Genomic DNA, 57,671 nt, shown 5'->3' on the forward strand with positions numbered 1-57,671 from the left:
GCACGCCGTGGCGCTGCGGCGGCGCCTCGCGAGCCTGCCGGACGACCAGAAGGCCGCCACCGTCGAGACCATCAAGCGGATCGACCAGCAGATCGCCCGCCTCCTGAAGGAAGCCGAGCGCATCAATGCCGCTGGCGAGCCGGTGGCCTCCGAGCCGGCCGCCGCGCAGCCCCCCCAGCCCCCGGGCGATGCCGCCCGCCGGGGCCTCGCCCTCCTCCTCGGTTCCGAGCACCCGCCAGCACAGCCGGAGGCCGCCCGGAGCGCCCCGGCTGCCGCGCCCGCCGATCCGCTGGCCGAGCGGATCGCGGCCCGACGCGCGGCGGCCGAGAAGCTCGCCGCCGACCGCGCCGCAGCCGAGAAGGCCGCAGCGGAAAAAGCGGCGGCAGACAAGGCCGCGGCAGACAAGGCGGCAGCGGAGAAGCTCGCCGCCGAGCGCGCAATCGCCGAAAAGGCCGCGGCGGAACGGGCGAGAGCCGAGAAAGCCGCTGCCGACAAGCTCGCCGCTGAGCGTCTTGCCGCGGAGAAGGCCCGCGCCGAGCGGATCGCGGCCGAAAAGGCGGCAGCGGAGCGCGCTGCGGCCGAGAAGGCAGCCGCCGACAAAGCCGCTGCCGAGAAGGCGCAGGAGGACCAGATCGCCGCCGAGATGGCCGCCGCGCTGAAGGCCCACGAGGCCTCTTCCGCCGAGCGCCGGCCGGAGGCCGGAGCGGATGCGGGCGACGGGCCGGGTCGGGTTCAGCCCGCCGTCGAGCCCCGGCTGAAGGAGATGGCGCAGCGCCTCGACGCCGCCCTCTCGCGTCCCACCGACGACAAGCTGCGCCTGTCGCTGTCGGACTTGCTGGAGGACATCGAGGGCGCGGCAGCCGACATCGCGCCCGCCGCCACGAGCCAGCCCGAGCGCCCCCGCATTCCGGTGGCGCCGCGCGAGCCGGTGGTGCCACGGCCGGAGCCGCGCCCGCGTGCGAACCTCGCCGCCTCGGATTATTCCCGCTTCCTGTCCGACACGCCGCCGGCGGAGGCCGGCGCCGGGGAGCCGCGCCCCCGCCCCGCCGCCAAGGAGCCCTTCTCCGACGGCTGGATCCGCTCCACGCGCCGCCCCGACCGCAAGGAAGAGCCCACCCTGGAGACGCCGGAGCCGGCAGCCCGCCCCGCCCGCGTCGCCGAGCCGCTGGCGCCCCGCGCGCGCGAGCCCCTGGTGACGGCCCGCCGCGCCGAGCCGACGCCATCGGCGGCGCTCCTCAACGCCTTGCCGAGGATCGATCCGGAGCCGGCCGTATCGAAGTCCGCGCCGGCGAAGACGGCGTCTCCCCTGCCCGGCGCGCCGCGGCCGGCGCCTGCTCCAGCCACGGACAAGCCCGTCGACAAGACCGCCGAATTTCTCGACGAGTTCGACGCCGAGATGGCGACCCTGCTGGGACGCACCCCCTCCCGCTGAGCCCGATGGAGCGGACCGGGCCTACCGGTTCGCTCCAGGCCTCGGCCATTGCCCCTCCGCCGCACGGCAAAAAGAAAAGCCGGCTCCGCGCCACGGAGCCGGCTTTTTCGTTCTGGCCGCCAGCCAAGCCGGCGACGGTGATGCGCGCCAACGGCGGCGGATGCACCCGCGCCGCGCGGACGGCTTCAGTCGTCCCGATACACCCGCTCGCGACGCTCATGCCGCTCCTGCGCCTCCACCGACAAGGTGGCGATGGGGCGGGCCTCCAGCCGCTTCAGCGAGATAGGCTCGCCCGTATCCTCGCAATAGCCGTAGCTCCCGTCCTCGATTCGCTGCAAGGCGGCATCGATCTTGGAGATCAGCTTGCGCTGGCGGTCGCGGGCCCGAAGCTCGATGGAGCGGTCGGTCTCCGAGGATGCCCGGTCGGCAAGATCGGGATGGTTCTGGTTCTCGTCCTGAAGGTGCTGCAGGGTTTCACGCGCTTCCCGCAGAATATCGTCCTTCCAGCGCAACAGCTTCAGCCGGAAATATTCCCGCTGCCTGTCGTTCATGAAAGGCTCGTCCTCGCGGGGCCGATAGTCCTCGTCGAGCTGGATCGACATCAGCCGTGTCCTCAATAAGCGTCGTTGATCCCCGCGGTGCAGGATCCGTCCGCCCGGCCTCCGGCGGATGCGGCACAGCCTGCCCCGTCGACGAACTGGAGCGGCGTCCCACCGTCCGGCGCGGCGAGGCGACCTTTTCCGGCAGGAATGACGCTCCAAGGTCGCCGCGCTTATATCGACGCCGTCCGCCGACGACAACTGTCATTGCTGCGCAGCTTGTGCGGGTGCACACGCCGGCGGGGCTTGACGAAGCGTCCCGGCATGTCGACCCTGCCGCGATGCAGCGCCGCCGACGGGGCGCCGGGCCGCCAACCCGTGGCCGAACCAGGAAGAGAGCGTTCATGCGTTTCGAGGGCACCGTCAGCTATGTCGCGACCGACGACCTGAAGGTCGCGGTCAACGCCGCCATCGTTCTCGAGCGACCGCTGCTGGTGAAGGGCGAGCCGGGCACCGGCAAGACCGTGCTGGCGCAGGAGGTGGCCCAGGCGCTCGGCGCGCCGCTCATCGAATGGCACGTGAAAAGCACCACCAAGGCCCAGCAGGGTCTTTACGAATACGACGCGGTGGCGCGCCTGCGCGACAGCCAGCTCGGCGACCCCAAGGTGCACGACATCGCCAATTACATCCGCAAGGGCAAGCTGTGGAGCGCCTTCACCGCCGATGTCCGGCCGGTGCTGCTGATCGACGAGGTGGACAAGGCGGACATCGAGTTCCCCAACGACCTGCTGCAGGAGCTCGACCGCATGGAGTTCCATGTTTACGAGACCGGCGCGCAGGTGAAGGCGCACCGGCGCCCGGTGGTCATCATCACCTCCAACAACGAGAAGGAACTGCCGGACGCCTTCCTGCGCCGCTGCTTCTTCCACTACATCCGCTTTCCCGATGCCCAGACCATGCGCGCCATCGTCGAGGTGCACTTTCCCGGCATCAAGCAGCGGCTGGTCAGCGAGGCCCTGCGCCTCTTCTACGACCTGCGCGAGGTGCCCGGGCTGAAGAAGAAGCCTTCCACCTCCGAGCTCATCGACTGGCTGAAGCTGCTGATGGCGGAGGACGTGGACGCGGACACCCTGCGCGAACAGGACGTGCGCAAGACCATTCCCCCGCTCCACGGCGCCCTCCTCAAGAACGAACAGGACGTGCACCTGTTCGAGCGCCTCGCCTTCCTCGCCCGGCGCGAGAGCCGCTGAACGTGGACCTCTCCATCATCCTGCCGCTGCTGGTGGCGCTGATCCCCATCGCCCTGTTCTTCGCTTTGGTACAGCGCCATCGCGCGGCGAGGCCCCGCCCGCCTGCCGCCAACGTGTCCGAGCCCGGTCCCGACTTCGGCCTCGACCGCGACACCGATTCGGAAAGCCCCATGCCCGCCGCGGACACATCGAGCGCCAGCACCGGCGCCGCGGCGGCCGCCGCCGGTGGAGCCCTGATCCTGGGCTACGGCGCGAGCCACCGCTCCGAGGGCGGCGACCGGGCGCCCGACCGAGACGGTGGCGGACAGGACGGCCCGGGCGGCGGCCAACGCGGCGGTTAGGACAACCTCAGGGCAGGATGAGGTCGGGGCAGGATGAGGTCGGGGCCGGACGACCTCGGCCGGGCCGATGCAGGCGCGCGAACAAATGGCCGGCGCGCGGACACGCCAAGCCCCTCGTGCCGGGCCCGGTCCCAGCGGAGCCCCGCCGAAGCCGCCCCTTGCTCCTGGGCCATGTCCACGCGCGCATCCGGCCCGCAACAGGCATCGGAGAACAGTCAAGCCCCATCGCGGCACAGGCGGGCCCAACCCGGCCCGGTCTCACCCCTGGCATCCAACGGCGCTGGCGAAGCCGCCTGGCGCGAAGGTGCCTGGCTTGAATGGCCTGGGCGGGCCGTGTGATCCGCCTTCAGTGGCGTGTTGAAACGTGTCGCCGGAACGGCCGCGTCCTCACCACCAGCCTTTGCCGATATTGAAGGTGTAGCTCAAGGACAGGCCGGCGGTGAACTGGTTCTGATCGCTGGTGAGCGGCGAAGAGCCCGCGTCCTGGAGCAGGTAGCCATAGGCGCCATAGACGCCGGCCTCGAACCCGTTGCGGAAATTGTAGGTGAGTTGCCCGGTCACGCCCACCAGATCGAAGCCACCGCTCGCCCGGTAGACCGGCAGCGGATTGCCCAGCAGCGTCGCCGTGGCCGACTGCTGCGGCGTGATGCCGAAATAGGTATTCATGTAGCCGGAGCCGGCATAGGACAGGCGCGGCCCCACAGCGAACCGCCAGCGGTCGAGGGTATAGATGGCATCGGCGCCGAGATCGCCGACCAGCCCCTCGAATCCGCCGATGCCATAGCGCAGCTCGGCGCGCAGGCGCAGCCAGTCGAAGGCGTACCACTCGGCGAAGCCACCCAGTTCCACCCCCATGCCGATGTCGCCGAGGCCCCGCAGGCGGTCCGAGGCATCCTCGTCCCGCCCCCAGGCCAGCTTGCCCGTCGCGCCCAGGCTGAAGGCGCCGAAGTTCAGCAGCGAGATGGAAGGGTTGTCGTCAACGCTGCGGAACACATTGAGCTGGCTGGCCTTGTCGATGGAGAAAAGAAAGCCCGGGCGGATGGTGTAGCTGCCGGCGCCGGGATAATCCGGCTCCACCCGGCCCGAGGCGCCGATGGTCAGATACCAGTCCTCCACCGGCGGCTTGGCCGGCGCCGCGCCGTAGGACACGTCAGCCGCGACGGCGGAACCGGCGGCACCAAGGGCGAGGCACCCGAAACACGCCGCGATGACATCCCGCCCAAACGCCGCCATGACCGACCCCAACGCCGAAAGAAGACACCTGGAAGCCCAGGATCACCCGGCTGCCCATACGAGGCGCCTCGCTGACGCGAGGCATCAGGGTGATGAGTGAAGCTACCCGCGCTTCGCTCGGCGTTGGTTGCAAAAAGGACACGCGCGACGACCATCTTACCTTTGGCATCCGCGGCCCGCCCCGACGTCCCCGCCCCGCCTGGAAAGCTTCAACGCCCTTCCAATGTCGAGTAGTTCGGAAGTATCCTCCCGCTCCCGGAGCGGCGTCTTCTCAGCTCGCGAAGGTCGATCTGCCCCAGGGTCGCAAGGCGCGAAAGCGATGGGACCATGCCGTGGACCGGAAACGATGCCCACATCCGCCGCACCCTCCGCCAATACCTCGACATATGGTATAAAGAAACCTCTGCTCGTCATTTCCATCGGTCGCGGGGGCGATGTCCGGCCCATTGGATTGACATGCCATAAGGCCGGCGCCGCTCCGGCGTCGCACAATGAAATCGCAGCGTGCATCACTCACCGAGCGTCAGAAGGACCCTTCCATGACCGCAGCAGCCCCCGAGGCACACAGCACCCTGGGTGACGAGACCTTCATGTCGGCCGACGATCTGCGGTCCTACATGCAGGAGCTGGAACAGGCGAAGCTCAGCAAGGAGCTCTCCGCCATGGACCGCGAGGAAAAGGCGCGCGCCGAGCTGGTCAAGACGCTCTCCACGCCGCTTGAGCTGACCCCGGAGCGCCTCCACCAGATCATCCAGAACCTCACCACCAAGATGAAGCTGGCCGCCCAGCGCGGCGAGACGGAGATCATGGTGATGCGCTTCCCGAACGCGCTCTGCACGGACAAGGGCCGTGCCATCAACAATGCCGAGGAGGGCTGGCCCGATTCCCTCACCGGCCGGCCGCGCCAGGCCTACGAGCTCTGGCGCGATCATCTGCGCGCCGGCCACTACAAGCTGAAGGCGCTGATCGTCGACTGGCCCAATGGCGTGCCGGGCGATGTCGGCTTCTTCCTCAGCTGGGCCTGAGGGCACGGACCACCCCTGGGCGCCCCCGCCCCGGCCGGTCGCCGGCCGGGGCGGGGAGGCGTCCGGGGAGCGCGGGTGGCGGAACAAGAACAGGAAAAGGGAGCAGCGCCATGAGCAAGGACAAGCACAAGACGCCGAAGGTCGCGCCGCCGGAGATCGGAGCGCACGAGGACGGCGTGGCCGCCGGCGACCCCGGCGGACCGATGAAGCGCAAGGTCTATGAAGGCCACCTGAAGAACCTTCACGCCGAGCTGGTGAAGCTCCAGCTCTGGACCAAGCACACGGGCGCCAAGGTCTGCATCGTGTTCGAGGGCCGCGACGGCGCCGGCAAGGGCGGCGTCATCAAGTCGATCCTGGAGCGGGTGAGCCCGCGTATCTTCCGCGTCGTCGCCCTGCCCCCGCCCACGGAGCGGGAAAAGTCGCAGATGTTCATCCAGCGCTACGTGCCCCACTTCCCGGCGGCGGGCGAGATCGTGATCTTCGACCGCTCCTGGTACAACCGGGCGGGCGTCGAGCGCGTCATGGGCTTCTGCACCGAGGAGCAGGCGAAGAAGTTCCTCGCCGGCACGCCGCTGGTGGAGCGGGCCATGGTCGAGTCCGGCATCATCCTGCTGAAATACTGGCTGGAGGTGTCGGAGGACGAGCAGACCCGGCGCATGGAGAACCGGATCGACGATCCGCGCAAGATCTGGAAGCTCTCGCCCATGGATCTCGAATCCTACTCGCGCTGGTACGACTATTCCCGCGCGCGGGACGAGATGTTCGCCGCCACCGACACCGAATGGGCGCCCTGGTACGTGGCCCATTCCGACGACAAGAAGCGTACCCGGCTCAACATCGTCTCGCATCTGCTCTCGAAGATCCCCTATGAGGAGCTCCCGAGCGAGAAGGTGAAGCTGCCCAAGCGCGACAAGCCGCATGGCTACGTGGAATCCGACCGCCCCTGCCGCACCGTGCCGGAGCGGTTCTGATCCCATCGGCCCCGGTCCTTGCCCGGCGCCAGATGGGTTCGCTCAGACGCCGCGCGGGCTCGACCAGAGGCCCAGGGGGCCAATTCACGAGCCTTTGGTGGGAGGAGCCGGCGCGCAGGTCAACCCACCGCGCGGCCATCGCTGCCCCCACGGCGTCGGCATCCTCCGCAGGGCGCGCGCCGCGAGCTCGGACGGCACCCGCCGCCGTAGCACCCAGGCCGCCGGAGCCAGCACCCCCGGCGGTCTCATTCCGCCGCCGCGCGCGGCGGTGCGTGGGGGCGCTCCACCTCCGGCTCGGGCGCGTCGTGCTGGCCGGAAATGGCGTGGTGCACCCATTGGTCGAGCCGGTCGAGATAGAGATAGACCACCGGCGTGATGAACAGCGTGAGCAGCTGCGACACCAGGAGGCCGCCCACCACCGCCACGCCCAGCGGCTGGCGCAGCTCCGAGCCGGCGCCGGCGCCAAGCGCGATGGGCAGCACGCCGAAGATGGCCGCCAGCGTCGTCATCATGATCGGCCGGAAGCGCAGCAGCGCGGCGGTGCGGATGGCCTCGCGGGCGCTCAGGCCGGCACGGCGGCGTTCCAGCGCCACGTCGATCATCATGATGGCGTTCTTCTTGACGATGCCCACCAGCATGATGATGCCGATGATGGCGATCACCGACAGCTCCATGCCCGCCACCATCAAGGTGATGAGCGCGCCGATGCCGGCCGAGGGCAAGCCTGACAGGATGGTGAGCGGGTGCACGAAGCTTTCGTACAGCACCCCCAGCACCATATAGATGACGAGCACCGCCGCCAGGATCAGCAGCACCTGGTTGCCGAGCGCGTCCTGGAACACCTGGGCGGTGCCCTGGAAGCCGGTGATGACGCTGGCCGGCAGGTCCGCCGCCAGGGTCGCGGCCTGGATCTGTTCCACCGCCTGCCCGAGGGATGTGCCGGGCGCGAGGTTGAAGGACAAGGTGACGGACGGCTGCTGCTGCTGGTGCGCCACCTGCAGCGGCCCCACCGTGCGGCGGATGTCGGCCACCGTCTCGATCGGCACCACGGTGCCGGAGGAGGTGCGCAGGTAGACGCGGGAGAGATCCGCGGCATCCTTCTGGAAGCGCGACTGCGCCTCGGCGATGACGGCATATTGGTTGGTGGAGGTATAAAGCGTCGCCACCTGCCGGGTGCCGAACTGGGTGTAGAGCGCATCGCGCAGCATCTGCTCGGTGATGCCGAGGGCGGCGGCGCGGTCCTTGTCCAGGTCGATGGTCAGCTGCGGGTTCGAGATCTGCAGGTCACTGGTCACATCACGCAGGCCCGGCAGCCGCACCATCTGCGCCTCCAGGCGCTGGGCGGCCTCATAGAGGGCCTTGGTGTCCGAACTCTGCAAGGTATACTGGAACTGGCTCTTGGATTGCACCCCGCCCACGGAGATGTTCTGCACCGGCTGGAAGAACACCCGCACGCCAGGCACCTGGGCAACGCGCTTGCGCAGCTCCTGGATCACCCCATCGGCGGAGAGGTGCCGCTCGTCACGCGGCTTCAGGGCGATGAACAGGCGGCCGGTGTTGGTGGTGCGGCTCGACCCGGTGGCGCCGGCGGTGGAGACCAGATAAGCCACGTTCGGGTCTTCCCGCACCACGGCGGCGACATGCCGCTGGCGCTCCACCATGGCATCGAACGAGGTGTCGGTGGCCGCCTCCACGGTGCCGGTGATGAAGCCGTTGTCCTCCTGCGGGAAGAAGCCCTTGGGGATGATCACATAGAGATAGACCGACAGTCCGATGGTGGCGAACGTTACCAGCAGCATGAGGAAACGGTGCTTCAGCACCACATCCAGGGCGATCCGATAGGCCGCGAGCCACGCCTCGAACATGCGCTCGGTGATGCGGAAGAACAGGCCCGGGCGCCTCGCGTGGTCGGGCGCCTTGAGCACCCGGGCGCACAGCATGGGCGTGAGGGTGAGGGAGACGAAGCCCGAGACCAGGATGGCCACCGAGATCGTCACCGCGAACTCGCGGAAGATGCGCCCCACCACGCCGCCCATGAACAGCACGGGAATGAACACCGCCACCAGCGACAAGGTCATGGAAATGATGGTGAAGCCGATCTCCCGCGCACCCAGGATGGCGGCCTGGAACGGCTTCACCCCGTTCTCGATGTGCCGGTAGATGTTTTCCAGCACCACGATGGCGTCGTCCACCACGAAGCCCACGCACAAGGTGAGGGCGAGCAGCGTCATGTTGTTGATGGAATAGCCGAACAGCCACATGGCCGCGAAGGTGGCGATGATGGAGAGCGGCAGCGCCAGCGACGGCACGATGGTGGCGCGCACATTCCGCAGGAACAGGAAGATCACCAGCACCACGAGGACGATGGCCTCGAACAAGGTCTTCTGCACGTCCGCCACCGCATCGCGGATGGACACGGAGCGGTCGTTCAGCACATTGATGTCGACCGAGGCCGGCAGCTGGGCGCGGAACGCCGGCAGGCGATCGCGCACCTCGTCCACCACCGCCACCGTGTTGGCGTCGGGCTGGCGCACCACCGCGACGATGATGGCGCGCTCGTCATTGAACCAGCTCGCCACCCGCTCGTTCTCGACGCCGTCGCTGACGCGGGCGATCTCGTCGAGCCGCACCGGCGCGCCGTTGCGCCAGGCCACCACCAGCCGGCGGAACCGGTCGGCGCTGGCGGTGGCGGTGCCCATGTCGATGGTGAAGGTCTGCTTTGGGCCGGACAGCACGCCGATGGGCGTATTCGATGCCGCCGCCTGCACCGCCCCCTGGATGTCGGACGCGGAGATGTTGCGCGCCGCCGCCGCCGCCGGGTCCACCCGGATGCGCACGGCATATTTCTGGCTGCCGAAGATCTGCACCTGGGCGACCCCCGGCAATTGGGAAATCTGCTGCCCCATCAGCGTGTCGGCATATTCATTGACGGCCGAGAGCGGCAGCGTCGCCGAGGACACCGCCAGCAGCAGCACCGGTGCGTCGGCGGGATTGACCTTGCGGAAGCTTGGCGGCGTGGTCATCTCGTCCGGCAACTGGCGCTGAGCCACCGACAAGGCCGACTGCACGTCGAGAGCGGCGGCGTCGATGTTGCGGTTCAGATCGAACTGGACGGTGATGGAGGTCGACCCCTGGGTGCTCGACGAGGTGAGGGAGGCGATGCCGGCAATGGTGGCGAGCTGCCGCTCGATGGGGGTGGCCACCGCCGTGGCCATGGTCTCGGGGCTGGCGCCGGGCAGGGTCGCGGTGATGGTGATGGTGGGAAAATCCACCCGCGGCAGGGCCGCCACCGGCAGCTGGCGATAGGCGAACAGGCCCGCCACCACCAGCGCCAGCATCATCAGGGTGGTCATCACCGGACGGCGGATGCACAGTTCGGCAAGCATGGGCTCAGCTCCCCGTGGCGGGCGGCGGCGCGCGCTTGATGCTGACCGGGCTGCCCTCGCGCAGGCTGAGCTGACCGTCGGTGACCACGGTCTCGGTGCCGTCGAGGCCCTTGCCGATCACGGCTTCCCCGTCCACCGTGCGGGCGACTGCCACCCGCCGCACGCGGGCGATGCCGTCCTCCACCACGAACACGAACGGGCCGTCCTGGCCCGACTGCACCGCCTCGCCTGGCACCGTCACCGCATTGTCCTCGGTGCGCAGGGTCACGGTGACGGCGCCGAGGGTGCCCGGCCACAGCCGCTCGTCGGCATTCTCGAAGATGGCGCGCACCAGCAGGGTGCCGGTCTGGGGATCGATCGTATTGTCGATCACCGCCACCCGTCCGCCGCCGATGCTCTCCCCGGACCCTTGCAAGGTGATGGCCACGCCGGCGTCCCGGGCGGCGCGCAGCTCGGTCAGGTAGCGCTCCGGCAGGCCGAAGGCCACGTAGATCGGCTTCATCTGCCGCACCGTGGCAAGGGTGTCGTCAATGCGGATCACCGCTCCGGGACGGGCGCTGGAGATGCCGATGCGACCGCTGACCGGCGAGCGGATGTCGTAATAGCCGCGCTGCACCTTCAGCGACTGCAGGTTCGCCTCGTCCTGGTCCACCGTCGCCTGCTGCATCTGCGCGGTGGTCTTGGCGTCGTCCACCTGCACCTGCGACACCGCGTTGCGGGTGGCAAGGCCCGAATAGCGCTCCACGTCGCGCTGCGCCTTCTCCAGTTGCACCCGATCCTTGGCCAGGGTCGCCTCGGCCTGGCGAATCTGCGCGTCGATGACGCGGGAATCGAGCACGAACAGGAGATCGCCGGCCGCCACCACGGCACCGTCGGTGAACCCCACCGTCTCCACCTCCGCCGCCACGCGGGAGCGGATGGGAACGGTCACCATGGATTCGACGGTGCCGAGAGCCTCCACGCGCACCGGCATGGCCTTGCGCGCCGCGCGCGCCACCAGCACCGCCGTCGCCCGGGCCTGCGTAGCCGCCACGGCGGGCGCCGCCGGCTTGGCCGCCCACGGCTTGACCTGCCAGGCCCACACGGCGGCACCGGCCGCCGCCAGGCACACCATGGCCGCCACGATCCGTCCGCCGCGCCCTCGTCGTTCGCTCGTCATGCCATCCTCGATCCCGCCGCCCGCGCTCTGGCGTTTACCGCGATGCAACAACACTCTCGCCCAGGGGTCCAATTACGGTTTGGACAGGTTCGAAGGCCCCGGCGGCAGATGGCCACCCTCGACCGGGGACGGCCCCCGGTCTTACGAAAGGTTAGGCTGCCAGACGCAGGCGCGAAAGCCGCTCCAGGGCCTTGTCGATGGTGGCATCGTTCTTGGCGAAACAGAACCGCACCACGCTCTTTACCGCATCCTGCGCGTAGAACGCGGAAACCGGGATGGCGGCGACGCCATGGGCCTTCACCAGTTCCAGGCAGAACGCCTCGTCGTCCGGCACGCCCGCATGGGCCGACAGGTCGATGGTGAGGAAATAGGTGCCCGCCGAGGGCAGCACCTTGAAGCCGAGCGCCGACAGCCCCTCCGTCAGCCGGTCGCGGGAGCGCTGGAGGCTCGCCCGCATGCCGGTGAAATAGGCGTCCTCCTTGCCGAGCCCATAGGCCACCGCCGTCTGGAGATTGGGCGGCGTGGTGAAGGTGAGGAACTGGTGCGCCTTGGACAGCACCTTCATGAGCGCCGGGGCGGCGAACACCAGCCCCACTTTCCACCCCGTCATGCCGAAGATCTTGCCGGCGGAGGAGATCTTCACCGTGCGCTCGCGCATGCCCGGCAGCGCCATCAGCGGCTCGAAGCGCAGGCCGTCGAACACGATATGCTCCCACACATCGTCGCACACGGCATAGGCGCCGAAGCGCAGGCAGAAGTCGGCCACCAGCTGCAATTCGGCGCGGGTGTGCACCACGCCGGTGGGGTTCTGCGGATTGTTGAGCAGCACCAGCTTGGTGCGCTCGGAGAAGGCGGCCGCCAGCTTTTCCGGCGTGATGGTCCAGAACGGCGGCTCCAGCCGCACCAGCCGCGCCACCCCGCCGGCCCTCTGCACCAGCGGCAGATAGGCGTCATAAAGGGGCTGGAACAGCACCACCTCGTCACCGGGCTCGATCAGCGCGAACAGGGCGGCGGCCAGCGCCTCGGTGGCGCCGGATGTCACCATCACCTCCCTGTCGGGATCGAGATCGAGGCCCTGCCAGTGGCGAAAATGGGTGGCGGCGGCCTGGCGAAGCTCGGGCAGGCCCATCATGGAAGGGTACTGGTTCCAGCCGTCCACCACCGCCTCGGCGGCCTTGCGGCGCACGTCGAGGGGGCCGGGATCATCCGGAAAGCCCTGCCCCAGGTTCACCGCCTCATGGGTGCGGGCCAACTGCGACATGACCTCGAAAATGGTGGTGGGCAGGGCCGAATAGAGGGCGTTCAACGGGCGCAACGGAGCGGAAGCGGTCATCTTGGGCATCGTCTGATTGAGGTCCGCGCCCCATGGCGCCGATGGCCCGCCCTTTAGACCCTTGGCTCGATCAACGAAAGAGAGAACCGCTGCACCGATGCCACCGCGCGCCGCAAGCCGCCGCGCCTCAGCCGCCCCCTTCAGGTCCAGCCAGGGGCTTCAAGGCGGCCAGCAGCGCCTCTTCGCTCACCTGCGCCATGGGCATCAGCACCTTCGCCGCCTCGGTGCGGCGGCCGGGGCGCATCACCAGCACCACCGTCTCGGCGCCGCCGCAGGCCGGATCGCCGCAGGAGATTTCCGACACCGACACCGTCGCCTCCTCCCCGAGGGCCAGCGCCTGGCGCACCCGATCGGCGAGGGCGCGGGCGGCATCCCGGCCGCCCTCCGCCTCGCCCCGCCGCCGCATGAACAAACGCATGGCACCCCTCCCGCCGTGGTTCCCGGCGTCTTGTGACCGCCGCGCGCGGCGGCAAGATGACCGCCCGGCGAACACCCGTCCGGCAACCGGTGGCGGCGGCGGTCAATCGTCCTCACTGTCGCCCTGGCCGAACAGGCGCCCCAGCCGCCGCAGGCCGCGCCGCAGCCGGCCCCCTTCCAGCCGCAGCACCGCCCAGGTGACGCGCCCGTCGTCCACGTCGCGCACCTCGATCAGGGCCCGGCCATAGGCGATGCGCATGCCCGGCGCCACCCGGTCGCTGGCGCGGTCGGCGAAGGCGTCGGCGATGGTGAGCGCCCATTCCTCCTGCGGCACCGGCAGGCCATAGAGCCCCGCCAGGTCGCCCAGCCGCACCTCGCCCACAAAGGGAAAGGCGGCCCCGTCGTCCGCGGCAATCGCCTCCTGCGGGCGGAACAGCCGGTCGAGCCCATGCACCCGCTGCGGCGGCGCCAGCACATAGGCATAGTCTCCCGCCGCCAGGGGGCCGGCCGCTTCCGGGGTCAAAGTCTGGCCGTCGCGCACCACCATCATCAGGCGCGTGCCCGCCGGCAGCGCGCCGCGCGCGGCCACCGGGGCGCCCTCCGCCACCGGGTAGGCCACCAGCTCCACCTCGAGCTGGCCTGGAAGATCGATCTCGAACCGCCGCACCGACGGCACCGGGTCCGCCAGGGCCACGCCGAGCCGCCGCGCCGCAGGCACCATGGTCCAGCCATGCAGCACCAGCGACACCAGCACCACCGCGAAGGCGACGTTGAAATAGACCTCCGCCCGCGGCAGGTGCGCCAGCATGGGAATGGTGGCGAGGAAGATCGACACCGCCCCCCGAAGGCCCGCCCAGGACACGAACGCCGTCTCGTCAATGCTGAAGCGGAACGGCAGCAGGCAGGCGAACACCGCCGCCGGCCGTCCCACCAGGATCAGGAACGCCGCCACCCCCAGCGCCGGCAGCGCGTATTCCAGAATCTTCTGGGGTGACACCAGCAGCCCCAGCATCACGAACATGACGATCTGGCACATCCAGGTCACGGCATTGAGGAAGCTGGTGATGGGCGCGATCGCCCGCACCGGCCGGTTGCCGAGGACCAGGCCCGCCAGGAACACCGCCAGAAAACCGGAGCCATGCGAAAGCGAGGTGATGGCGAACAGCAGCACTGCCGCCGCCACCGCCAGCACCGGATGCAGCCCCGCCGGCAGGTCCAGCCGGTTCATCAGGGCCGCCAGGATAGCGCCGCCCGCCACTCCGAACGCCGCCCCCACCACCAGCTCGCGCCCCACCCCCACCACCACCGCGAGGCCGGGATTTGACAAATCGGCGGACAGCATCTCCACCAGCAGCACTGTCAGGAACACCGCCGCCGGGTCGTTGGTGGCGGATTCGAGCTCGATCACCGCCCCCACCCGGCGGCCCAGGTGCAGCCCCTGGGCGTGCATCAGGAAGAACACCGCCGCGGCATCGGTGGAGGCGACGATGGCGCCCACCAGAAAGCCTTCGAGCAAGGACAGGCGCAGCAGCACGCTGGCCACCAGCCCCACCAGCACCGCCGTCAGCACCACGCCGGCCGTGGCAAGCGTCGCCGCCGGAGCCACGGCGCCGCGCAGGGCGCCGATCCGCATGCGCAGCCCGCCGTCGAACAGGATGACCGCCAACGCCGCCGACCCCACCATGTAGGTGGCCCAGTAGTCGTCGAAATGGATGCCGCCGGGCCCGCCCTCCCCGGCGAGCACGCCCACCAGCAGGAACAGAAGCAGGATCGGCGCGCCGAAGCGGGCCGCCAGCAGGCTCGACAGCGTGCCGGCCACGAGCAGTGCCGCCACCACCAGCAGCACCAGATTGGAAACGACCACCGACCCCATGCACCCTCGCCGCCCCGCTCCATCCCCTGGCCACGCACGCAAGCAACAGTAGCGCCACATCCCCCAACCGCGTAAGGTTCCCGGTGTTGCGGGAATCCATGGGCGATCTTGGGGGCACGCCAGACGCGTTCGTGAGGATTCTGACAGATGCCGTCTCGCGGCAAGGTGACTTGTTATCTCGTCATTCCCTTCGCCCTCGCGGCGGACGGCATGTGGGTGAAGGAAGCGGAGACGGTCTGCTTCGATTACGATCTCGCGATCGAGATCGCCGAGGCGGACAGCCAGTTCACGGCCGGGGTCGGCGTTTATCCGCTGGACCAGGACGGTGTTCGCTTGACCGCCCTGCCTGTAGCTTGGTACGGAGCCATCGAGCCGCCGACGGACAGCGCCCTGGTCGCGGCCTTCCCCCCGGCGAGCACCATAAGGGTGGACCACATTACCGGCCCCGCCCAGGCCGCGCTCCTGGCCGCCTTGCAAGTGCACTGAGACCAGCCATTATCCGCGCCAGACTTCGTTGAGGACCGGACCCTCGGCATCCATCCTGAGCCGCGTTGCCACGGCCGCAGGTGGCTGCCATCGCCCGGCGGGGACACGCCCGGACAGGGCGCGCGATGCGCATCTGAATCAAGATCGTGGCCACGCCGCCGCCTGCGGACCCGCGGGGCAGACTGCCGCCCGATGGCCGTCTCGCGAGAGAGGTTCCGTTGGCGCCAGGGGGCGCGGACCACCGAGCCATCGCGCGCCTGGAGCGATAGAGCCCAGCCGCGCACAGACCCTCAGGCCACCCTCGACACGTGCAGCCCGGGCCATCCTTGACGGCAGGCCCCGCCGCCCGCGCGACCAGCGCGGTCCGGTCCGCGCCGGGCCAGGGCGCGGCAGTCTCAGACGACCGTTCGGACCGGGCCATCCGCTTTTCGCATCCCGCCCGCGACAGGGCGAAAGCGCGGCTCGCCGCCCTCAGCCTGCGCCCCGATCACGGTGGGCAGGCCATGGCCGACGGCCGCGCGAGGCCGCAGTGGCCAGCCGCCGAACACCGCCGATCTTCAGCCATGGACCGGCGGCACGGCTCCCGGTCGACGTTCGCGTAGCGCCGGAACCTCTCCGCACCGCCAGCATCCCCAAGGGCGCGACGCGACAGGGCGAAGGCGCGCGGGTCATCGCAAAACCTGCGCGGCGCTTGCGCGGACCCGCCTGGCACCGGTCGAAGACCGGAGCCGATGGTATCAATAGTCCCACTGCGCGCCGATGCCGACCGAGGTATTGCCGTCCGCTCCGGTCGCCCCCTGCAGGCGGATGTTCTTGGTGATGTCCACATCCACCGTCACGGCGCTTGAATTGGGCGTCGTGCCCTGCCGCACGCCCATGTAGATGCGGTCGTTGATGCGCCGGCCCATGCCCACCTGGGCTCCGGTTCCGGCGGAGTTGGCGCCCACGTCCAGGCTGTCCACGCCCAGCGTCTTGCGCATCTGATTCATCACGCCGCCGCCGGAGGAAAACTGCGCCAGCGCCTGCGCCACCTGGAGCGTCTGCGCCGCGGTGAGCGAGCCGGCGGTGCGGCCGAACAGCAGCCGCGCCAGAACCTCGTCCTGCGGCAGGGTCGGCGTCGAGCTGAAGGTGATGTCCGGCTGCGAGGCCGGCCCGCTCACCAGGATGCGCGCGGTGATGTCATTGGCCGTGGTTTCGGCCACGAAGTCGAGATCGGGATCGGTGCTGCCGGTGAAGGTGATCTTGCCGCGGGTGAAGTTCAGCCGCCGGCCGAGCACGTCAAACTGGCCGCGCCGCATCTCGAAGCCGCCATCGGTCACCGGGGCGCTGCTGGTGCCGCTGACGTGGATCTGGCCACCCAGTTCCGCCTCCATGCCCATGCCGCGCACGAAGATGTTGTTGCGCGCGGCCACCGTCAGGTCGAGGCCAATGCCCCGGCTCGCCGCGCCACCGCGCTCGCGCGGCCGTGCCGGCGGCGCGGCCCGGGCCGCGTTGCGGCCGCGCGGATCGTTCACATGCTTCACGTTGAGCGCCTGGGCGCCACCGGGCAACCGCTCGGCGATGTTCACGTCCATGGCGCGGATATCGACGCGGCCGGTGACGCGTGGACCGTTGGTGAACTGCCCCTCCACCGCGATGCGGCCCTCGGTGACGAGGCGGATCAGCTCGCTGTTCACGAGGCCCGCATTCTGCATGGTCACCTCGATGCGGCCGGGGAAATTGGCCGCCGGGTCGAGGCCCACCGTGCCCCGCGCCGAGAGGCTGCCGCCGTTGGGGGTGCGGGCGGTGAGCGAATTCACGGTCACCGAGCGGTCAGTGCCGGCGATGACGCCCTCGATGCGGTCCAGGGTGATGCCGCTCACGCCGTCGCTGTAGCGCCCGCCGCTCAGGCGCACGGTGCCGCCGGCGCGGGGCTCCGCCGCGGTGCCGCGCACGGTGGCGTCGATGGTCGCGGTGCCGGTGAGCTGGCTGCCGAGGGCGGCCAAGGACGCATTGGCGATGCGCAGGTCGATGCCGCCGCGCACCGCAAGGTCGAGATCCCCTGCGCCCAGCGGTGCCGAGCCGTTGAGGGTGACATTCGACAGATGGGTGCCGGTGATGGTGGTCCGCGTCGTCACCCGGCCGCCGCCGAGGGCACCGGCGGTGCGAATGTCGAACGGTCCCGCGCCCGCCTTGGCCAGATCGGGTGTCGACAGCCGCGACACCTGGATGTCATAGGGCCCCTCCGGCCGGCTCGCCGGGCCGCTCAGCCGCGCGGTGCCGCTCACGGTGCCGGCGAGGCCGAGGCCGGGCGCGGCCAGTTCCGCCACCGCCAGCGGCAGGGCGCGCACCTCCAGCGACAGGTCGAGGGTGCTCCCGGCGCGGCCGGAGACCGCCACGCTGCCGCCCCGGCTGGCCAGGGCGAGCCGGTCAATGGTGACGTCGCCACCGGCGATGGTCAGGGTCGCTGGCGCCGAACTGGCGAGGGTGGTGCCGCCCCGCGCCACACTCAGGCGATCGAGCCGCACCCGGGAGGTGGAATCCTGGTGGTTGACCTGGGCGGCGGCGGCCACGGCGGCACCGTTCACCTGGGCATCGAGGGTAAGCGCGGTGCCCCGCCCCGCCCCGCGCGCCTGCAGGCTGGCGCGCGGAATGGACACGCCGGCCTCCACATTGGTGAGGGTCACGGTGCCGTCGAGCACCGGCTGGCCGGCGGGATCGACCACCGTCAGGTTCACGCGGGCGGCGCCCACGCTCTGGCCGGCGGCGCGCACGTTGTCGGCGGTGGCGTTCACCGCCACGCTCTGGCGACCGTCGGCGGCGGAAAGATCGACCCGCGCGTCGAGCCGGCCGGCCAATTCCGTCAGCGCCAGGGCCGACAGATCGGCGAGGTTGGCCGCCGCCACCGCGAGCTGGCCGCCGAACAGGCCGTCCGCGCCCCGCGCCACGCTGCCGCGCGCCGTCACCGAGCCGATGGCGAGGTCAAGATTGTCCAGCCGCGCCGCGCCGGCATCGGCCAGGGCAAAGGCGCCGCCGCCGGTGGCGGGCTTGCCGGCGATGCGGCCGTCCAGGGTGAAGCGGCCGGAGGGCAGGCCGGTGAGATCGCGGGCGTCGACACCAAGCGCCAACCCCTCGATCTTCTGTCCCATGGCGGCACCCTCGGGCACCGCGACGCGGGCGGCGACGGCGAGCGCATCCAGGCTGCCGGAGAATGCGGCGGATGTCTCCAGGCGACCGCTGAGGCGCGGTTCCACGCGCTTCAGGTCGTCAAGGGTGAGATTGGCCTTGAGATCGGCGACGCGGGTGGACAGCGTGCCGTCCACCTTCAGGTCGAGGCCGGTGGCCACCAGGGTCAGGTTGTCCACCGCGAAGGCGCTTTCGCCGGCGCGGGTCAGGGTGCCCGAGAGCCGGCTGGTGGCGCCGAACAGGCCATCCACGGCGGCGATGCCGGTCTTGATGCCCTCAGTGCCGCCGGACAGCTTCAAGGTGAGCTGGCGGAACGCATCGGCAGCCTTCACGTCCGCATCCAGCCGCGCGGTGCCGGCGAGCGGGCGCCCGGCCAGCGGACCGAAGGCGGCGAGATCGAGCCGCTCCAGCTGCAGCGTCCCGCTGGCGGCCGCGGCGCTGGCGGTGCCGGCGAAGCGGGCGGACAGGGCGGCGAGGCGGGCCGAGAAGCCGGTCAGCCGGGGGTCGCCCGTGGCGGGCTTCACGGCGGTGGCTGTCACCTGGGCGGTGTCGCCGAGCGCGCTCCGCACCTTGGCATCGGCGGCGGTCAGGCCGGAGGCGTTGGCCGTCAGGGCCACGGTGAGATCGCCGCCGTCCGGCGCGGTCTTCACCTCCGCCACCACGGTGCCGGCGCCATAGCCGGCGCCGGACAGGCCAGCCCCATCGAGGCGGGCGGACACGGCGGGGGTGGCGAGGGCGCCCTTCAGGCTGCCCTCCAGCTTCACGGATTTCCAGGCGACTCCCGGCGCCAGGGCGGCGAAGCGCTCCGGCTCGCCCGCCACCGCGCTGAAGGCAAGGTCCGAGCCGGTGCCAGCCGGGTCCACCTTGCCCTTGGCGGCAAAGCCGAAGCCCACCGCCCGCACACTCAGGTTTTCCACATCCAGCGGCCGTGCTTCTTCCAAGAGAACGGTCGCCGCGACCTCGGTGCGCTGCTCGAACAGGGGCGCCACCGGCTTGGGCAGCAGCCGCGACACATCGGCGTCGACGGCAAGGGTGAGGCGATGGCCGCCGCCCACCGCGCGCACCCCGGCGGCTCCGCTGAGCTGCGCCACGGTGCCGGCCGCGAGCGAGAATGTCCCGTCCCAGGCGTCGATGGGGCCTTTGCCGCTCACCCGCGCGTCCAGGGGCGGCAGGCCGTCCATGCCCGCGGCGCGGGCGGCAAGGCCCCCCGCCGGCTCGCTGGCGGCAATGTCCACATCCAGCATGCGAGTGTCGGGGGTGTAGTGGACCCGGCCCTTCACCGTGCCGGGCGCGTCCTTGCGATCCAGCGCGAAATCCGCCGCCAGGCCCTTGCCCGCGGCCATCAGGTCAGCCGAGGCGACCAGCGAGAGTTGCGCCGCATGCCCCAGCACCGGTGCGCCGATGGCAATGTCGTCCACCGCCAGCCGGCCGAGCCGCACCGGCATCATGAACGATGCGCCGCCGCTGCTGGCGGGCGCCGGCTCAGACGGTGGCAGTTCCGGCAGCCGCTCCACGGCGATCCGCTTGGCCTCAACCGCCTCCACATCGACCACGCCGGAGAGCAGCGCGAGCGGATGCCAGGACAGGCGCAGCGCCTCCACCTCCGCCACCGGCCCCTTGGCGTCGGCGACGGCGATCCGGCCGATGCTCATGTTCCACGGCACGCCGCCGCCAATGTCGGAGATCGACACCGTGAGCCCCGACACCGACGCCAGCGACGAGGCGATGCGGGCCAGCGCGCCCTTGCCGGGTCCGGTCTGCAGCGCCGCGAACAGCGCCACCAGCACCAGCAGCACACCAGCGAGGGTGTAGCCGATGCCCCGCAGGACGAGAGAGGAGATGCCGCGCGCCGCCATCAGAACGCCTGCCCCAAGCTGACATAGACGCCGTACGAGCCGTCGTCGGGTCCCGGATTGAGCGGAATGGCCAGGTCGAGCCGCAGCGGGCCGATGGCCGTGTAGTAGCGCAGGCCGATGCCGGCGGAGTATTTCATGCCGCTGAAATCGGGATATTCGGTCGCGAACGCCGAGCCCATGTCGAAGAACGGCACGATGCCGATGGTGTCGGTGACGCGCACGCGGAATTCCGCCGACGCCTCGAAGAAGCTGAGGCCGCCGATGATGACGCCGTAGGCGTTGCGCGGGCTGACCGACTGATAGTCGTAGCCGCGCAGGGAGCCGCCACCGCCGACATAGAAGCGCCGCTGCGCCGGCACGTCGTAGAGGTCGGCGCCGATGTAGCCGCCGGCCGCCACCCGACCGGCAATGATGTAGCGCTTTTCGTCGTCGAAGGCGTGGTAGGCCGACAGCGACCCCTTGGCCATCACCGGGCCCGCTCCGCTCTCGCCGAGATAGGCGAACGGCTCGATGGTGGCCGCCGCGCGGATACCGCGGGAGGCATCCAGCGGCGAATCCGTATTGTCGAAATTGAAATTCACCGGAACGCCGAAGATGAAGTAATCGCCCTTGCTGTCGGCGTCCTGCACCGTGGAGTTCTCGAAATCGAGGCCCACCTGGGCGGAGAACTGCTCGCTGAAGCGGCGGCGGATGCCGGTGACGGCGGTAAAGCCCTCCCGGACATAGGCGTTGGTCACCTCGCGCAGCACCGCCACTTCCGCCAGCAGGTCGTCCTGGGCGGTGATGATGCCCGGCTTGGTGAAGCTGGCCGCCAGCCGGTAGCCGAACGGATCGGCATCCGGCACCGCGTCCGACTTCTGGCCGAACCAGGACACGCTGGCGTCGAGGCGCAGGGTTTCGCCCCCCCCGAACAGGTTGCGGTGGCCCCAAAATCCGGTCAGCGACGAGCCATCGGTATTGGAATACTTGGCGGAAAAGCCGATATAGCGCGGGTCGCGCGGCGCCACTTCGATGGTGATGGGCAGTTCGCCGTTGGGCTTCAGCTGGTCCGCCTCGCGGATGCGCACCGAGCCGATGGCCTCGATCTTGGTGAGCCGCCGGCGCAGGGCCGCCAGCCGCTCCGGCGAGAACGGCTCGCCCGGCCGGATCTCGATGCGGTCCTCGATGAAGCCGGGGGTGAGGAAGCCGGCCCCCACCACGGTGAAATCCCCGAACGTGGCGGCGCGGCCGGTGGAGACCAGCAAGGTCACGTTCAGGCGGTGGCTCGCGTGGTCGGCCACCACCTGCTTGTCAGCCACCTTGGCGAAGGGATAGCCCATCTGCCGCCAGTGGTTCGACAACGAGGTCTCGGCGGCGACGATGGCGTCGGCGCGCGCCGGCTGGCCGGTCTCCATGCGCAGCGCGCGCTGGGTGGGCGCGTCCGCCAGCGGCCGGCGGGTGGCGGCATCCAGGATCTGCACCGTGCCGAAGGTGAACAGCGGGCCGGGGTCCACCACGATCTTGACCGGCACCGGCCCGCGGGCGCGGCTCGCCTCCACGATGTCGAAGATGTTGGCGGTGTCGAGGCGGTTGCCGGAGACGGTGATCTCCATGGTGCCGCCGTAATAGCCGTTGGCATAGAGCGCGGCGATGATGCGCTCGCGGTCGCCCATCACCCGGCGCACCAGGCCGGCGGCGCCGGAGGGCGGGCGCGCCTTCAGGCTCTCGAGGTTCGAGGCCTCCTTGATGGCGTCACGGATGGCGGTGTCGCCGCTCACCACCTCGATGTCGACCGTATAGGGCACGGCGTCGATGGCGGGGGTCTTCTCGGCCTCGCGATTCGGATTGAAGAAATTGAGGATGGGGTCGAAGAAGCCGGCGTCCTCCGCCCGCGCCGGCGCCACGCCGAGCGCGGCCACCGCGGCAGCCAGGGTCAGCGCGCGCAGGCCTGTGGTCTGAGGAAGTCTCGCCGGTCTCGCCATGTCCACTCGAAAGTCTAGAAACGGTCGCCCAGCCGGCATCGGCGGGATTTCGCAGTGCCGTATCCAGGGGAGATAACCGGCTCTTGCAGGGGACGCTACCGGCTGTCCGTAAATTTCACCTTAGGGTACCCCCTCCCCTCTCCTCCGCCAGCCCGCCGCGCACGCCTCGTTTCTGCTGCGCCGCACGCCGCGCAGTCTCGCATTGTTTCCCGGCGAAGGCGAGCCAAGCGCTTCGCGCCATTGGCGCGGCGCCAGCCCGCGCCGCCGGGCCGTGGCCATGGCCGCCACCCGTTCATGGAAAACTTACGCTGAGCGCATTTTTACCGTCGGCTCAGTCCGCCGATGGCCGCCGCGCGGCCCCGAACGCCAGCCGGCCGGCCGCCAGCGCCGCCCGGCGCGAGAACGCCACCGCCGCCGAGGCGCCGCCGCGCACCGGCGCGAGATGTCCTGTGCGCGGGGGCGGCAGGGGCCCGGCAGCGGCCTGCGCCGCGGCGCCGTCGCCCGCAGGGTCAGCCGCCTCCGGCCCGGGCCACAGGGTCTCGGCAAGACGGCAGCGCCAGTAGCCCCCCATGCGGGCGAGGCGCGACACCGGCCGCGTGCCCGCCGGCTCCAGGCCGAAGGGCCGCAGCAGACGGATGCGGTCGTCCCGATCGGTGATGGCGCGGCCGATCAGCTCGGCGCCGAGCACGGCATGGGCGAGCTCCTCACCCCCGATGGTGGCACAATACCAGACCCCCTTCTCGCCCTCCTGGACCAAGGGCATCGCCCGGCGGGTGGAGGCCAGCATCACGGCGCGCGCGGCCTCTCCGCTCGCGCCGGCCGGGTGGCCGCAGGCGGCGGCGTGGCGGCGCAGAACCCGGGTCGCGGCGGCGCGGCCACGCACCCAGGTGGCGGTTTCGGCGGCGATGGACAGATGATCCGCGTCCCAAGACCAGCGCCGGCCGGTGGTCCCCGCCTCCTCCACCAGGCCCGCATAGGCTGCGCCGGCCCCGGGCACATGGAAGCGGCCGCTCACCCACGGCATCGGCACGAGGCTCGGCGCCAGTTCCGGCACCAGCCGGCGCAGGGCAATGCCGCCGCTGAAGACGACCTGATAGGCGCGCACCTTCAGGTCCGGCGTCGTGAGGTACTTACGCAGCCCGCGCACGTCGGCCTCCAGGTCCGGGGCCGGCGGCAGCAGGGTGAGCCCGCCCTCGGCCGCCGCCGCGGCGAGCACGTCGCGAAAGGCCGCCGCGTCCACCCGGTGCGCCGGCACCCGCCCAAGCGCCAGGACGAAGGCATCCGTGCCCAGCAGCTCGCGGATGTCGGCGGCGGGCAGCAGGAGGCTGGTGTCGGGCGCGAGACGGGCCAGCGCCTCCTGCTCGGCGGCAAGCTGGGCGGCCGCATGGGGCCGGGCGACCATGAGCCGCCCCCTCGGCCCGAGGGCCACGCCCGCCTCCTGCGCCAGCAGCACGCCGCGCCGCGCCGCCTCGGCCGACAAGGCGAGCAGCTCGCCGGCATCGGCCCGGCCGACGCGGCCGAGCAGGTCCGGGGCGGACAGGCGGAAGCCCGGCGCCAGCGCCGAATCGATCTCCAGGGTGATGTCGTCGCCCGGCAGCGGGATCAGCACCACATCGCTCCCCCGCGCCGCCAGGTCGCAGGCAAGGAGGAGGCCGGCGGCGTCGGCGCCGACGATGCAGACATCGCAATCACGGGTGGCGATGAGGGCGGGCCGTCGTCCAGGCAACGGCGCGGGAGCGGGTGGCGGCAACGGTCTCGTCATGGCACCTCGCGGTCGGCGACAGCGGGATCAGCGGGCGACGGCTTGCGCATCCATGGCCCCCCGCGATCCGGGTCCGGGCGCCATGGACGGTCGCATGCGAAAGTCTGCCTCAATTCTCCACCAGCAGCTTTGAAAAAGCGTTTCCGCCGTTGCGGAATCCCGTCGCGCGGCCATGTGCTACCATCGGCCCCGCCTAATCACGCCTCCGCCCGCCGGCCGCGGGTTGCGGCGCAGCATCAGGCCCGGCATAAGTGGAGCGATTTTCAGCTATCGGTTTTGAAATGCGCCGTCTCATTTTGCTGCGTCACGCCAAGTCTGACTGGCCCGATGGAGTGGTCGACCAGGAACGCCCGCTGGCGCCCCGGGGCCGCAGCGCGGCGCCACGCATCGGCGCTTACATCGCCCAGCAGGGGCTCGGCGCCGACCGGGTGCTGGTCTCGCCGGCCCGGCGCACCCGGGAAACGTGGGAGCTGGTGTCGGGCAAGATGCCGCCGGTGCCGACCATGGCCAGCGAGCCCCGCCTCTATGACGCCAGCGCCGCCCGCCTGCTGGCGGTGGTGCGCGAGCAGCCCCGGCAGATCCACACCCTCATGCTGATCGGCCACAACCCCGGCATGGAGGACCTCGCCAGCACCCTGGTCGCCGGCGGGTCCGCGCCCGACCTTGAGCGCCTGTCGGAGAAGTTCCCCACCGGCGCGCTGGCGGTCATCGACCTGCCGGTGGACGACTGGTGCGCGGCAACCCCCGGCAGCGGGCGGCTCGACCGCTTCGTCGTGCCGCGCGACCTCGCGGGAGCCGCCTGACCGCCATGTTCGGCCTCACCCGCGCCATCGAGGACACGCGCATCGCGCTGCTCACCCTGGCCGACCGGGTGGAGGGCCTCGCTCATCCCACCCTGCGGCTGGGCGTGACCGGGCTGTCGCGGGCGGGCAAGACCATCTTCACCACGGCCCTGGTGCACGCGCTCATGCACGGCGGGCGGCTGCCGGTGTTCAGCGCCATGCAGTCGGGGCGCATCGCCCGCGCGACGCTGCAGCCCCAGCCCGACGACGCGGTGCCACGCTTCGCCTACGAGGCGCATCTCGACACCCTGGCCCGGGCACGGGACTGGCCCGGCTCCACCACGCGGGTCAGCGAGCTGCGCATCGCGGTGGACTACGCCGGCGCGCGCGGTCCGCGCACCCTCACCCTGGACCTGGTGGATTATCCCGGCGAATGGCTGCTCGACCTGCCGCTGCTCGACATGAGCTACGCCGATTTCGCCCGCCAGAGCCTGGCCCTGGCCCGCGCCCCCGCCCGCGCCGCAGTGGCGGGGCCCTATCTGGCGGCGGTCGCCGCCCACCCCGCCGACGCCGTGGCCGAGGAGGCCCATGCGCGCGAGCTGGCGGCCCTGTTCACCACCTATCTCGCCGCCTGCCGCACCGAGAAGCTGGCCATGAGCCTGCTGCCGCCCGGCCGCTTCCTCATGCCCGGCGACCTCGAAGGCTCCCCGGCCCTCACCTTCGCCCCCATCGACCCACCGACCGAAGGCGGGCCAAGGAGCGGCGCCGGCAGGGCCGCCTCCCTCGGCGCCATGATGGAACGGCGGTTCGAGGCCTATAAGAGCGCCGTGGTGCGCCCCTTCTTCCGCACCCATTTCGCCCGGCTGGACCGGCAGATCGTGTTGGTGGACGCGCTCTCGGCGCTGAACGCCGGGCCGGCGGCCCTCGCCGACCTGGAACGGGCACTGGACGGCATCCTGGCCGCCTTCCGCACCGGCCGCAACAGCCTCGCCAGCGCCCTGTTCCGGCCGCGCATCGACAAGGTGCTGTTCGCCGCCACCAAGGCCGACCACCTGCACCAGTCCAGCCACGACCGGCTGGAAGCCATCCTCGCGCGCCTCGTGGAGCGGGCGCGGGAGCGCGCCCACGAGCACGGCGCCACCCTGGACGTGGTGGCCCTGGCCGCCATCCGCGCCACCCGCGAAGCCCGGGTCCGCCGCGACGGGGAGGAACTGGCCGCCATCGTCGGCACGCCGGAGGCGGGCCAGCAGGCCGGCGGCCACGTGTTCGACGGCGCGGAGGAGGTGGCCGTGTTCCCCGGCGATCTGCCGGCCGACCCCGACACCCTGTTCGATCCCTCGGGCACCGGCTTTCGCGGCCTCGCCTCCGCCCATGCGGACGAAGCCGATTTCCGCTTCCTGAAGTTCCGTCCGCCGGCCGGCATTGGCGACGCGAGCCCCATTCCCCATATCCGCCTCGACCGGGCGCTCGAATTCCTGCTGGGCGACCGGCTGGCATAACGCCCCTGGACCATCCGGCGCCGATTTCGGGCTGCGTCCCGGCGACCGCAGGGAGACCACATGACCGACGACCGCGTGAGCCCGCAGCGTCCCCCGCGCCGGCCGCAGGTGTTCAAGCTCGACGAAAGCGACATCACCCTGGCGCCGCCGGAGCCGGCGGAACCGGAGCTGCCACCGCTGGACCCGGCGTCCGCCGCCGCGCCGCGCCGCAGCCGGCTGTCCCGCCTCGGGCTGACCCTTGGGGGATTGTTCTGGACCGCCGCCGGCGGCGTCGCCAGCCTCGCGCTCTATGTGGGGCTGAGCCGGCTCGTCACCGACCTCTACACCCAGTCGCCGGTGCTCGGCGCGGTGGGGCTCGGCCTCGCCGTGGTTCTGGTGCTGACCGGCGCGGTTCTCATCGGCCGCGAGCTCGGCGGGCTGGCGCGCCTCGCCCATCTCGATCATGTGCGCGGCCGGGCGGCCGACGCCCTCGCCCGGGACGACCGGGCCCTGGCCGAGGCGGTGGCCCGCGACCTGCTGCGCATCACCGCCGAGCAGCCGAGCCTCGCCCGCGCCCGCGCCGACCTCAAGAGCCACATGGACGGCATTATCGACGGCGCCGACCTGGTCCGGCTCACCGAGCGCACCCTGCTGGCGGCCCTCGACGCCCGCGCCCGGCAAATGGTGTCGGAGGCGGCCAAGAACGTGTCGGTGGTCACGGCGGTGTCGCCCCGGGCGCTGGTGGACCTCGCCTTCGTGCTCTACACCGCGATCTCGCTGATGCGGCGGCTGGCGCAGCTCTACGGCGGACGGCCCGGCGCCCTCGGCATGGTGCGGCTGGTGCGGCATGTGCTCGGGCACCTTGCCATCACCGGCGGCATGGCGGCCGGCGACACGCTGGTGCAGCAGATCATCGGCCAGGGGCTGGCGGCGCGGCTCTCCGCCAAGCTCGGCGAGGGCGTGGTCAACGGCCTGCTCACCGCCCGGCTGGGCCTGGCAGCCATCGCCGTCACCCGCCCCCTGCCCTTCGCCGCGCTGCCGGCGCCGCGCCTCGCCGATGTCGCGACCGGCCTGCTGCGCAAGGCCGAGGCGGAGGAGGCCGACGCCTCACGCCGGTAGCAGGTGCGCGGGCAGCGCGTCGAGCCGGTACCGGATCGGCCGGTTGCGCGCCAGCGTCTCCACCGTAGGCCAGCCCACCAGCGCCGACAGCAGGGCGATCAGGCCGGCCGTGGTCCATTGCGCCTCGGCCAAAGCGAAGGCCACCACCGCCAGCAGCCCCAGCCCCGCCAGCGCGCCCAGCGCCACCATCAGCCCCCACCGCAGGCGGCCATAGCCGCCCTGGCAGGCCACCGGCACACCGGCCGCGGCAACGGCGCCATGCAGCGCGCGGACGAAGCGGGCATAGTCCGGCCCCTGGTCCCGCACCGCCGTCAGCGAGGTGCGGGAGGCGGAGGCGGCGACGAGGCGCGAGCCCTCCCGTCCCAGGATCTCCAGCTCGAAGGTAGCGGCGGCGAACTTGGCGGGCTGGAAGCGCAGATGCAGCCGCGCGATGTCGGCCAGCCGCAGCCGGCCTTCGCGCGGACCGACCAGCCAGCCCAGCGCGTCATCCTCGAGGGTCAGCCGCACGCCGGCGCCCCCCAGGCGGGGATGATAGGAATAAGTGAGGGCTTGGGACGGATCGGGCATGGGTCCTCGCTGCGCCTTCCTGTGTCGGCGAAGGCGCCATCGGGCGCAAGGGCATCCGGCCCGCCGCATTCGCGTGCGCCGGCCGCGACCTCGGGTCGCCGGCCCGGTCTTTGAAACGACGACGCCGCGCCCATGGGGGCGCGGCGTCGCGAAATGCAGACGCGAAGCGTCAGGAGCGCGCCTTCACATAACGTCCGGGCGCATCCTCGATGGGGGTAAGCCGGCCGCCGCCGATCTCGCGCGCCGGCACCTCGTCGGCATGCCAGGAGCTGAACCAGTTGAGCCAGTCCGGCCACCACGAGCCCTTCTGCTCGCGCGCCCCCTGGAGCCACAGGTCGTAATCGGGACCGATGGGACCATCGGACCAATATTGATACTTCATCCGCACCGGCGGGTTGACCACGCCGGCGATGTGGCCGGAACCGGCCAGCACGTAGCGCACCGGGCCCGACAGCAGGTTCGCGCCCACATAGACCGACTTCGGCGGAGCGATATGGTCTTCCCGCGTCGCCAGCGAATAGACCGGCACCGACACCTTATGCATGTCGAGCTTCACCCCGGCGAGCTCGGCCTTGCCCTTGGCGATGTTGTTGGAGAGGTAGCAGTTGCGCAGGTAGTAGGAATGGTTCGCCGCCGGCATGCGGGTGGAATCCGCGTTCCAGAACAGCAGGTCGAACGGGAACGGCGCCTTCCCCTTCATATAGTTGTTCACCACATAGGGCCAGATCAGGTCATTGGAGCGCAGCAGGTTGAAGGCCGCCGCCATCTTGCTGCCCTCCAGATAGCCCATCTCCTTCATCTTGCGTTCGATGACCTCGATCTGGGCCTCATCCACGAACACCTTCAGGTCGCCCGCGTGGGTGAAGTCGATCTGGGTGGTGAGGAAGGTGGTGGAGGCGATGCGGTCGTCGCCGGTCTCCGCCATGTAGGCCAGGGTCGCGGCCAGCAGGGTGCCGCCCACGCAATAGCCCATGGTGTGCACGCGCCGCTCGCCGGAGGCGATGGCCACGGTGTCGAGCGCGGCCATGATGCCGTCGCGCATGTAGTCGTCGAAGCCCTTGGCGGCGAGACGCTGGTCGGGATTGACCCAGGAGATGACGAACACCGTCAGCCCCTGGTCCACCAGCCACTTGACCAGCGACTTCTCGGGCGTGAGGTCGAGGATGTAGAACTTGTTGATCCACGGCGGAACGATCAGCACCGGCGTCTTCTTCACGCTGGCGGTGGTCGGCGCGTACTGGATGAGCTGCATCAGCTCATTCTCATAGATCACCTTGCCGGGCGTCAGCGCCAGATTGCGCCCCAGCTCGAACGCGGTCATGTCGGTCTGGCGGATCTTCAGCGAGCCGCCGCCCTCCACCAGATCCTCGGTGAGGTTGCGCATGCCCTTCACCAGGTTTTCCCCGGACGAGGACATGGTCTCGCGGATCAGCTCCGGATTGGTGAGCACGAAATTCGACGGCGAGACCGCATTGGAGATCTGCTTGACCAGGAACTCCGCCTTGTGCCGAACGTGGGGATCGAGGCCCTCGGCCTCCTTCACCATGTCGTCGGCCCAGTTGGAAGTGACCAGATAGGCCTGCTTCAGGGCGTCGAAGATGGGGCTCTCGCGCCAGCCCTCGTCCTTGAAGCGGGCGTCCTTGGGATCGGGCTTGGCGACCGGCTCCACGGCCTCGCCCGCCAGCTTCTTCATGGTGTTGGCCCAGACCGAGAGGTAGCCGCCCATGAGCCGGGTCTGCGCTTCCACCGTGCGCTTGGGGTCGGCCATCCAGTATTCGGCCACGTGGCTCACGGTCTTGAGCGCGTCGGCGATGTCGTCGGCCATGTCATCGGCCTTCTTGCCGGCCTCGCGCGGCGCCAGATAGGCCGCCACCGCCTTGCCGCTCTCCTCCACCAGCTGGGCGAGGTTGTGGGCGAAGGTCTCGACATTGAGGCTCCGGGGCTCCTCGGCGCCGGGCGCTGCCTTCGCGGCCGCGGGCGGCGCGGCCGCGGGCGCGCTTTCGACCGGCTGCGCGGGCGTGGCCACCGGGGAGCTCGGCTCCGGCGGTGGTGCGAACGGGGCAGCGGAAGTGGTCATGGCACGCTCCTTAAGGCTCAATCCCTGAATTGCAGCCGTTGGGTGAATGTCGTGGACGCCGGCGGACGGCGGTTGAACCGGCCCGTCGGGCGGTCCCTCGGCGGCGCCGGCGGACGGCGGCGCATGTGCGGGCGGACTTTCGATTCTGGGCGTTCCCTCGACTGCGGACATTCCGCCATCCCCTTATCGCGCTCCGCTTTTTGTGCGGACTTTGGCGTCGCTTGTTTCGCGTTTCCCAATTTGCGCATATTAGCGGACGAACGGACCCGGATCGAGCCTCGCGGGACTACGGAGGCCGCCATCAGAACGAGGGATTCGCGTGCATTCATGCCCATGATGCGCCCCCGCAGGCGGACCCGCCCGCCGCTTCGCCCGATGCTGCGCCGCACCCTTGCCGTGGTGGCCCTCGGAACCATGACCGGCCTCGCCGCCTGCTCCAGCGACGGGCCGCTGTCGCTGCCGGTGCCGCCCCATGCGGACGTACCGGAAGTCACCCATGATTCCTACCCCACGGTGGGCGCGCCGGCCCGGCCCGGACGCCAGGTGCTGACCGAGCCGCAGCGGGCCCGTCTGCAAAGCGACCTGGAGCGCCTCTCCAAGGAGCGCGAGGCCAAGGTCCAGGCCGCCATCCAGTCCGGCAATTGACGCCGTAATCGCGGTGTTGCCCCAGAACCATCGCAATCATCGCTTTTTCATTCTCCGAAGAGTGCTAAAAGACCCGTTCGCCGCGCCGGGAGACACAGGACGCGCGGCACCCTGGAGCCAATCAGATGACCACCGATTTCCACCGCATTCGCCGGCTGCCGCCCTACGTGTTCGAGCAAGTGAACCGTGTGAAGGCCGCCGCCCGCAATGCCGGGGTGGACATCATCGACCTCGGCATGGGCAACCCCGACCTCGACGCGCCGGCGCATGTCTATGAGAAGCTGAAAGAGACCATCGGCAAGCCGCGCACCGACCGCTACTCCGCCTCCAAGGGCATTCCTGGCCTGCGCCGGGCGCAGGCCAGCTATTACGAGCGCCGGTTCGGCGTGAAGCTGGACCCGGAGCGGCAGGTGGTCGCCACCCTCGGCTCGAAGGAAGGCTTCGCCAACATGGCGCAGGCGATCACCGCCCCCGGCGACGTGATCCTGACCCCCAATCCGTCCTACCCCATCCACGCCTTCGGCTTCCTCATGGCCGGCGGCGTCATCCGCTCGGTGCCGGTGGAGCCGGGGCCGGAATTCTTCCACGCCATGGAACGGGCGGTGCGCCATTCCATCCCCAAGCCCATCGCCGTGGTGCTGTGCTATCCCTCCAATCCCACGGCCTGCGTGGCGGACCTGGAGTTCTACCGGGACGTGGTGGCGTTCGCGAAGAAGAACGACCTGATCGTCCTCAGCGACCTCGCCTATGCGGAGCTGTATTTCGACGACAACCCGCCGCCCTCGGTGCTGCAGGTGCCGGGCGCCATGGACGTGACGGTGGAGTTCACCTCCATGTCCAAGACCTATTCCATGGCCGGCTGGCGCATGGGCTTCGCGGTGGGCAACGAGCGCCTCATCGCCGCCTTGTCGCGGGTGAAGTCCTATCTCGACTACGGCGCCTACACGCCGATCCAGGTGGCGGCGGCGGCCGCGCTCAACGGCCCGCAGGAGTGCGTCGCCGAGATGCGCGAAACCTACAAGAAGCGCCGCGACGCGCTGGTGGATTCGTTCGGCCGCGCCGGCTTCCCGGTGCCGGTGCCCAAGGCCTCCATGTTCGCCTGGGCGCCCATTCCCGAGCCGTTCCGCGACATGGGCTCGGTGGAATTCGCCAAGCTCCTCATCGAGAAGGCGGAGGTGGCGGTGGCCCCCGGCGTGGGCTTCGGCGAGCACGGCGACGAGTACGTGCGCATTGCGGTGGTGGAGAACGAGCAGCGCATCCGCCAGGCGGCGCGCAACATCCGCCGCTTCTTCGACCAGGCCGGCCACACCCTGCACAATGTGGTGCCGCTGACCGCCGCCCGCTGACACCGCGGGCCTTGGCGCACACCTGAGACATCACGCCCGCCGCGCGCGGGCGTCCTGTTCCTTCGGAAAGAACCGGTCCGATCCATGAGCGACTTGAAAGTGGGCCTCGCCGGCCTTGGCACCGTCGGGGCCGCCGTCATCCGCATGCTCGAACGGCGCGCGGGCGATCTTGCCGCGCGCACCGGGCGGCGCATCACGGTGGTGGCGGTGGCCGCCCGCGACCGGAGCCGCGACCGCGGCGTCGACCTGTCCGCCCTGCGCTGGTACGAGGACCCGGTGGCGCTGGCGCGCGACCCGGACATCGACGTGTTCGTGGAACTGATGGGCGGCGCCGACGACCCGGCGAAGGCGGCGGTGGCGGCGGCGCTCGACCTGGGCAAGCCGGTGGTGACCGCCAACAAGGCGCTTCTGGCCAAGTGGGGCGTCGAGCTGGCGCGCCGGGCCGAGGCCAGCGGCGCCGGCCTCCACTTCGAGGCGGCGGTCGCCGGCGGCATCCCCATCGTCAAGACCCTGCGCGAGTCGCTGGCGGGCAATGCGGTGGAGCGGGTGTCGGGCATCCTGAACGGCACCTGCAACTACATGCTCACCCGCATGGCCAACGAGAAGCTCTCGTTCGACACCTGCCTCGCCGAGGCCCAGCGCCTGGGCTATGCGGAAGCCGACCCCACCTTCGACATCGACGGCTTCGACACCGCCCACAAGCTGGCCATCCTCACCTCCCTGGCGTTCGGCACCCAGGTGGACGCGGAGGCCATCTATGTGGAGGGCATCCGCCAGCTCACCCTGGAGGACCTCGAGGCCGCCGACGACCTCGGCTACAAGGTGAAGCTGCTGGGCGTGGCCCTGCGCACCGAAACCGGCATCGAACAGCGGGTGCACCCCACCATGGTGCCCAAGCACTGGCCCATCGCCCAGGTGTCCGGCGTCACCAACGCGGTGGCCGTGGACGCGGACGCGGTCAGCCTCACCCTGGTGGGCCCCGGCGCCGGCGGCGACGCCACCGCCTCGGCGGTGGTGGGCGACCTCTCCGATGTGGCGCGCGGCGTGAAGGGCTTCACCTTCGGCCTGCCCGTGGACACCCTGCCGAAGCCCGAGCGCGCCGCCATGCAGCGCCACGAAGGCGGCTATTACATCCGCCTCTCGGTGGTGAATAAACCCGGCACCGCCGCCACCATCGCCCGGCGCATGGCCGACGAGGGCATCTCGCTCGAATCCATCGTGCAGCGGCGCCCCGGCGGGCAGCAAAGCGAAGCCGGCCCTGGCAGCCCGCGCGAGGGCATCGCCCGTGTCATCCTCATCACCTACGCCACCTCGGAGGAGGCGGTGCGGCGCGCCATCGCCGCCATCGAGGGCGACGGCGTGGTGGCCTCGCTGCCGCAGGTCATCCGCATCGAGAAGGACTGACGGCGGGACGGATCGAAGCCGCCGACGATCAAATCCATTTTGCGCCGCTCGGATGCCTCAGAACATGTCCCAGAGAATGCCTCAGGTCCTCGACCGCCGTCTCGCCCTCGACCTGGCCCAGATCACCGAGCGGTGCGCCGTTGCCGCCGCCCGCCTGCGCGGGCGCGGCGACGAGCAGGCAGCCGACCTCGCCGCCATGGATGCCTGCTATCGCGAGCTGCAGGGCACGCCGCTGAGCGGCATCGTCGTCATCGGCGAGGGCGCGAAGGGCGAGACCGAGCACCTGTTCGTGGGCGAGACCTTCGGCGCCGGCGGCGTGAAGGTGGACCTCGCGGTGGACGCGTTGGAAGGCTCCACCCTGTGCGCCAAGAACATGGAGGGCTCGATCTCGGTGCTCGCCATCGCCGAGGCCGATTCCCTGCTCAAGGTGCCTCCGGTCTACATGGAAAAGCTGGCCATCGGGCCCGGCTTTCCCGAAGGCATCGTCTCCCTGTCGCAGGCGCCGGAGGAGAATGTGCGGGCGCTGGCGGAAGCCAAGGGCGTGCCGCCCTCCGAGATCACCGCGCTCATCCTCGACCGGCCGCGCCACGCGCCCCTCATCGAGGCGGTGCGTAAGACCGGCGCCGCCATCAAGCTCATCACCGACGGCGACGTGGCCGGCATCATCCACACCACCAACCCGGAGGAGAGCGGGGTCGACATCTACCTCGGCCTGGGCGGGGCGGCGGAAGGGGTGCTGGCGGCGGCGGCGCTGCGCTGCATCGGCGGCCAGATGCAGGGCCGCCTCGTGCTCGACACCGAGCGCAAGCGCGAGCAGGCCAAGGCGCTGGGCATCCGCGACGGCTCCAAGATCTACCACCTGGAAGAAATGGTGCGCGGGGATTGCTTCGTGTCCGCCACCGGCGTCACCGACGGAGCGCTGCTGAGCGGGGTGCGCTTCGGCCGCGACGTGATCGAGACCGACACCATCGTGCTGCGGGCCGCCACCGGCACGGTGCGCCGCATCACCACCCAGCACCGCGACTTCCGCAAGTTCCACATCGGCGAATGAAAGCACCGGGCGCGCCGATAAACCCGGCGCGCGCGGCCCGGCCGCCGTCTTTTCCCTGATACGGGATGGGTGTACACACCCTGGCCCCGACAGGGCCGGCCCATTCCGGGCGCCGGCGGTGGCAGGAGTGGAAGATGGCGGACGCAAAGGCAAGGATCGCGGTTCTCGGCGCCTCCGGTTACACCGGCTCCGAGCTGGTGCGCCTGCTGCTGCGCCATCCCCGCGTCGAGATCGTCGCCCTGACCGCCGACCGCAAGGCCGGCCAATCCATGGCCGACGTGTTCCCCCAGTTCGCGCCGTTTCCGCTGCCGACCCTCGTCACCATCGACGCGGTGGATTTCTCGGCCGTGGACCTGGTGTTCTGCGCCCTGCCCCATGCCACCACCCAGCAGGTGATCAAGCGGGTGTTCGACGCGGCGCCGGACGTGAAGGTGGTGGACCTGTCCGCCGACTTCCGCCTCACCGATCCCGGCGCCTACGAGCAGTGGTATGGCCACGCCCATGGCGCCACCGAGCTGCAGGAAGAGGCGGTGTTCGGCCTCGTCGAGATCTATCGCGACGACATCCGCAAGGCCCGGCTTGTGGCCAATCCCGGCTGCCACACCACCACCTCCATCCTGCCGGTGGTGCCGCTGCTGGAGGCCGGCGCCATCGAGCCCGATTCCATCGTCATCGATTCCAAGACCGGCATGTCCGGGGCTGGCCGCTCGGCCAAGGAGGCGATGCTGTTCTCCGAGGTGTCGGAGGGCATCCACGCCTATTCGGTCGGCTCCCACCGCCACATGGGCGAGCTGGACCAGGAATATTCCAAGGCCGCGGGGCGGCCGGTGAGCCCCATGTTCGTGCCGGTGCTGGCGCCCATGAACCGCGGCATCTACGCCACCATCTATGTGCGCACCACCGGCGCCAGCGCCGCCGACCTGCATGGCATCCTCGCCAGCTACTACGCGGGCGAACCCTTCGTGCATGTGCTGCCGCTGGGCGCGGTGCCGCAGTCGCGCCATGTGCGCGGCTCCAACATGGTGTTCATCGGCGTGGTGGCGGACCGGGTGCCCGGGCGGGCCGTCATCATCTCCACCCTCGACAACCTGGTGAAGGGCGCCTCCGGCCAAGCCATCCAGAACATGAACCTGGTGCTGGGATACCCCGAGACCCTGGGCCTGGACCAGATCGCCCTCATGCCCTGACCCCGCACGGCGGGCCATCCCGTTGATCGCAACCGCCCGCGGCGACGCCCGGGCGGTTGTTTTATTTTCAAGCTACACTCTCCGCGCGATGTATTCCGCTGCGGAATGGTTAACGAATTGCAAATATCTTGGTGGATATCAGCCCAAGGTGAGTCGCTGCCCTGATTATGGCAGGCTAGCTTCCCCATGCCCGTGCATGCACGAGCATGGGGACAGACGTCCCCCGCCATTCATTCTCCTTTTGGAATCAACGCCGATGAGCTTCATCATCTGCCTTGCGGCGCTCTTCTTCCTGATGTTCGTGGCCTATCGGGGCTTCAGCGTCATCCTGTTCGCGCCGGTCGCGGCGCTCGGGGCGGTGCTGCTGACCGACCCCGGCGCGGTGCCCGTCGTCTTTTCCGGCCTGTTCATGGAAAAGATGGTGGGCTTCATCAAGCTCTACTTTCCCGTGTTCCTCCTCGGCGCCGTATTCGGCAAGCTGATCGAGCTGTCGGGCTTCTCGCGCTCCATCGTCTCGGCCATCGTCAAGTTGCTGGGGCCGGGCCGCGCCATCCTCTCCATCGTGCTGGTGGGTGCGCTGCTCACCTATGGCGGCGTGTCGCTGTTCGTGGTGGTGTTCGCGGTCTATCCGTTCGGCGCGGAAATGTTCCGCCAGGTGGGCATTCCCAAGCGCCTGCTGCCGGCGGTGGTGGCGCTGGGGGCCTTCTCCTTCACCATGGACACCCTGCCGGGCACCCCGCAGATCCAGAACATCATCCCCACCACCTTCTTCAAGACCACGGCCTATGCCGCGCCCATCCTGGGCCTGGTGGGCACCGCCTTCATCCTGGTGGTGGGCCTCTCCTACCTGGAGTTCCGCCGCAAGCAGGCGCAGGCCAAGGGCGAGGGCTACGGCACCGGGCACATCAACGAAGTGGTGGTGGATGAGAGCGTGCCGCTGGTTTCGCCCTGGCTCGCCCTCTCGCCGCTGGTGGTGGTCGGCATCGCCAACCTGATCTTCGCGCGCCTCATTCCCACCTGGTTCGGTCCCACCGCCAGCGCCACCCTGGTGGAAGGCGCCGCCGCCGTGAGCGTGCCCACCGCCACCTGGGCGGCCATCTGGGCGGTGCAGGCGGCGTTGCTGCTCGGCATCGTCACCGTCACCGTCCTGTCCTTCAAGACCATCGCCGGCAAGTTCTCCGGCGGCTCCAAGGACGCGGTGGGCGGCGCTCTGCTGGCCTCGCTCAACACCGCCACCGAATACGGCTTCGGTGCGGTGATCGCGGCGCTGCCGGGCTTCCTGCTCATCAAGTCGGCGCTCTCGGCCATCCCGCACCCGCTGATCAACGAGGCGATCACGGTCACGACCCTGGCCGGCATCACCGGCTCGGCCTCCGGCGGCCTGTCCATCGCGCTGGCCGCCATGTCGGAGCAGTTCATCGCCCAGGCCCACGCCTACGGCATTCCGCTGGAAGTCATGAGCCGCGTCGCCTCCATGGCCTCCGGCGGCATGGACACCCTGCCCCACAACGGCGCCGTCATCACCCTGCTGGCGGTGACGGGGCTCACCCACCGCCAGTCCTATGGCGACATTTTCGCCATCACCCTCATCAAGACGGCGGCGGTGTTCTTCGTCATCGCCTTCTACTGGCTCACCGGCCTGTACTGAAAAACCAGCGGGGATGCGGCCGCCGCCGCATCCCCGATGCGGGATTTGCGCTGTTTACAGCCCCGCCCGTGCGCCACCGCCCGCGGGCGGGGCGCATCTCATCGCCATTGCGTTGTATTGTGTCTCATCCACACCTCCGCTAGCGTGCGCCGAGGGCACCGTGTGGGGCAAAGTGGCATGTTGGCTGGGAATGGCCGCGTGATCGCGGTTGCGAACATGAAGGGCGGCGTCGGCAAGACCACGACGGTCGTCATGTTGGCGGAAGGGTTTGCCGCCGTTGGGATGCGGGTTCTCGTGGTGGACCTCGATGCCCAGTCGAACGTCTCCTATTGCTTCGCGCCTGATGATGCGCTGCGCGAGCTCTACGACAAGCGGCGGACGATCACCTCGTTCCTGGACGATCGCCTGCTGCGCGACACCAAGCCCGCCATCTCCACCTACATCGCGCCCAACATCTCGAATGTCACAAAGGCCGGACAGGCGCTACCGATCGACCTGATCGCCGCCCACCCGCGCCTGCGCATGCTGGAACGCGAGATCATCTTCGAGTTTGCGGAAAAGCAATACGGGCTGAAGGCCCTGGAAGGGCGGACGGTGAAGGTGCTGCAGGACGTGCTGCCGCAGTTGCGCGCCACCTACGACCTGATCCTGTTCGATTGCGCACCGGGCATCTCCGCCTTCACGGAGGTGGCCATTCGCCTGTCCGACCTCGTGATCGTGCCCACCATTCCCGACTTTCTGTCCACCCTCGGCTTCGACATCTTTCAGACCTCGATCTGGGGCGACCTCCAGACCAAGCCCTCGGCGTTGCCGAAGCCCAAGCGCCGGCCCGCGGTGCTCGCCACCCGGGTGGACCCGCGCAAGACCCAGCACAAGCAGGTGCTTGCGGAGATGAAGGAAGAGGCTGGGGAACCGGATGCCGTGTTCACCCTGTTCGACCTCGTTATGCACAGTCAGGCAGCCATCGAGCGCGCCATGGACCCGGAACAGTATTCTGCACAGCCGACTTTCGTGCAAAAATGGGGAAACGGAATTCAACTGGTGCGAGACCTCATGGACGAGACGTGGAGACGCCTCAATGATTGAGGACGTTGATTTCTTTCAGGTGCTTCATCAGATCTTGGCCCATCCCGCGCTTTTCAACGTGGCGCCGGAAGCCGTGCGCGGGTTCGTGCACAAGATCGTCGCAGCGCGCCTCGCCGATGACGGGCTCGCCCTGGATGACCTCGTTGCCATCCGCGCCCTGGTCGGTCCCTCCGTGTTCGAGGATGCCCTGGACGGCGTGCCCCCCGCCAAGGTCAAGGCCCTCGTCACCCGCTTCGACCCCCATGCCACGGGTCTCAGCACTCCGCCCCTGCGCGTGCGGCACGTGCTGGCCCTGGCGGACGGCAGCGCCAGCATGAGCGCGGCGCCGACCAAGAAGACATCCAAGCGTCCCCCCAAGCCGAAGGCCGAGGAGGCGCCCGCCCCGCCCGCTCCAGCGGCGAAGCCCGGCACGGACGCGCCGACGCGGCGCAAGCGCATGAGCGGGCGCACCGCCATTCAGGTCTCCGACCGGCGCGAATAGCGCGGGTCCGGCTCGAACCTCGTCCAGCTCGAACCTCGTGCGGTCGAAGCTGGCCCGGTGTCCGTCAGCGACAGAACGATCGCCGATCAGCGTGGCCGCGCCCCCGAGCCGGTCGGCGCCTCGGGCGGCCGGGTGAAGATCTCGGCCGCGGCCACCGGCGGCGGCACCAGCACGGCCCCCATGCCCAGCCACAGGTCACGGACGGCGGCAAGGGCACCCCCAGCCATAAAGGCGGCGAAATTGGCGCCGAAGTGGACGAAGCATTCCCGGATGACATGAAGGTCCGTTTCCGGGTGTGGCCGCCACCGGGCCGTCATGTCCACCAGGATCTGCGTCACCGTCCCGGTGCCCACGGCCGAAGTGAGCAACGCTCACGGGCCTTTGGTATTATCGGCGCGCCGCGATCATGCCGCCCCCCAACGGCAGGCCCGCAGGGCTGCAATCGCAACGGTCATTCGTCCTCGCCCCGTCCAAACGGATGTCGCAAGCGCCCGGCCCGGCTCGGACCACGAACGCACCGGACACATCTCCGGCATTCCGCAGATGAACGTGCTCCGGCGGCACGGCGCACCACCGGCTCTCACCCCACCTCGGCCATGTCCTTGATGCGCAGTGAGACCCGGGTCTCCCCTTGCCAGGTCTCCGGCTCCAGGCTACCGGCCACGTGCACCGGTCGCCCGCGCGCGGCCAGCAGCGCCCGGCCCAGCGGCTCCTCCGCCACCCGGAAGGCCACCGCCCTGAGGCTGGTTCCATCGCCGGAGAGCAGCCGCGCCCGCACATGGCCGGCGCCGAAGCTCTCCACATAAGACAATTTGTGGTTGGGGAAAGCGAACATCGGCTCGGCATTGCCGGCGCCGAACGGTCCGGCCCGGGCAATGGTTTCCGCCAGCGCCGGGGTCGCCGCGGCGGCGGTCAGGGCGCCATCCAGGGTCAGGGCGCCCTCGGCGCGGGCGCGCTCCACATCGGCGGCGAGCCGCGTTTCCAGATGGGCGCGCAGCTCGCCGAGCCGGGCGCGCGCCACCGTGAGGCCGGCCGCCATGGCATGGCCGCCGCCCTTCACCAGCAAGCCCGTGTCCACCGCCTCGCGCACCGCGCGGCCAAGGTCCACCCCCGGCACCGAGCGGCCGGAGCCGGTGCCGGTGTCGCCCGCCAGGGCGATGGCGAAGGCCGGGCGCTGGAACCGCTCCTTCAGCCGCGAGGCCACCAGCCCCACCACGCCGGGGTGCCAGCCCTCGCCGCTCACCACCACCACCGGCCCCTCGTCATGCAGGCCCAGCGCCGCCTGGGCCTCGGCCTCGGCGGCGGCGACAATGGCCCGCTCCACCGTCTGGCGCTCGGTGTTGAGGCGATCGAGCTCGGCGGCGATGGTCTTGGCTTCCATGGGGTCCTGGGTCAGCAGCAGGCGCGTGCCCAGCGCGGCATCGCCGATGCGCCCGCCGGCATTGATGCGGGGCCCCAGGATGAAGCCCAGGTGATAGGGCCGTGGCGGCCCGTCCAGCCGCGCCACGTCCATCAGCGCGGTGAGGCCGAGCCGGCCGCGCCGGCGCAAGGTGATGAGCCCCTTGGTGACAAACGCCCGGTTGAGCCCCTTCAGCGGCACCACGTCGGCCACCGTGGCCAGGGCCACGAGATCGAGCGCCTCCAACAGGTCAGGGGCCGGCCGGGCGGCGCCGAAATGCCCGCCCTGCCGCAGCGCCCGCACGAGGCCGACGGCGGTGATGAAGGTCAAGCCCGCCGCGCACACATGGCCGAGGCCCGACAAATCGTCCTCCCGGTTGGGATTGACGATGGCCACCGCCGGCGGCAGCGCCTCGCTGGCCTGGTGGTGGTCGATCACCACCACGTCGAGGCCCAGGCGCCGGGCGGCGGCCAGGGGCTCGGCGGAGGTGGTGCCGCAATCCACGGTCACCAGCAGGCGCACGCCCTCGGCGGCCAGCGCCTCGATGGCGGGCACGTTGGGGCCATAGCCTTCGAAGATGCGGTCTGGAATATGAAACAGGGGATCGAGCCCGGCCGCCCGCAGCACCCCCACCAGCAGCGCGGTGGAACAGGCGCCATCCACGTCATAGTCGCCGAACACCGCCACCTTTTCCCCCTGCATCACCGCATGGGCCAGCCGCGCCACCGCCGGGGCCATGTCGGTGAGGGTATCGGGGTCAGGCAGAAGGGTGCGGATGGCGGGGTCGAGATAGGTCTCGACCTCCTCCAGGGCCACGCCGCGGCCGGCCAGCACCCGGGCCAGCAACTCGCTGATGCCATAGCGCTGGGCCATGGCCAGGGCGGTCTGGGCGCCGCGCGGGTCGAGCCGCTCCCGCCAGGCACGGCCGGTGGCGGAGGAGGCGACATTGAGGAAGGGACGATTCGTCAGGGCGGGAGTCACCGGCGCATGAAGCCAGAGCACGAAGGCGTCGTCGAGGCACCGCGTGTCGTTACATCACCCGCAGGGCCAGCACCACGGCGAGCGCCGCGCCCGCCGCAACCGCTGTGGCCAGGGCGAAGCGGAGCGTGAAGGCCGCAGTGCCGCCGGCGGCCGCGAACACGATGCGCCCCACTCCGTTCATGCCCAAGGCGATCAGGATGCACACGGCCGCGCTCTCATAGGACAGACCGTTGCCGGCGAGGCGACTGGCGTTCAGCGACGGCACATCCACATCCACCAGCCCCGCCACCGCGCTCACCACATAAAGGCTGCCCGGTCCCACCAGCTTCAGCAGAATGCCGGAAATGGCCGACACCGTGCCGAACAGCGCCGCGAACGCCGCCAGCGGCCCGATGTCGATGGGGTTGCCCGGGCTGCTCCCCCCCGGCTCGCCGGCACCGCGGCGCATGAGCAGCGCGCCGACGATGCCGAAGCCCGCCGCGGCCGCCACCGCCGCCGGCCCCAGCGATGCCAGCAGCTCCGGCCGCACCACGGCGCAGATGACCAGCACCCGCAGCACCGAGACCATGGCCGCCAGCGCCGCGCCGCCGGCCAGCCGCCCCGCGGGCTCGCCGGCCGAGGCCCGCCGCGCGAAGGCGATGGCCACCGCCGTGGACGACACCATCGCCCCGCCGAGAGCGGAGAAGAGAACGCCCTTCTGCGGCCCCACGACCTTCACCGCCACATAGCCGGCGAACGAAATGGTGGCGGTGAGCACCATGAACAGCCAGATCTGGCGCGGATTGATGCTGTCGAACGGATCGATGGCATGATCCGGCAGCAGCGGCAGGACGATGACGGTCATGCCCAGCAGCAGCAGCGCCGAGCGCAGCTCGGGCCAGGTCAGGTGCCGCAGCAGCGCATGCAGCATCTCGCGGGCCGCCAGCAGGGCCGTGACGGCGATGGCTGCGGCGGCCGCCACCGACGTGTCGCCCACCACCGCCAGCGCCCCCAGAGCGAACACCAGCAGCGCGGCGATGATGCTGGTGACGCTGTAGTCTCCGTCGTGCGCCATCTCCCGGTACTTGAACGCGGCGAACAGGCCGCCGGCGGACAATCCGGCCACGATCAGCACCGCCGGGCTCTCCAGCGCCTGCGCCAGGGCGGCGCTGACCCCGCCCAGCAGGCCGATCAGCGCATAGGTCCGGATGCCGGCGGTGCGCCGGCCCTCGGCCTCCCCGCGCTCGCGCCAGCCGCGCTCCACCCCCACCAGCAGGCCGACGGCGAGGGAGACGGCAAGGCGGAAGATCAACTGGTCCATGAGGTCGACTGGTCCATGAGGTCGACTGGTCCATGAGGTCGGCGCCCGGCGCGGCTGATGGATGCCGCTTCGCGGCGATCCTAGCCGAAACCCCGGCGGGGCGCTGCCAGCGACGAGCGAGGGTCGGCCAAAAATGTTTCTCTTTTGTTCCATCCCGCCATCGAGTCTGGCACAGTGGATGTCACCCTCCGGTCCCGCCGCACGATTCGCGTGCGCAGGTCTACGCCCTCTGCTATCGACCCTTCATGTCCGACACCGACGATCTCTTCGGCTCCGCCTCCCGTCCCCGGTCCGCGTCCAAGCCGGCCGGTCGGGCGAAGGCGGCTGCCGTGCCCGCCATGGATTCCGATTATACCGCCGCCCACATCGAAGTGCTGGAGGGGCTGGAGCCGGTGCGGCGGCGGCCCGGCATGTACATCGGCGGCACCGATGCCAAGGCGCTGCACCACCTGTTCGCGGAGGTGGTGGACAATTCCATGGACGAGGCGGTGGCCGGGCATGCCTCATTCATCGAGGTGCAGCTCGCCGCCGACGGCTACCTGACGGTGATCGACAACGGCCGCGGCATTCCGGTGGAGGACCACCCCAAGTTTCCCGGCAAATCGGCGCTGGAGGTCATCATGACCACCCTGCACGCCGGCGGCAAGTTCGACAGCAAGGTGTACGAGACCTCGGGCGGCCTGCATGGCGTCGGCGTCTCGGTGGTGAATGCGCTGTCCGACCACCTGGAGGTCGAGGTGGCGCGGGACCAGACCCTCTACCGCCAGAGCTTTGCCCGGGGCGTGCCCCAGGGGCCGGTGCAGAAGGTGGGGCGCATCACCAACCGGCGCGGCACCAAGGTGCGTTTCCATCCCGACCCCGAGATCTTCGGCCCCGCCGCCCGGTTCGAGCCGGCCCGGGTGTTCCGCATGGCCCGCTCCAAGGCCTATCTCCACGGCGGGGTGGAAATCCGCTGGTCGTGCGACCCGGACCTGCTGAAGGGCGTGGAGGGGGTGCCGGAGAAGACCGTGTTCCGCTTCCCCGGCGGCCTCAAGGACTATCTGGCGGCCGATCTCGAAGGCCAGACCCTGGTGCACCCGGACATCTTCTCCGGCCGCATCCAGAAGGCCGGCGGCCACGGCTCGGTCGAATGGGCGGTGGCCTGGGTGGCCGACGGGGACGGCGGCATTTCCTCCTATTGCAACACCATCCCGACCCCCGACGGCGGCACCCATGAGAACGGCCTCCGGGCGGTGCTGCTCAAGGGCCTGAAGGACCATGCCGAGCGCTCCGGCCAGGGCAAGCGCGGCGCCGTCATCACCGGCGACGACGTGGCCACCGGCTGCGCCGCCATGCTCTCCGTGTTCGTGCGCGAGCCGGAATTCCAGGGCCAGACCAAGGATCGCCTCGCCACCACGGAGGCCGCCCGCATCGTCGAAAGCGCGCTGCGCGACCCGTTCGACCACTGGCTGGCGGCCAATCCAAACCAGGCCAGCCGGCTGCTGGAGCATGTCATCGACCGCGCCGAGGATCGGTTGCGGCGCAAGCAGGAGCGGGAAATCTCCCGCAAGACCGCCGTGCGCAAGCTGCGCCTGCCCGGCAAGCTGGCGGACTGCTCCAACACCGAGGCGGCGGGCTCGGAGCTCTTCATCGTCGAGGGCGACTCGGCCGGCGGCTCCGCCAAGCAGGCTCGCGACCGCAAGACCCAGGCGGTGTTGCCCCTGCGCGGCAAGATCCTGAACGTGGCCAACGCCGGCCGCGACAAGCTGGCCTCGAACCAGCAGATTTCCGACCTCGCCCTGGCCCTTGGGTGCGGCAGCGGATCGAGCTATCGCGAAGGTGACCTGCGGTACGAGAAGGTCATCATCATGACCGATGCCGACGTGGACGGGGCCCACATCGCCTCGCTCCTCGTCACCTATTTCTTCCGCCAGATGCCCCGGCTGATCGAGGACGGGCACCTTTACCTCGCGGTGCCGCCGCTCTACCGCATCACCCAGGGCGCCAAGACCCTCTATGCGCGCGACGACGCCCACAAGGAAAAGCTGCTGAAGAAGGAGTTTTCCGGCAAGGGCAAGGTGGAGGTCGGCCGCTTCAAGGGCCTGGGCGAGATGATGCCGGCCCAGCTCAAGGAAACGACCATGGACCGCAAGACCCGCACCCTTCAGCGGGTGCGGATCGAGGACGTGGAGCGGGCCGCCACCATCGACATCGTCGAGCGCCTCATGGGCAACAAGCCGGAGGCGCGCTTCGCCTTCATCTCCGAGCACGCCGCCTTCGCCGACGAGGAACTGCTCGACATCTGAGGCCGGGGCGGCCTCACGCCGGAGTCAGCCGTGGCCGGCATCGGCGGGGCGGGGCGCCAGCCGCCAGGCCGGATAGGCGAGCGCGATCAGCGCTGCGCCGGCGAAGAGAAACACCGGCTCCACCCCCACCACCGCCGCCATCTGGGACATGGCCACCGCCCCCAGCGCCTGCCCGACGAAGAAGAAGGAGGCGAACAGCGCCACCGCCGAGCCCCGCGCCGCCGGCGCCAGCTCCGTGGCCAGGATCTGCAACACATTGTGCAGCATGTAGAAGCAGAAGCCGCCAAGGGCGAACAGCACTGCCACCACCGCGAGCTTCGGGATCAGCACGGCGGCGATGAACAGCAGGCCGAGGCTGACCGCCCCCGCCCCCATCATCCCGCCCAGTCCCAGCAGCCGCACCAGCCGCGGCACCGCCAGGCTGTAGAAGGCCCCGCCGATGGCGAAGGCGGCGAGCACCAGGCCCGCCTCCACCGCGTCGCCGAGCCCGTGCGCCACCATCAGCGGCGCCACCATGGGGAACACGCCGAAGGAGAAGGCGCCCTCGATGGCCACCACCGCATAGACCTTGATGGACAGGGGGTTGCGCAGCACCAGCCCGTAACGGGCGATGGAGGCGCCGAACGAGAGCGGCTCGCTGGCCTTGAGCTCGCGGATGCCGACAAAGGAGGTCAGCGCCGCCGCCCCGGCGATGACACTCGCGGTCCAGAACACCTCGCGCCACCCCACCCAGGCGGCGATGAAGCCGGACGCCGCCGAGCCGATGAGCTGGCCCAGCACCAGCGCCAGCAGGATGCGGCTGAGCGCCAGCGGGCGCTGGTCGAAGCTGACGCGGTCGCCCACCATGGCCAGCACCACCGGAATGATGCCGCCGGCGAACGCCCCGGACAGCACCCGCGCCACCAGCAGCATCTCATGGCTCTCCGCCAGCGCCGAGGCGCAAAGGCCAGCCGTGAGCAGCGCCAGGTTGAAGCGCACCAGCCGCACCTTGCCCACGGCATCGCCGATGGGGCCGAACACGAGCTGCATGGTGGCATAGGGAAAGGTGAAGGCGCTGGCCAGCATCGCCACCTCCTGCACCGTCACCTTGAGGTCCGCCGCCAGGATGTTGAGCATCGGATCCACGGCACGCATGGAAAACGTGCTCGCGAAGGTGGCGAGGCCGAGAACGAGCAGGAACGGCATGGGGGAGACTCGACGCATACGACAGGTTCGGCGCTACCCCTCCCCCGCCGCGACCCTCAGGTCAATATGCCCCAGGGTCAGAGCTTCACCCGCCGCCGACCGCTCACCCCAAACGTAAGGCTGACGTATACATTGACATGACGCTGGTTTTTCATATGTTGCTAATCGTCGTCCGAGTTATGTCGAATCCAAGCGCGCCGACCGACGACCACTCGTCTGAGCCCGTACGGCACGGGACGTTCGATCAGCGGCGCGCCGCCGCATCCAAAAGATGCAATGTCATTTTCCGAACTCGGCCTGAGCGAGAAGGTCCTCGCGGCTGTCGCCGAAACGGGCTACACTGAGCCCACACCTATTCAGGCCCAGGCCATTCCCCATGTGCTGGCGCGCCGAGATGTGCTCGGTATTGCCCAGACGGGCACTGGCAAGACTGCGGCCTTCACCCTTCCCATGCTGACGCTCCTCGAGCAGGGCCGCGCCCGGGCACGCATGCCCCGCACCCTGATCCTTGAGCCGACGCGCGAGCTTGCCGCCCAGGTCGAAGAGAATTTCGTCCGCTACGGCAAGAACCATAAGCTGAACGTGGCGCTGCTGATCGGCGGCGTCTCGTTCGGCGACCAGGATTCCAAGCTCCTGCGCGGCGTTGACGTGCTCATCGCCACCCCCGGCCGCCTGCTGGACCATGTCGAGCGCGGCCGACTCCTGCTGTCCGGCATCGAGGTTCTCGTCATCGACGAGGCCGACCGCATGCTGGACATGGGCTTCATCCCCGACATCGAGCGGGTGTGCAAGCTCGTGCCCTTCACCCGCCAGACGCTGTTCTTCTCGGCCACCATGCCGCCGGAGATCCAGCGCCTCGTGGCCCAGTTCCTGTCGAACCCGGTGCGCATCGAGGTCTCCAAGCCCGCGTCCACCGCCACCACGGTGTCACAACTTCTGGTGGCCGCCGGGCGGGAGGACTACGAGAAGCGCGAAGTGCTGCGCGACCTCATCCGCAAGTGTGACAATCTGCAGAACGGTATCATTTTCTGCAATCGCAAGCGCGACGTGGCCGTGCTCCACCGCTCGCTGCAGAAACACGGCTTCAACGCCGTCGCTTTGCACGGCGACATGGACCAGCACGCCCGCACCCAGGCGCTGGAGCAGTTCCGCGCCGGCGAGGCGACGCTGCTGGTGGCGTCCGACGTGGCGGCGCGCGGCCTCGACATTCCGGCGGTGGGCCACGTGTTCAATTACGACACGCCCCACCATGCGGAAGATTACGTCCACCGCATCGGCCGCACCGGCCGGGCGGGGCGCACCGGCGTCGCCTATACCCTGGTGACCCACTCCGACGCCAAGTCGCTCGCGGCCATCGAGAAGCTGATCGGCAATCCGATTCCCTGGCAGGGCGAGCCTCTGGGCGAAGCCCCGCCCCGGGAAAAGCGCGAAAGCCGCGAAGGCCGCGAGGACGGCCGCCTGCGCGGCAAGCGACGGGTGGAAAAGGAACCCCGTGGCGAATCCCGGCGGGCCAAGGACAGCCCCGGCGAGGACCAGCCGCGCGCCGAACGGCCCCGTCGCGAGAAAGAGGCTCGCGCCGAGGACCAGCCCCGGACCGAGCGGCCCCGTCGCGAGAAGGAGGTCCGCGCCGAAGAGCAGCCGCGCGCCGAACGGCCCCGCCGGCCGCAGCGCGAGGAGGCGGACGACGCCCGTCCCGTGCGGCGCGAGCGCACGCCCGTGAATGAGCCTGCGGACATGTCGCACCTGCCGGCCTTCCTGCTGCGCCCGGTGCGCGTGAAGGCAAGCTGAGCACTGCCGTGCGCCTCGGCCACCGCCTGCCGGCCACCGGCGGCGGTCGCCGGGATGCGCGGGGAACGCCCCAACCGGGCACGGCGAAGCCGCGACCCGCGACCCTCACCGCGCTGCTGGCGGCAGCAGGAGCCATTTCCATGGCCCTCGCCCCGCCTGCTCACGCCCTGGACGGGCCGGCCCTCCAAGCACCGGCGACCACGGAACGCACGGTTTCGAATGGCCCGCTGCACGGCACCCTGGTCCTTCCGGCCGATGGCGAACGGACTGCGGCGGCGCTTATTCTGGCCGGGTCCGGCCCGGTGGACCGCGACGGCAATCTGCCCCACGCCCGCAACGACAGCCTGAAAGCCCTGGCCCACGGGCTGGCCGCGCAGGGCATCGCCACCTTACGGGTGGACAAGCGCGGCATCGGCGCCAGTGCCGGCGCAGCCTCGCGCGAGGAAGCGCTGCGCTTCGACACCTATGTGGACGATGCCGTGTCCTGGCTGCGGACGCTGGATGGCGTGCTGGCGGCAGAGGCCGGCGCGGCGTCCCCCGAGGTCCGGCGCCTGTTTCTCATCGGTCACAGCGAGGGCGCCCTGGTCGCCACCCGCGCGGCGCAGCGCCACGCGGTGGCGGGGCTCGTCCTGCTGGCCGGCGCCGGAGAGCCGGCCGGGGCCGTCATCGACCGCCAATTGGCTGCGGCTGCGGTGCCGGACTCCCTGCGGGCGCAATCGCGGCGGATCGTTGCCGCGCTGGAGCGCCAGGCGCCGGTGGCGGACGTACCGGAGGAGCTGCGCGCGCTCTATCGGCCCAGCGTCCAGCCCTACCTCATGTCCTGGCTGCCGCTCGATCCCGCCGCCGAGCTGGCGAAGGTCCAGGCCCCTGTGCTGATCGTCCAGGGCACCACCGACCTGCAGATCTCCACCGGCGATGCGGAACGGCTGGCCGCGGCGCGGCCCGATACGCGGCTGGTGATCGTGGCCGGCATGAACCATGTGCTGAAGCCGGCCCCCGTGGAACGTGGGGCGAACCTCGCCACATACGCCACGCCGGACCTGCCCCTGGCGCCCCGCCTCATCCCAGCCATCGCCGACTTCATGGTTCGCCGCTGACGCGCCGGCCCTTGGCTGTTACGTGCCGGTGGGGATCGGACGGGCGGGTCGCTGGCGACGGGCGCTCGCAGCCCTGGGCGGCTTCTCCCGCGCCGCCGTCTGCGCCGCCTCCAGGGCCCGCCGCGCCAAGGCGGCGAGGTCCTCGGGATCGTCCAGGGCGGCATCGGGCACCCGCCAGAAGCTGCCCATGGTGCGCGGACCGGTCTTGGCCACGTAGGTGAAGGGTGCGGCGCCGCGCGCCGCCAGATCCGCCGCGAACACCGCATCTGCCTTCAGATACAGCAGTCCGTCGGCTTCCAGCGCGAACATGAGGCCATCGGCATAGAGCCCGGCGCCGCCGAACATCCGGCGCGCCCGCACCGGACCGAAAGCGCTGAACAGATCGTCAAGGGTCTGCGCGTCCATGGAAGGCCTCTGCTGCCGGCGGGAGCGTGGCCTCTCCGTCGGGTGAATTCAAGCCCCCGGTCCCGCATGGAAACGGTGCCGCCCGGCGCGGCTGGCCCTGGCGATTGCCATCGTGCCCCGACGCACGCACTCTGCCGCGCCGCCGTTCCGCGCCGGCCATGGCGATTCCCGGATGTCAGACCAGACCTTCCAGTTCCTACACGCCGCCGACCTGCATCTCGACAGCCCGCTGCGCGGCCTCGCGCGGCGCGGATCGGAGGCCGCGGCCTTCACCGACGCCTCGCGCCGGGCCCTCGAAAACCTCGTGTCCGTCGCCGTGGCGGAAAAGGTGGCGTTCCTCATCATCGCCGGCGACATCTACGACGGCGACTGGAGGGATTTTTCCACCGGCCAGTTCTTCGTGCGGCAGATGGGCCGGCTGGCGCGGGAGGGCATTCCCGTGTTCCTCCTGCGCGGCAATCACGATGCGGAATCCGTCATCACCCGCGACTTGCCGCTGCCGCAGAATGTCACCAACTTCTCGGTGCGGAAGGTGGAGACGGTGAGCCTGCCAGACATCGGCGTCGCCCTGCACGGGCGCGGCTTCGCCCAGCGCCATGTGGCGGAGAACATGGCCCTGACCTACCCGGCCGCCGTGCCGGGCCTGTTCAACATCGGGGTGCTCCACACCTCCCTCACCGGCCGCGAGGGCCACGAGGTCTATGCTCCGTGCACGGTGGCCGACCTGGAGCGGGCCGGCTACGATTATTGGGCGCTCGGCCACATCCACCAGCGCGAGGTGGTGGCGCACAGCCCAGCCATCGTCTTTCCCGGCAATCTCCAGGGCCGCCACGCCCGCGAGACCGGCCCCAAGGGCGCCACCCTGGTGCGGGTGGAGGATGGGCGCATCACAGCCCTTGAGGCCATCACCCTGGATGCCGCCCGATTCGAGGCGCTCACCCTCGATCTCACCGGGGCCGACACCCGCGCGGCGCTGCTGGAACAGGCCCGCGCCGCCCTCGCCGCCGCGATCGAGGGCGCCGAGGGCCGCCCGCTGGCGGTGCGCCTCACCCTCGGCGGCCGCAGCCGCCTCGCCGGGCCGCTGCGCGCCGACCCGGTCCAGCTCCACGAGGACATGGTGGCGCTGGCCGCCGAGATCAGCGACACCCTGCTGATCGAGAAGATCGTCCTCCGGCTCGAGGGCCCACGGGCGGCGGCCACGCCCCTGCTCGCCGATTTCGAGGCCATCCTGGCGGCGGTGGCGGACGACCCGCAGGTGCGCGCCGACATCGGCCGCGGGCTGCGCGAGCTGCACGCCAAGGCGCCAAGGCCGGTACTGAAAGCCCTCGGCCAGGAGGAGGCCGACCCCGACACCCTGCTGGCCGCCGCCATCGCCGACGCCCAGGCTGCCGTGCTCGCCCATCTGGCCGGGGACGATGGGGAGATGCCGGAGGAACGGCCATGAGGTTTCTCAGTCTCGGCCTCGACCGTTACGGCCGCTTCACCGACCGCCGGCTCGATTTCGACCCGCAGGCCCGGGTGGTGGTGGTGCTCGGGGCCAACGAGGCCGGCAAGAGCACCGCGCTCCAGGCCGCCTGCGACGCGCTGTTCGGCATCGACGAGCGCTCGCGCTTCAATTTCCTGCACGATTACAAATCCATGCGGCTCTCCGCCACGCTCGCGGCGGCGGACGGGCGCACCCTGTCGTTCGCCCGGCTGAAGCGCCGTCAGGCGACCCTGGTCACCCCCGAAGATGAAACCCCCCTGCCCGACGACGTGCTGGCCCCGTTCCTCGGCGCCCACGACCGGACGGCGTTCCGCGCCATCTTCGGTCTCGACCAGCCGCGCCTGCGCGAGGGCGGGGCCAAGCTGCTGGCCGGCGGCGGCGACCTCGCCGAGACGCTGATCGCCGCCGCCCCCGGCCTCAGCCGCGTCGCCGCCTTGCGCGATCGCATGAAGGCGAGCGCGGCCGAGGTGTTCAATCCCGACCGGCGCAACGCCAAGGCCGCCTTCTACGCCGCCACCGACCGCTATGCCGACGCCCACCGGCGGCTCAAGGACACCGAGTTGCGCGGCGACGAGGTGAAGGCCGCCCGCGCCGCCGCCGAGCGCGCGGCGCGGGCCCGCGCCGACGCCGAAGCGACCGAGACCGACGCCGCCGGCGCCGCGCGCCGCGCCCAATCCCTGCTGCGCGCCGCCAAGGAGCTGCGCCTGATCGCCCAATGCGAAGCGGACCGCGCCGCCCTCGGCCCCTTGCCGGAGGTGGAGGCCCGCTTCCCCGACACCGCGCGCGAGCGGCTCGCCGCCCATGCCCGCGCCGCCGAGGCCGCCGCCCGGGCCACCCTCGCCGAGACCCAGGCCCGCCACCTGCGCGCCGCCATCTCGGTGGACGACGCCATCCTGGCAGTGGCGGACGAGGTGACCCGCAGCGACGAGGAACGGGCGCAGGTGGAAAAGGAACTGGTGAGCCTGCCCAACCGCCAGCGCGAGGCCGATGCCGCCCGCGCCGGGCTGCAGCGGATCGCCGCCGGCCTCGGGCTCGCGGACGTGGAGGCGCTGCGCGCCCGCCTGCCAAGCCCGCCGCTGCTGAAGCGGGCCGAGGCGCTGGCGGACCGCCGCCGCGACCATGCCGCCCGGCTCCAGGCGCTGGAGGAGGACGCCGAGGCCCTCGCCCGCCGCCGGCGCGAGGTGGAGGCGCGGGCCCAGGGCCATCCCCCGGTCACCGATCCGGCCCCGCTGCAGCGCCAGGTGGAGGCCCTCGACGGCGCCGAGACCCGGGCCGCCGCCGCCGCCACCCTCGCCCACCGCCTGGCCACCGCCGCCGAGGCCCGGGCCGCCCGCGTCGCCCGGCTGCCATTCGGCCCTTGGCGGGCGGAGGATCTGGCGTCCCGCCCCCTGCCGGACCGGACGGCGGCCGATGCCGCCCTGGCACGCCTCGCCGGCGCCAGCGACAGCGCCGCCCGCGCCCGCGAGCAGCGCGAGGCGCTGGCGGAGCAGGAAGCTCAGCTTCAGGCCCGCCGCGCCGTGCTGGATGCCGCCGGCACCGCGCCCACCGCCCAGGCCATCGCCGCCAGCCGCGAGGCCCGCGACGAGCTGTGGCGGCAGTTGCGGCCCGTGCTGCTGGCCCAGCGTCCGCCGCTGCCCACCGACGGCGCCCAGGCCGAGGCCTTCGAGCGTGCCCTCGCCGCCGCCGACCGGCTGGCCGACGAGCGGCTGAGCGAAAGCCAGCGCCTCGCCGATCTCGCCCGCACCGCGCTCGACCTCGCCGATCTCGCCGCCCGGCACGCCGCCGCCGCGACCCGCCACGCCGCCGCCGAGGCGGCGCGCGATACCGCCCTCGACCACTGGCGGCATCTGTGGCGCGCCAGCGGGCTGGCCCCGACCCCGGACGCCGGCGCCATCGCCCTGCTGCGCGAGGTGGAGGCGCTGCGCCAGGAGACCGAGGTGCTGGCGGCGCAGCAGGCCGAAGCCGCCCAGCTCGCCGAGGCGGTGCGCTGGGACCGCGCCCGCGCCGAGGCCCTGCGCGCCGACCTCGCCTTGCCGCCGCTGGGCGACGCGCCAATCCGCATGGCGGAACTGCGCGCCGCCGTGGCCGGGCGTGCGGAGGCGTTCCAGCGCCAGCGCGACCAGACGCGCGACCGCGCGCGCCTTGATGCGGACGCCGCCAGCCTTGGCGTCCGGCGCGACGCCCTCGATGCCCAGGCCACCGGCTTCGCCACCGAGATCGAGCAGGTGTTTCCCGCCCTCGCCATCCGCCCCGAAGCCACCCCGGGCGAAGCCCGGGCTGCCCTGACCTTGTGGCACGAGGCCGCCACCCTCCACGAGCAGCTCACGACCGCCGAGCGGCGCATCGCCGGCATCGAGCAGGACGAGCAGCGCTTCGCCGCCGGCGTGGAACGGCTGCTGCGGCGGCTCCAGGATACGGCCCGAGGCACGCCCGCCCAGAACACGACCCGGGACCCGACCCGAGGGGCGCTCCAGGTCGCCGCCGCCGATGGCCTGCCGGCCACGGTCCGCGCCCTGCGCGCGCGACTGGACAGCGCTCGCCAGGCCCATGCCCGCGCCGACGCCGCCGACGCCGCCCTGGCCGAGCGAGCAGCCACCGCGGCGGCTGCCGCCGCCGCCCTGGAACGGTCGCAGGCCGCGTTGGCCGAAGTGCTAACCCGCGCCGGCGTCGACGACCCCGCACACCTGCCGCAACGGCTGGACCGGCTGGAACAGGCGGCCCAGGGCGCCACGCTCCTCGCCGCCGCCCGCGCCCGGCTCGACGACCTGCGGGGCGCGCAGGCGGTGGAGGACATCCGCGCCGCCATCGCCGGGCGCGACGACGAGGCCCTTGCCCGCCACGCGGACGAAACGGCCACCGCCCACGTCGCCGCCCGCGCCGCCCGCGACGGCGCCATCGAGCGCGACACCGAGGCCCGCCGGGAGCAGGAGGCCCTGACCCGCCGGACCGGCGCCGCCACCGCCGCCCAGGAGGCGCAGGACGCCATCGCCGACATCGACGCCGCCATGGCCCGCTTCACCCGCGACCATGTGGGCGCGCGGCTTTTGTCCTTCGCCATCGAACGCTACCGGGAGGCGCACCAGAGCCCCATCGTGACCCGCGCCGCGGGTGCCTTCGCCACGCTCACCGGCGGGCGCTGGAGCGGCATCGCCATCGACTACGACCAGGACCCGCCGCGCCTCGCGGCGGCCCGCGACGGCCGCCTGCATGGCGTCGATGCCCTGTCGGAGGGCACCGCCGACCAGCTGTTCCTGGCCCTGCGGGTGGCCGCCATCGAGGAGCACGCGCGCCGCGCGACGCCGCTGCCGTTCTTCGCCGACGACCTGTTCGTGAGCTTCGACGAGGCGCGCACCGAAACCGGGCTGAGGCTGCTGGCGGAGCTGGGCGCCGTCACCCAGGTCATCGTCTTCACCCACCACGTCCATGTGGCGGAGTGCGCGACGCGGGCGCTGGGGCCGGAGGCCGCCGTCATCACCCTTTGACCCCGGCGGCGGCGGCAGGCGGCGCCGCGCGGCACCGCGCCCAGCCGTTGGCGGCCCGCAGCCCGCGGCGGGGGATCAGACCCAAGGCCACGCGGCGCTTGATCGGACCCAGCTGGCACTGGTCGAAGATCGGGCCGATGGTGTCACCCCCGCCCGGCGCGCGCGCCACGCCCGGCGGCGGACCAGCGGGCCGCGCGGCGCTGCGGTGGCGGCGCGCTCGCGCGGGCGGGGCGCACGAAACGCCCGGCCTGGCGCAGGGCCTGCCCCAGCTCGGTCCGCCGCTGCTGCTGCGCCGGCCGCGTTTCCGCCCCCGGCACCTGCCGGCCGAGCTGGTCCAGAAGCCGCTTGCGCCGCAGCCGGCGGCTGGCGATGCGCGCCGCCGGCCGGCGCAGCAGGCGCCGCAGCATCCGACGGCGGCGCAGGCGCTCGGCCGCGCCGTCCTCGCGCGCGCCCTGCGACAGGAAGATCTGTTCGAGAATCACGGCATCCAGGGTCACCGCGTCCAGAAAACCGAGATCGACCTTCCCGCTGGTCCTGATCATCCAGCCCCTCCTTCCAGTTGCATCCTCCGGCGATTATTGCCCCGTTCCCGCTTCAGGCGGATGAGCCGGGCGTCCCGCGCCTGTTCCGCCGGTCCCAAACCCCAGGGGTGAGGACCGCGTCGGGTGCCCAGGGACAGGCGTTCCGCGGGGCAAGCTGGCTGCCCGGCCGTGGTGAAGCCCCGTTTCGCCGGCTATAGAGCGGCCGGCGCCGCGGACGGCCGCCGGCGGCGAGGGGAGAGAACGGGCATGAGGATGATCGGCTGGCTCTGGCGCTGGGCCCGGCGGGCCGCCGCCGCCCTCCTCATCGTGCTGGCCACGGTGTTCGCAGTGCGGGCGGTGGACGCCTGGCGCGGCCCGCCGCTGGAGCCCTGGCACACCTTCGTGCCCCATGAGATGAGCCGGGCCGAGATGGCCACGGCCGACCTTGCCGCCTACCGCGCCGCCGAGGATGCGCTGTTCGCCACCGTGCGGACCGAGGTGACGGACAAGCTGCCGCCGCGCGACCGCCAGCGCTTCAACCGTTATTTCGCCGACAGCCCGATCTATCCCGGCCACTTCGCGCAGGACTTCAACCGCACCTTCGTGCTGGAGCCGGAAGGCGAGACCCTGGGCGCAGCCGTGTTCCTGCACGGGCTCACCGATTCCCCCTACAGCCTGCGGCATCTGGCCCGGCGCTACGCGGCGCGTGGCTTCGTGGCCATCGCCATCCGCCTGCCCGGACATGGCACCGTGCCAGGAGCGCTGACCGCCGCCGATCACCAGGACTGGATCGCCGCCACCCGCCTCGCCATGCGCGAGGCCCGCCGCCGCGCCGGCCCCGACAAGCCGATCCACCTCATTGGCTATTCCAACGGCGGCGCGCTGGCCCTGATGCACGCCCTCGACGCCCTCGACGACCCGGCGCTGGTGGCGCCGGCCAAGATCGTGCTTCTGTCGCCCATGGTCGGGGTGACGGAATTCGCCCGCTTCGCCGGCGTCGCCGGCTGGCCCGCCCTGTTCCCGGCCTTCGCCAACGCCGCCTGGCTATCCCTCATCCCCGAGTTCAACCCCTTCAAGTACAACTCGTTTCCGGTGCAGGCGGCGGGCCAGTCGTTCCAGCTCACACGCGCGCTCCAGGCCAACATCAACCGCCACCTGCGCAGCGGACGGCTGGCCGGCCTTGCCCCCGTGCTCACCTTCCAGTCGGTGCTGGATCACACCGTCAGCACCCGCGCCGTGATCGAGGCGCTGCATGCCCATCTCGACGACAACGGCAGCGAGCTGGTGCTGTTCGACATCAACCGCAACACCCACTTCGAACAGTTGCTGAATGCCAGCGCCGATACCGCCCTGGCGCGCCTGCTGCCGCCCGCCCCGCGCCGCTTCCGCACCTCGGTCGTCACCAATGTCGACCCGGCCTCGGACCAGGTGGAGGCCCGCGTGACGGCGGCCGGCGCGAGCAGCGAAACGGCGCGGCCGCTGGCGCTGGCCTATCCGCCGGATGTCTATTCGCTGTCCCATGTGGCGCTGCCGTTCCCGCTCACCGACGGGCTCTACGGCCTGACGCCGGACCCGAACGACAGCTTCGGCGTGCGCCTCGGGGACGTCGCCGCGCGCGGGGAAACGGGCGCGCTGATCGTCAATGTGAACATGCTGGTGCGCATGTCCTCCAACCCGTTCTTCGACTATCTGCTGGAACGGCTCGACGCCGGCCTGCCGCCTCCGCGCCCGTGAGCGGGAGGCGGCGGCGCCCGGCGCGCCCTCAGGCTGCCGGCTCCTCGTCGGCTGGCACGCCGGAGAGCACCTGCGCCACCGCCCGGGTGGCCGGGTGGTGCGCGCACAAGGTGACGGCGGTGATGAGGATCGGCACGCCGATGAACGCCCCCGGCACCCCCCACAGGAAGGCCCAGAAGAACACCGCGAACAGCACCAGGAACGGCGACACCGCCGTCGCCTTGCCGGCGATGCGCGGCTCGATATAGCTGCCCGACAGGAACTGGATGAGGTTGAGGCAGACGAACACGAACAGCGCCATTTCCCAGGATTCGAACTGCGCCAGGGCGAACAGGGTCGGCAGCAGGGTGGCCATGAACGGGCCGATGAACGGAATGTAGTTGAAGGCAAAGGCCATGGCGCCCCAGGCCAGGGCCAGCTCCAGCCCCGCGGTGAGGGTGAACAGCCACACCACCGCGCCGGTGGCAATGCTCATGAGGGTGCGCACCGCCATGTATTTCTGCAGCTTGCGGGCGGTGTCGGCCCCCGCCGCCAGCAGGAAGGCCCCGGTGAAGCCGCCCTTTTCGCGCCGCGCCAGCGCCTTGAGCTGGCTTGTCAGCGCATCCACCTCCAGCAGCCCCAGCAGCACATAGACGAAGGTGAAGACCAGGAAGCTCGCCAGTCCCTGCAGCCGTCCGGACACATCCTGGAACAGGCGCAGCAGCCAGCGCACGTTGAAATGCTCGGCGATCACGCCGGCCAGCACGAAGCCGTGCCCTTCCAGCCAATCCCCGAGCTGGCCATACAGGGCCTGGAAGCGGGGGGCGTTCTGGAACACCCACTGGCCCACATGGCTGAAGCCCCAGGCCACCACCGAGGTGACCGCCCCCACCACCGCCAGGGTGATGCACAGCGTGGCGAGCACCGCGATGAGCTTGGGCAGGCGCGCCTGCAAGGCCTTCTGCAGCG

General features: G+C 70.8%; 42 protein-coding genes (2 of these 42 only partly in view). 23 read left to right on the forward strand and 19 right to left on the reverse strand.

Translation table 11 applies throughout. The features are described 5' to 3' along the window. A protein-coding gene (locus tag V5F53_RS08180) for a flagellar biosynthetic protein FliO (RefSeq protein ID WP_393997111.1) crosses the window boundary here: on the forward strand, positions 1–1,432 show its 3' portion. Its footprint begins 1,058 nt before the window's first position; only the last 1,432 of its 2,490 coding nucleotides appear in the window; the start codon falls outside the window, past its left edge; the stop codon is at positions 1,430–1,432. 185 nt (positions 1,433–1,617) lie between these two features. Here V5F53_RS08180 and dksA read toward each other — a convergent pair whose 3' ends face one another. Further along, positions 1,618–2,034 (reverse strand): RNA polymerase-binding protein DksA, encoded by a 417-nt coding sequence (gene dksA, locus V5F53_RS08185; RefSeq protein WP_393987200.1) that lies wholly within the window; start codon positions 2,032–2,034, stop codon positions 1,618–1,620. A 341-nt stretch (positions 2,035–2,375) separates the two neighbouring features. Here dksA and V5F53_RS08190 point away from each other — a divergent pair, with 341 nt between their 5' ends. Both V5F53_RS08190 and V5F53_RS08195 read left to right on the forward strand, forming a co-directional pair. Further along, positions 2,376–3,221 (forward strand): AAA family ATPase, encoded by an 846-nt coding sequence (locus tag V5F53_RS08190; protein ID WP_393997112.1) that lies wholly within the window; start codon positions 2,376–2,378, stop codon positions 3,219–3,221. 2 nt (positions 3,222–3,223) lie between these two features. After that, complete coding sequence (locus V5F53_RS08195) at positions 3,224–3,562, forward strand: hypothetical protein (RefSeq protein WP_393997113.1); 339 nt, start codon at positions 3,224–3,226, stop codon at positions 3,560–3,562. A gap of 387 nt (positions 3,563–3,949) precedes the next feature. Here V5F53_RS08195 and V5F53_RS08200 read toward each other — a convergent pair whose 3' ends face one another. Continuing rightward, the gene (locus V5F53_RS08200; protein WP_393997114.1) at positions 3,950–4,795 is read right to left on the reverse strand and encodes a MipA/OmpV family protein; all 846 of its coding nucleotides are present in this window, start codon (positions 4,793–4,795) and stop codon (positions 3,950–3,952) included. A gap of 539 nt (positions 4,796–5,334) precedes the next feature. Between V5F53_RS08200 and V5F53_RS08205 the strand changes: the two genes are divergently transcribed. Both V5F53_RS08205 and ppk2 read left to right on the forward strand, forming a co-directional pair. Then, positions 5,335–5,820, forward strand: coding sequence for a hypothetical protein (locus V5F53_RS08205; RefSeq protein WP_393997115.1), 486 nt, complete (start codon positions 5,335–5,337; stop codon positions 5,818–5,820). A gap of 110 nt (positions 5,821–5,930) precedes the next feature. Then, a complete protein-coding gene (gene ppk2 / locus V5F53_RS08210) occupies positions 5,931–6,791 on the forward strand; it encodes a polyphosphate kinase 2 (protein WP_393997116.1) in 861 nt (286 codons plus the stop codon). 245 nt (positions 6,792–7,036) lie between these two features. Here the strand turns inward: ppk2 and V5F53_RS08215 are convergent, their stop codons facing one another. The 5 genes from V5F53_RS08215 to V5F53_RS08235 all read right to left on the reverse strand — a co-directional run bounded on the left by V5F53_RS08215 (position 7,037) and on the right by V5F53_RS08235 (position 14,959). Next, complete coding sequence (locus tag V5F53_RS08215) at positions 7,037–10,177, reverse strand: efflux RND transporter permease subunit (protein ID WP_393997117.1); 3,141 nt, start codon at positions 10,175–10,177, stop codon at positions 7,037–7,039. A gap of 4 nt (positions 10,178–10,181) precedes the next feature. Then, on the reverse strand, positions 10,182–11,336 hold the full coding sequence (locus tag V5F53_RS08220; protein ID WP_393997118.1) for an efflux RND transporter periplasmic adaptor subunit: 1,155 nt from the start codon (positions 11,334–11,336) through the stop codon (positions 10,182–10,184). A 151-nt stretch (positions 11,337–11,487) separates the two neighbouring features. After that, positions 11,488–12,669 (reverse strand): aminotransferase, encoded by a 1,182-nt coding sequence (locus tag V5F53_RS08225; protein ID WP_393997119.1) that lies wholly within the window; start codon positions 12,667–12,669, stop codon positions 11,488–11,490. 127 nt (positions 12,670–12,796) lie between these two features. Further along, the gene (locus tag V5F53_RS08230; protein WP_393997120.1) at positions 12,797–13,087 is read right to left on the reverse strand and encodes a hypothetical protein; all 291 of its coding nucleotides are present in this window, start codon (positions 13,085–13,087) and stop codon (positions 12,797–12,799) included. Between the two features lie 102 nt (positions 13,088–13,189). Next, positions 13,190–14,959, reverse strand: coding sequence for a potassium/proton antiporter (locus V5F53_RS08235; RefSeq protein ID WP_393997121.1), 1,770 nt, complete (start codon positions 14,957–14,959; stop codon positions 13,190–13,192). 147 nt (positions 14,960–15,106) lie between these two features. Here V5F53_RS08235 and V5F53_RS08240 point away from each other — a divergent pair, with 147 nt between their 5' ends. Continuing rightward, positions 15,107–15,445, forward strand: coding sequence for a hypothetical protein (locus tag V5F53_RS08240; RefSeq protein ID WP_393997122.1), 339 nt, complete (start codon positions 15,107–15,109; stop codon positions 15,443–15,445). Positions 15,446–16,182: 737 nt separating this feature from the next. Here the strand turns inward: V5F53_RS08240 and V5F53_RS08245 are convergent. The 3 genes from V5F53_RS08245 to V5F53_RS08255 all read right to left on the reverse strand — a co-directional run bounded on the left by V5F53_RS08245 (position 16,183) and on the right by V5F53_RS08255 (position 24,189). Beyond that, entirely contained in the window at positions 16,183–20,466 is a 4,284-nt protein-coding gene (locus tag V5F53_RS08245) for a translocation/assembly module TamB domain-containing protein (RefSeq protein WP_393997123.1), read from the reverse strand. Beyond that, complete coding sequence (locus V5F53_RS08250) at positions 20,466–22,427, reverse strand: autotransporter assembly complex protein TamA (protein ID WP_393997124.1); 1,962 nt, start codon at positions 22,425–22,427, stop codon at positions 20,466–20,468. The genes V5F53_RS08245 and V5F53_RS08250 overlap by 1 nt, the downstream gene beginning before the upstream one ends. Before the next feature lie 331 nt (positions 22,428–22,758). Further along, the gene (locus V5F53_RS08255) at positions 22,759–24,189 is read right to left on the reverse strand and encodes an FAD-dependent oxidoreductase (protein WP_393997125.1); all 1,431 of its coding nucleotides are present in this window, start codon (positions 24,187–24,189) and stop codon (positions 22,759–22,761) included. Positions 24,190–24,470: 281 nt separating this feature from the next. Here V5F53_RS08255 and V5F53_RS08260 point away from each other — a divergent pair, with 281 nt between their 5' ends. The 3 genes from V5F53_RS08260 to V5F53_RS08270 are packed head-to-tail and all read left to right on the forward strand — an operon-like array spanning position 24,471 to position 27,568. Then, complete coding sequence (locus V5F53_RS08260) at positions 24,471–24,992, forward strand: SixA phosphatase family protein (protein WP_393997126.1); 522 nt, start codon at positions 24,471–24,473, stop codon at positions 24,990–24,992. Positions 24,993–24,997: 5 nt separating this feature from the next. Next, the gene (locus V5F53_RS08265) at positions 24,998–26,470 is read left to right on the forward strand and encodes a YcjX family GTP-binding protein (RefSeq protein ID WP_393997127.1); all 1,473 of its coding nucleotides are present in this window, start codon (positions 24,998–25,000) and stop codon (positions 26,468–26,470) included. Positions 26,471–26,530: 60 nt separating this feature from the next. Continuing rightward, positions 26,531–27,568: a YcjF family protein gene (locus tag V5F53_RS08270; protein WP_393997128.1), complete on the forward strand. Its 1,038-nt coding sequence runs from the start codon at positions 26,531–26,533 to the stop codon at positions 27,566–27,568. Here V5F53_RS08270 and V5F53_RS08275 read toward each other — a convergent pair. Both V5F53_RS08275 and phaC read right to left on the reverse strand, forming a co-directional pair. Then, positions 27,557–28,135 carry a hypothetical protein gene (locus V5F53_RS08275; RefSeq protein WP_393997129.1) on the reverse strand — a complete coding sequence of 193 codons (579 nt, stop codon included), beginning with the start codon at positions 28,133–28,135 and terminating at the stop codon, positions 27,557–27,559. The two genes, V5F53_RS08270 and V5F53_RS08275, sit on opposite strands and share 12 nt — an antisense overlap. Positions 28,136–28,304: 169 nt before the next feature. Beyond that, positions 28,305–30,212, reverse strand: coding sequence for a class I poly(R)-hydroxyalkanoic acid synthase (phaC, locus tag V5F53_RS08280; protein ID WP_393997130.1), 1,908 nt, complete (start codon positions 30,210–30,212; stop codon positions 28,305–28,307). 375 nt (positions 30,213–30,587) lie between these two features. On the opposite strand from phaC, the gene V5F53_RS08285 reads away from it, so the two are divergent. The 8 genes from V5F53_RS08285 to V5F53_RS08320 all read left to right on the forward strand — a co-directional run bounded on the left by V5F53_RS08285 (position 30,588) and on the right by V5F53_RS08320 (position 39,060). After that, positions 30,588–30,857 (forward strand): hypothetical protein, encoded by a 270-nt coding sequence (locus tag V5F53_RS08285; protein ID WP_393997131.1) that lies wholly within the window; start codon positions 30,588–30,590, stop codon positions 30,855–30,857. A gap of 125 nt (positions 30,858–30,982) precedes the next feature. Further along, positions 30,983–32,203: an LL-diaminopimelate aminotransferase gene (locus V5F53_RS08290; RefSeq protein WP_393997132.1), complete on the forward strand. Its 1,221-nt coding sequence runs from the start codon at positions 30,983–30,985 to the stop codon at positions 32,201–32,203. Positions 32,204–32,287: 84 nt separating this feature from the next. Beyond that, positions 32,288–33,607 carry a homoserine dehydrogenase gene (locus V5F53_RS08295; RefSeq protein ID WP_393997133.1) on the forward strand — a complete coding sequence of 440 codons (1,320 nt, stop codon included), beginning with the start codon at positions 32,288–32,290 and terminating at the stop codon, positions 33,605–33,607. Between the two features lie 64 nt (positions 33,608–33,671). Beyond that, positions 33,672–34,658 carry a class II fructose-bisphosphatase gene (glpX, locus tag V5F53_RS08300; RefSeq protein ID WP_393997134.1) on the forward strand — a complete coding sequence of 329 codons (987 nt, stop codon included), beginning with the start codon at positions 33,672–33,674 and terminating at the stop codon, positions 34,656–34,658. 134 nt (positions 34,659–34,792) lie between these two features. Continuing rightward, entirely contained in the window at positions 34,793–35,845 is a 1,053-nt protein-coding gene (gene argC / locus V5F53_RS08305) for an N-acetyl-gamma-glutamyl-phosphate reductase (protein ID WP_393997135.1), read from the forward strand. 256 nt (positions 35,846–36,101) lie between these two features. Further along, positions 36,102–37,493 (forward strand): GntP family permease, encoded by a 1,392-nt coding sequence (locus tag V5F53_RS08310; protein ID WP_393997136.1) that lies wholly within the window; start codon positions 36,102–36,104, stop codon positions 37,491–37,493. A 198-nt stretch (positions 37,494–37,691) separates the two neighbouring features. Beyond that, positions 37,692–38,579, forward strand: coding sequence for a ParA family protein (locus V5F53_RS08315; RefSeq protein WP_393997137.1), 888 nt, complete (start codon positions 37,692–37,694; stop codon positions 38,577–38,579). Next, positions 38,572–39,060 carry a hypothetical protein gene (locus tag V5F53_RS08320; RefSeq protein WP_393997138.1) on the forward strand — a complete coding sequence of 163 codons (489 nt, stop codon included), beginning with the start codon at positions 38,572–38,574 and terminating at the stop codon, positions 39,058–39,060. The genes V5F53_RS08315 and V5F53_RS08320 overlap by 8 nt, the downstream gene beginning before the upstream one ends. Positions 39,061–39,146: 86 nt before the next feature. Here V5F53_RS08320 and V5F53_RS08325 read toward each other — a convergent pair whose 3' ends face one another. The 3 genes from V5F53_RS08325 to V5F53_RS08335 form a co-directional block, all read right to left on the reverse strand. Next, complete coding sequence (locus V5F53_RS08325) at positions 39,147–39,428, reverse strand: hypothetical protein (protein ID WP_393997139.1); 282 nt, start codon at positions 39,426–39,428, stop codon at positions 39,147–39,149. A 212-nt stretch (positions 39,429–39,640) separates the two neighbouring features. Beyond that, on the reverse strand, positions 39,641–41,461 hold the full coding sequence (recJ, locus tag V5F53_RS08330; RefSeq protein ID WP_393997140.1) for a single-stranded-DNA-specific exonuclease RecJ: 1,821 nt from the start codon (positions 41,459–41,461) through the stop codon (positions 39,641–39,643). A 28-nt stretch (positions 41,462–41,489) separates the two neighbouring features. Further along, positions 41,490–42,740 (reverse strand): MgtC/SapB family protein, encoded by a 1,251-nt coding sequence (locus V5F53_RS08335; protein ID WP_393997141.1) that lies wholly within the window; start codon positions 42,738–42,740, stop codon positions 41,490–41,492. 245 nt (positions 42,741–42,985) lie between these two features. Between V5F53_RS08335 and parE the strand changes: the two genes are divergently transcribed. Further along, positions 42,986–45,025 (forward strand): DNA topoisomerase IV subunit B, encoded by a 2,040-nt coding sequence (parE, locus tag V5F53_RS08340; RefSeq protein ID WP_393997142.1) that lies wholly within the window; start codon positions 42,986–42,988, stop codon positions 45,023–45,025. Positions 45,026–45,049: 24 nt separating this feature from the next. Here the strand turns inward: parE and V5F53_RS08345 are convergent, their stop codons facing one another. After that, complete coding sequence (locus V5F53_RS08345; protein WP_393997143.1) at positions 45,050–46,210, reverse strand: MFS transporter; 1,161 nt, start codon at positions 46,208–46,210, stop codon at positions 45,050–45,052. A gap of 276 nt (positions 46,211–46,486) precedes the next feature. Between V5F53_RS08345 and V5F53_RS08350 the strand changes: the two genes are divergently transcribed. Both V5F53_RS08350 and V5F53_RS08355 read left to right on the forward strand, forming a co-directional pair. Beyond that, positions 46,487–47,998 (forward strand): DEAD/DEAH box helicase, encoded by a 1,512-nt coding sequence (locus tag V5F53_RS08350; RefSeq protein WP_393997144.1) that lies wholly within the window; start codon positions 46,487–46,489, stop codon positions 47,996–47,998. A gap of 140 nt (positions 47,999–48,138) precedes the next feature. Continuing rightward, entirely contained in the window at positions 48,139–49,095 is a 957-nt protein-coding gene (locus V5F53_RS08355) for an alpha/beta hydrolase (protein ID WP_393997145.1), read from the forward strand. Between the two features lie 18 nt (positions 49,096–49,113). Here V5F53_RS08355 and V5F53_RS08360 read toward each other — a convergent pair whose 3' ends face one another. Beyond that, entirely contained in the window at positions 49,114–49,500 is a 387-nt protein-coding gene (locus V5F53_RS08360) for a TfoX/Sxy family protein (RefSeq protein ID WP_393997146.1), read from the reverse strand. Positions 49,501–49,672: 172 nt separating this feature from the next. On the opposite strand from V5F53_RS08360, the gene V5F53_RS08365 reads away from it, so the two are divergent. Next, a complete protein-coding gene (locus V5F53_RS08365) occupies positions 49,673–50,944 on the forward strand; it encodes a metallophosphoesterase family protein (RefSeq protein ID WP_393997147.1) in 1,272 nt (423 codons plus the stop codon). After that, on the forward strand, positions 50,941–54,468 hold the full coding sequence (locus V5F53_RS08370; protein ID WP_393997148.1) for an AAA family ATPase: 3,528 nt from the start codon (positions 50,941–50,943) through the stop codon (positions 54,466–54,468). Before V5F53_RS08365 ends, V5F53_RS08370 begins: the two co-directional genes overlap by 4 nt. 143 nt (positions 54,469–54,611) lie before the next feature. Here V5F53_RS08370 and V5F53_RS08375 read toward each other — a convergent pair whose 3' ends face one another. Continuing rightward, positions 54,612–55,010: a hypothetical protein gene (locus V5F53_RS08375; protein WP_393997149.1), complete on the reverse strand. Its 399-nt coding sequence runs from the start codon at positions 55,008–55,010 to the stop codon at positions 54,612–54,614. 246 nt (positions 55,011–55,256) lie between these two features. Here V5F53_RS08375 and V5F53_RS08380 point away from each other — a divergent pair, with 246 nt between their 5' ends. Continuing rightward, complete coding sequence (locus V5F53_RS08380) at positions 55,257–56,723, forward strand: alpha/beta hydrolase (protein WP_393997150.1); 1,467 nt, start codon at positions 55,257–55,259, stop codon at positions 56,721–56,723. A gap of 28 nt (positions 56,724–56,751) precedes the next feature. On the opposite strand, the gene V5F53_RS08385 is transcribed toward V5F53_RS08380, so the two are convergent. Next, positions 56,752–57,671: the 3' portion of an AI-2E family transporter gene (locus V5F53_RS08385; protein WP_509212988.1), read on the reverse strand. 115 nt of this gene lie beyond the right edge of the window; the window shows 920 of its 1,035 coding nt (coding positions 116–1,035); its start codon lies beyond the right edge, outside the window — the gene reads right to left on this strand; the stop codon is at positions 56,752–56,754.

This window comes from Xanthobacter cornucopiae, from assembly GCF_043195065.2.
Classification (GTDB): domain Bacteria; phylum Pseudomonadota; class Alphaproteobacteria; order Rhizobiales; family Xanthobacteraceae; genus Xanthobacter.

Excerpts from the sequence above, each read along its gene's own strand:
- V5F53_RS08295 (WP_393997133.1), top strand. The coding sequence starts at position 32,288 with ATGAGCGACTTGAAAGTGGGCCTCGCCGGCCTTGGCACCGTCGGGGCC.
- V5F53_RS08360 (WP_393997146.1), bottom strand. The coding sequence starts at position 49,500 with ATGGACGCGCAGACCCTTGACGATCTGTTCAGCGCTTTCGGTCCGGTG.
- V5F53_RS08250 (WP_393997124.1), bottom strand. The coding sequence starts at position 22,427 with ATGGCGAGACCGGCGAGACTTCCTCAGACCACAGGCCTGCGCGCGCTG.
- V5F53_RS08230 (WP_393997120.1), bottom strand. The coding sequence starts at position 13,087 with ATGCGTTTGTTCATGCGGCGGCGGGGCGAGGCGGAGGGCGGCCGGGAT.
- V5F53_RS08235 (WP_393997121.1), bottom strand. The coding sequence starts at position 14,959 with ATGGGGTCGGTGGTCGTTTCCAATCTGGTGCTGCTGGTGGTGGCGGCA.
- V5F53_RS08345 (WP_393997143.1), bottom strand. The coding sequence starts at position 46,210 with ATGCCGTTCCTGCTCGTTCTCGGCCTCGCCACCTTCGCGAGCACGTTT.
- V5F53_RS08375 (WP_393997149.1), bottom strand. The coding sequence starts at position 55,010 with ATGATCAGGACCAGCGGGAAGGTCGATCTCGGTTTTCTGGACGCGGTG.
- V5F53_RS08335 (WP_393997141.1), bottom strand. The coding sequence starts at position 42,740 with ATGGACCAGTTGATCTTCCGCCTTGCCGTCTCCCTCGCCGTCGGCCTG.
- glpX (WP_393997134.1), top strand. The coding sequence starts at position 33,672 with ATGTCCCAGAGAATGCCTCAGGTCCTCGACCGCCGTCTCGCCCTCGAC.
- dksA (WP_393987200.1), bottom strand. The coding sequence starts at position 2,034 with ATGTCGATCCAGCTCGACGAGGACTATCGGCCCCGCGAGGACGAGCCT.
- V5F53_RS08290 (WP_393997132.1), top strand. The coding sequence starts at position 30,983 with ATGACCACCGATTTCCACCGCATTCGCCGGCTGCCGCCCTACGTGTTC.
- V5F53_RS08200 (WP_393997114.1), bottom strand. The coding sequence starts at position 4,795 with ATGGCGGCGTTTGGGCGGGATGTCATCGCGGCGTGTTTCGGGTGCCTC.
- V5F53_RS08265 (WP_393997127.1), top strand. The coding sequence starts at position 24,998 with ATGTTCGGCCTCACCCGCGCCATCGAGGACACGCGCATCGCGCTGCTC.
- V5F53_RS08310 (WP_393997136.1), top strand. The coding sequence starts at position 36,102 with ATGAGCTTCATCATCTGCCTTGCGGCGCTCTTCTTCCTGATGTTCGTG.
- ppk2 (WP_393997116.1), top strand. The coding sequence starts at position 5,931 with ATGAGCAAGGACAAGCACAAGACGCCGAAGGTCGCGCCGCCGGAGATC.
- parE (WP_393997142.1), top strand. The coding sequence starts at position 42,986 with ATGTCCGACACCGACGATCTCTTCGGCTCCGCCTCCCGTCCCCGGTCC.
- V5F53_RS08225 (WP_393997119.1), bottom strand. The coding sequence starts at position 12,669 with ATGACCGCTTCCGCTCCGTTGCGCCCGTTGAACGCCCTCTATTCGGCC.
- V5F53_RS08350 (WP_393997144.1), top strand. The coding sequence starts at position 46,487 with ATGTCATTTTCCGAACTCGGCCTGAGCGAGAAGGTCCTCGCGGCTGTC.
- V5F53_RS08355 (WP_393997145.1), top strand. The coding sequence starts at position 48,139 with ATGGCCCTCGCCCCGCCTGCTCACGCCCTGGACGGGCCGGCCCTCCAA.
- V5F53_RS08190 (WP_393997112.1), top strand. The coding sequence starts at position 2,376 with ATGCGTTTCGAGGGCACCGTCAGCTATGTCGCGACCGACGACCTGAAG.
- V5F53_RS08270 (WP_393997128.1), top strand. The coding sequence starts at position 26,531 with ATGACCGACGACCGCGTGAGCCCGCAGCGTCCCCCGCGCCGGCCGCAG.
- V5F53_RS08240 (WP_393997122.1), top strand. The coding sequence starts at position 15,107 with ATGCCGTCTCGCGGCAAGGTGACTTGTTATCTCGTCATTCCCTTCGCC.
- V5F53_RS08365 (WP_393997147.1), top strand. The coding sequence starts at position 49,673 with ATGTCAGACCAGACCTTCCAGTTCCTACACGCCGCCGACCTGCATCTC.
- V5F53_RS08380 (WP_393997150.1), top strand. The coding sequence starts at position 55,257 with ATGAGGATGATCGGCTGGCTCTGGCGCTGGGCCCGGCGGGCCGCCGCC.
- V5F53_RS08245 (WP_393997123.1), bottom strand. The coding sequence starts at position 20,466 with ATGGCGGCGCGCGGCATCTCCTCTCTCGTCCTGCGGGGCATCGGCTAC.
- V5F53_RS08205 (WP_393997115.1), top strand. The coding sequence starts at position 5,335 with ATGACCGCAGCAGCCCCCGAGGCACACAGCACCCTGGGTGACGAGACC.
- V5F53_RS08370 (WP_393997148.1), top strand. The coding sequence starts at position 50,941 with ATGAGGTTTCTCAGTCTCGGCCTCGACCGTTACGGCCGCTTCACCGAC.
- V5F53_RS08220 (WP_393997118.1), bottom strand. The coding sequence starts at position 11,336 with ATGACGAGCGAACGACGAGGGCGCGGCGGACGGATCGTGGCGGCCATG.
- V5F53_RS08215 (WP_393997117.1), bottom strand. The coding sequence starts at position 10,177 with ATGCTTGCCGAACTGTGCATCCGCCGTCCGGTGATGACCACCCTGATG.
- V5F53_RS08275 (WP_393997129.1), bottom strand. The coding sequence starts at position 28,135 with ATGCCCGATCCGTCCCAAGCCCTCACTTATTCCTATCATCCCCGCCTG.
- V5F53_RS08320 (WP_393997138.1), top strand. The coding sequence starts at position 38,572 with ATGATTGAGGACGTTGATTTCTTTCAGGTGCTTCATCAGATCTTGGCC.
- V5F53_RS08255 (WP_393997125.1), bottom strand. The coding sequence starts at position 24,189 with ATGACGAGACCGTTGCCGCCACCCGCTCCCGCGCCGTTGCCTGGACGA.
- phaC (WP_393997130.1), bottom strand. The coding sequence starts at position 30,212 with ATGACCACTTCCGCTGCCCCGTTCGCACCACCGCCGGAGCCGAGCTCC.
- V5F53_RS08260 (WP_393997126.1), top strand. The coding sequence starts at position 24,471 with ATGCGCCGTCTCATTTTGCTGCGTCACGCCAAGTCTGACTGGCCCGAT.
- V5F53_RS08285 (WP_393997131.1), top strand. The coding sequence starts at position 30,588 with ATGCTGCGCCGCACCCTTGCCGTGGTGGCCCTCGGAACCATGACCGGC.
- argC (WP_393997135.1), top strand. The coding sequence starts at position 34,793 with ATGGCGGACGCAAAGGCAAGGATCGCGGTTCTCGGCGCCTCCGGTTAC.